This is a genomic window from Actinoallomurus soli, assembly GCF_024055715.1.
Lineage (GTDB): Bacteria > Actinomycetota > Actinomycetes > Streptosporangiales > Streptosporangiaceae > Actinoallomurus > Actinoallomurus soli.
In genome coordinates, this window is sequence record NZ_JAMXMV010000027.1 from 1 (window position 1) to 57,671 (window position 57,671).

Consider the following 57,671-nt stretch of genomic DNA (forward strand, 5'->3'; position numbering starts at 1 on the left):
GCTCGTGGTGTGGCGGGGGGCCGACGGCGGGGAGCGATCGGATGGTCAGCCGGAGCAGGTGAGCACGGGGTTCGCCCAGTCGCCGTGGTCGTTGCCGTTGCCGTCGCCGGCGTCCCCGACGACCAGGTCGACCACCTGACCGCCGGTGACCGGAACGTCGATCGAGATGGCCGGTGTGGAACCGGTGACGGTGGGCGTGGTGATCAGCGTCTTGCCGTCGAGCACCACACTGAACGTGACGGTTCCGGCGTTGCCGTTCTCGTCGTCCATGCCGACGGTCGCGGTGAACCTGCTGCACGTCCCGCCGAGGTAGACCGCGACGTCACTGACGGCGTTGGTGCCGAGCCCCTTGGCGTACGAGGTGCCGTTGATGGTGATCGGGTGGCCGTCACCTGCGGCCTGCTCACCGACGCTGGTGTCCCGCTCGACCGGTCCCCAGCCGTTGGTCGCCGACAGCCAGGGCAGGTCGCTGACCTTGTCCTGACCGGCCGGCGGCACCGGCGGTATCGGGCCGATGATCCGCTCGTCGCTGAACGTCTGCCGGCCGCTCTTCTGCGTCATGGTCGCGGTGGCCGTGATCGCGGCCGGCTTCTCGACGGTCGCCGGTGGGGTGACGGTGAACGTGAACGTCGCCGACTGCCCGGGGGTCAGCCTCGCGGCGGACGCGGGTGTCGGGACGCTCGCCGTCCAGCCGTCGGGCAGCGTGAGCGCCGGGACGACGTTCTCCGCCGCGCCGCGGTCGACGCTCACCGTCTCCGTCGCGGTGAACTTGGTCCCTGCGGTCACCGTGCCGGGAACCTGGAGGTTGACGGTTGAGATGGGCGACTTGGGCATCTTGTACGTGCCCCCGTTGTATCCCGGGCTGTTGTTCTGCACGACCGTCAGTGGGGACGCGTGGCTGCCGTACTTGGTCAGCGTCACGGTGCCCAGGCCGCCGGTGGAGCCGTCCAGGTTCCACACGGCGATCTTGATGTCGTTCGTGCCGTGCGGGTTCAGCACCCCGTTCGGGATCGGGAAGCTGTGCTGCGGCCCGAGGTAGTTCACGTAGTTGCCCATGTGCCAGCCGTTGACGAAGATCTCCGCGCGGTACTTGCGGGACGATGCGTCGCTGATGGTCAGGCCCAGCGAGGTGTCCTGGCCCGACGGCAGCTGCAGCGCCACGTCGGTGGCGTACCAGGAGACGCCCGGCGTCTTGTCGGTGGCCGGCAGTGACACCGGCTGCCAGGCGCCGGTCGGGTAGCCCGGCAGGTACCAGCCGGCGCGCTCGCCGTACAGGCCGCCGACGCTCAGAGGCCCGCGTACGGTGTCCGGTGGCGTCTCGCCGCCCCGGTCGCCCTGCAGTTTCCAGGTGATCGCGTTCGGGGATCCGATCAGCCTGGCGCCGGTCAGCCCGCGGGCCGCCTTGTTGCCGCTGGATTCGTTGTAGTCCTCCTCGTGGCCCATGTTCACGGTGAGCACCGAGACCAGGTTGTCGGGACCGGCGTGCACCGATCCGGCCGGGAAGGTGTACGTCTTGGAACCGTCGGAGGTGGAGCTGCCGAGGAAGACGCCGTTGAGCCAGACCGATGAGGCGGCCGCGCCGCCGCCGCTCTGCGCGGACAACGTGATCCCGGCCTCCTTGCCCGTGCCGGTGAAGCGGCCGCGGTACCAGGTGCTGCCGGTGTGGAAGCCGTAGTCATCGGCGAACAGCACCGGCAGCGTGCCGGGCGTGGTGATGCTGTTCGTCGTCATCTTGTCGGCCACCGTCCAGGTGGAGTCGTCGAACCGGGGCTGGGCCTCCGGCGACTCCTGGGTGTGCACCCAGTTGGTGAGTGCCGGCAGTTCGACCGGGGCCGCGGTCGGCACCTTCCCGACCAGGCTGCCGTCGTCGGACGCCGTGGTCGCGACGTCGGAGCCGTTCCAGGTGATCTTCGATGCCTCGCTCCACACCTCGATCGAGCCGTCGGTGTCCACGTCACCGGTCAGTTCGGCCGTCGAGTGCCTGATCTTGGCGGTGCGCACCAGGTGCGTACCGCGTACCAGGACCGGACCGGAGCCGGTGTCCTGCCGCCAGAACGTCTTCGCCGTGGCCGTGTCCGCCAGCAGCAGGAGCATCGGGTGGTCGCCGCCGGTGATCCGCACTCGGGCGAGGCCGTTGTGCGTGTAGTTCAACCGCAGGTCGCCGGTGGCGGCATCCCAGGTCTCGGTGACGTCGCCGCCGGTGGACGTGACGGTCGGCTTCGAGGCGAACCGCAGCACCGTCTCGCCCGTCGTGCCGGCGTCACCGTAGAGCACGGCGACGTCCTGACCGCCGATCGTCGCGTTGGTCATCAGCTCGGACGTCGAGTACTGCAGCCGGTTGCCGCCGAGGTCGTAGTTCGCCGTGATGATCTTCGACTCGCGGCCGTCCAGCGTGATACCGGTGCCGGGTTGTTGCGGCACGGTCGGGTAGGTCACGGGCTTGTTCGCGGGCACGGTCAGATCGATGGCGTCGATGGCGACGAAGTCGCCGGTCGCGCCGGAGCTGTGCCGGCCGTCCACGACGATCTTGAGCGTGTGCGGACCGTCGGTCAGGCCGCTCTTCTGGAACAGCACCGCCTGGTTCTCGTTGCCGTAGCCATCGACCGTGGTCTGCAGGACGCCGTCCAGGTAGACGTCGGCGAGCCCGTGGTTGTCGACCTTCGATCCGATCCAGCGGACGGCGGTGCCGTTGAAGGGCACGGTCAGCGAGTCACCGGCCGCGTTGGACCACGACTCGGTGTGCTTGTAGTCGCCCCCGGTGTAGCTCTGGTCGGCCACGTGCGACCAGGACCCGGAGTACTTCAGGGCCGCGTCGTTGTCGTCGTAGGTGTAGTCGGCCGGCTTGGTGTTGAAGTCGACAGAGATGTGCGTGCTGTCCTTCGACGTCGACGTGGAATCGGAGTGCCGCAGCACGTGGAACTGCGTGCCGGTGTCCGGGTTCCTCCGCGCGGTGTCGACGATCCGCGAGTTGTCCGGCGCGGTGGCCGAGATCGCGTCGGTCTTGGTCAGCGGCGCCACCGCCCGGGTGAAGTACCCGATGAGCTTGTCCTGGTCGTACTTGGGGTCGAGCTCACGGTTCTCGCGGATCGCGGCGCCGTAGTCGTAGGAGGTGTAGTTCTGCGGCTCGCCGAGCCAGCCCCAGTTGGTGCCGCCGTAGGTCATGTAGAAGCTCTGTGACGTCGCGCCGACCGCGATGTTCTGCTTGTAGAACACGTCGGCGAACCGGTCGTTGATGAGCTGGGCGCATTTGTCGTAGCCGGGGCCGCCCCACGGGTCGAAGGCGCCGCCCTGGAATTCGGCGGTCGCCAGCGGCTTGCCCGCGACATGGTCGTAGCTGATGTCCGGCACGCCGTTCCACTGCGTGGGATTGGAACAGTTGAAGCCCTGCGGGTAGGAGTCCGCGGCGTCCACGTCGAGAGCGGCGTCACCGGCGTTGAACGTGCCGTTGTTGTTACCGACCAGCGGGACCTTGATGCCGTCGGCGAGCGCCTTGTTCTCCAGGTGTTTCATGTACGAGCGTCCGGCGGCGTCGCCGTGGTAGTACTCGTTCTCGACCTGGTACTCGATCACCGGGCCGGTGCCCGTGGTGAGCTGGTGCCTGGCCAGGATCGCGTCGATCTGGGTCTGCCACTCGTCGGAGTACTTGAGGTAGTCGGGGTCGCCGGTGCGGGTGGTCCCGGCCTTGGTGGACAGCCAGCCGGGGAAGCCGCCGCCGTCGACCTCGGCGTTGATGTACGGGCCGGGCCGGGCGATGACGTAGAGGCCGGCCTGGTCGGCCATGTCCAGCAGCTTGTCGACGTCCCGTACCCCGGTGAAGTCGTAGACGCCTGGCCTCGGGGAGTGGTAGCCCCAGTCGAAATAGAGCGAGACGGCGTTGAAACCGGCGGCTTTGAGCTTCTGGAACACGTCCCGCCACAGGTCCTGATTGGGCAGACGGAAGTAGTGGAACTCGGCGGACCAGATGTACGTGCGCTCGCCGTCGATCTTGAAGGAGTAGCCGTCGTACGTCACCGAGTGCGCCGTCCCGGCGGTGACGGGCGCCGCCATCGGAGGTGGTGCGGCGCTCGCCACCGGGCCGGCGCCCAACGCCAGCACCGTGAGGATCATGATCGCGGTCAGGACCGCGCGCGAGCGGGACAGCAGTCTGGGGATGCTGGGGGGCATACGGGTGCCTCGCTTCACAAGCGGGACGCGTTTAAGCCTGTGTAAACGCGATGTTCCGAGTGTGCAGTCTGCGGCTTCTTGGAGAATGACGTCAAGAGGGCTATGTGGCTGTTTCGCGGTCATTCGTGAAGTTTGAGGTCTGTCGCACCCTTGGCCCTGATGCCATCAATGCGGTTTGTCCGCTTCGTGAGTGCCGCCGCCCGCCGTGGGCAGCCGATCCGACGTCCTTGAATGTTGGAAAATGTTCGATTTGAAGCGGGATCTCTTCGAGGTCGATGTGCTTCGGCGGTGTAATCGCATTCCGTCGCTCCCGTGAGCGCGAGGATCGCGGGAGTACCAGCGAGCATCGTTCTAGCGTTTTCGCCGGACCGGCCGTTCCTCAACGGGCTCCCTTGAGCAGGGCCTCGACGAGCCCGCGTGCCTGACGCGCGGGCCCGTCGGCGCCGTGCGACTGCACGGACGCGTAAACCCCTTCCATGACGAGGAAGATCTGGTCGGCGAGCACCGCAGGGTCCTTGACGGCCAGTTGGGCGGTCAGTTCGCCGATCTTCTGGCGTACCCACGCCTTGGTATCGACGGCCAGCGCGTGTGCCTTGGCCGACGCGTCCGGCAACTCGGCCATCGCCATCAGGAACGGACAACCGCGGCAGTGTTCCGGCTGCACCTGCTCGATGAGCGCGTCGAACAGTGACAGGATCCGGTCAGCGGGCGCGCCATCGGCCGTCGCCTCGACGAACCATTGCTTGTAGAGCCCTGCGGCGCGGTCGACGTACGCGGCGACGAGGTCGTCCTTCGACGCGAACAGGCGGTAGAGGGTCGTCGGCGCGACACCGGCCGTCGCGGCGATGGTGTCGACGCCGGTGCCCTTGATGCTGTGCCAGTAAAAAAGGTCGTGCGCCACCGCAAGGATGTGCTCTCTCGTTTCCTTGGCAGTGCGCCTCATGGCCACGTAGTCCACGCGTTAGGGAACGCTCCCTAACATTTGAGGAGTCGACTGTGATCGTTGTGGCTGGGGCTACCGGGAACGTCGGGCGCGAAGTGGTCCGCCTGCTGGTCGAGGCCGGTCAACCGGTACGGGCCCTGACCAGGGACCCGGCGAAGGCGACGGTGCCGGCCGGTGCCACCGCCGTGGCGGGCGACCTGACCGACCCGGCGACGCTGCGGCCCGCGCTCGGCGGGGCCACCGCGTTGTTTCTGCTCAGCGGCTACTCGCCGGACGTCTTCACCGAGGCTTCGCGAGCCGGCGTGCGGCGCGTCGTGCTGATGTCCGGCGGCTCGGTCGAGACCGGCGACCGGTCCAACGCGGTCGCCAGATACATGATGGAGACCGAGGACGCGCTGCGGGCGTCCGGGCTGGGCTGGACGATGGTGCGGCCGCGGATGTTCATGACCAACGCACTCCAGTGGGTTCCCCAGGTGAGCTCAGGTGTGGTGCGGGCGCCGTGGCCGGACGTGCCGTCGGCGGTCATCGATCCGGCGGACATCGCGGCGGTTGCCGCTGAGGCGCTGGTGTCGGCGGACCACGAGGGCCGCGAGTACCCGGTCACCGGCCCGGAGGCGCTGCGGCCGGGGGAGCGGGTGCGGATCCTGGCCGAGGCACTCGGCCGTGAGATCCGTTACGAGGCGCAGCCCGACGACGAGGCCCGTACGGAGATGCTCACGCAGATGCCGGAGCAGTACGTCGACGCGTTCTTCAGCTTCTACTCGGATGGGAGGCTCGACGAGGCAACGGTCTTCCCGACGGTTCTCGAAGTGACCGGCCGTCCGCCGCGGACGTTCGCGGAGTGGACCCGGGCCAACGCGGGACGGTTCCACTGAGAAAGGCGATCGTCGCGCTCCTGCTGCTGATACTGGCCGCCGCGCCGGCGCCGGCGTCGGCCTCCCCGCTCTCGGTCGGCCGGTACGCGTCGCCGATCCCCGGCTCGGTCAACGTGCTGTGGATGTCCGCGCCGCACGGTCTGATCGTGGTCGACTCGGGCCGCACGCTGTCCGAGGCGCACAAGACGGTCGCCGCGATCCGTGCGGTGCACCGTCCGGTGGTCGGGATCCTGATCACGCACGCGCATCCGGACCACGTGGGCGGCCTGGGCGTGCTGCACGAGGCGTTCCCACACGCGCCGATGTACGCGACGGCCGCGACCAGCGAGGAGATCAGGACCGACTCGAAGGGCTTCTACGCGCTGACCAGGCAGATCGACGGCGACGACTACCCGGCCGTGATGACCGTGCCGGACCACGTGCTTCAGCCGAACAAGCCGATAACGATCGGCGGCCTGCGGTTGGAGACCGCCGAGTTCGGCCCAGGGGAAACGGACGCGGAGACGGTGTTCTACGAGCCGATCCACCACACGCTGTTCCCCGGCGACATCGTGGCGAACCACATGACGCCGGCGCTGCTGGAGGAGCACACCTGCGGCTGGCTGTCCGACCTCGACCGGCTGCGCAAGCGCTTTGCCCGGGCGTGGACGCTGTACCCGGGGCACGGTGCGCCAGGCTCCCGCGACCTGATCGACGAGCAGGAGCGGTACATCCGCGACTTCCGTGCGTTCGTGGCACCAGCCGCCGCCGTGGACTCACCGGGTGGTGCGGCGGTCACGCCCGGGGAATTGGCGGAGGTCGAGGCCAAGGTGGCGGCGAAGTATCCGGACTACCCGAATGTGGCGTCCCTGCCAACCCTGATGGACGTCAACGTCACCGCGGTGGCACACGAGATCGCGACCGGTACGCGCTGCTAGTCGTAATGACCCCTGAGGTCCGGGTCGTCGGCGACATCGATAGTTAAGTATCTTTACAAAAGCTGGTCGTGTACCTATTCTGACGTCGTTGGCCTGGAGGGGCCCGCCTCTGGCCGGCAACCATGAAGTGTGCCCGTACGCCCACCTTCGCGCCCCCGCCAGGACGCGTTCGCCCCCGCGCGTGAAGGAGAATGCTCGTGACGGCAGAGAACGACCGAACACGCCGTACCAGGTGGAGAATCCTCGCGGCAGCCGCCGGCGGAGCCATGGTGATCGCCCCAGGCGCCATCGGCGCCCGTGACGCCGAGGCCATCGGCTTCGCCCCTGCCACGGGACCGAGCGCCGCCGGCCTCGATCCGACCGTCGCACCGGGCGGCAACTTCAACCTGTCGGTGTGGGCGCTCCAGCTCCCGATCGGATCGCCCGGCTCGCCGACCACGATTCCGCCGTCGCAGTTGAAGGGCGCGAACGGCTACACGAATCCGGCTTACTTCTGGACCGACAAGAATGACGGCTCGATGACCTTCTGGGATCCCGAGTCCGGGGTCACCACGCCGAACTCCAGCTACGCCCGCTCAGAACTGCGCGAGATGAACGCCGACGGCAGCGCCGCGGACTGGCCGCTGTCCGGCACTCACAAGCTGTCGGCGACCCTGCGGATCGTCTCGGTGACGAAGAACGTCTGTGTCGGACAGATCCATCTCGGCAGTGGCGGCTCGTCGACGAAGCCGCTGCTCGAGCTGTACTACCACTCCGACGGCGACGTGGTCCTCGGCATCGAGAAGTCACCCGACGGCGGTCAGAACACCTACACGCTGACCAATGTGCCGCTCGGCACCCAGTGGAGCTACGTCATCGCGATCGTCGGCGGCAAGATCCAGGTCACCGTCAACGGGAACACGAAGAGCTACTCGATCGCCTCGGGCTTCTCCGCCTACCACCAGTATTTCAAGGCCGGCGACTACAACCAGTCATCGTCGAGCAGCACCAGCAACGGGGCGAAGGTCAAGTTCTACGCCCTGACCGTGGCCCACGGCTGACCGCTCTGGTCCGCGTCGCCGGATCGAGGTGGGGGGTGGAGGAGACCGTCCAGTCCGGAAAGGGCCTGGCCGGGCTCGACGAGCACCAGGTCCGCCGCTACACCTCCCGGTCGACCTCGGCCACGTGGGGAGAGCCGCACGCGGATCGCAGCGACGGGGCGATTCCGCCGAGGAGCTCGTAGGACCTGCGGCGGTCAGCGTGGTCGTACACCGGGGTGGTGACCATCAGCTCGTCGGCGCCGGTCTCATCGAGCAGCCGCTGGAGCCGTCGCCGCACCGTCTCCGGCGACCCCACGACGACGCCCTTCGTACGTTCGGCGATCTCCACCCGGTCGGCGTCGGTGTAAGGATGGGCGGCGGCCTCCTCCGGGCGAGGCAACAGGATCCGTCGGCCTTGTGCTCTGCTCAGCAGCTTCAACCGGAGGGGACCGGCGAGCCACTCGGCGCGCTCATCGGTGTCGGCCGCGATGACCGACACGCTGATCAGGGCCGGAGGTGCGGGGCCGGCCGTCTCGGGAGGCCGGCGCAGGGCCCGGTGAGCGCGGACGGCGTTCACCGCCTCGCCGGGGTTCAGGTGATGGGCGAACGCGTAGGCCAGGCCGAGTGACGCGGCGAGGCGTGCGCTCGCGGCGCTGGAGCCGAGGATCCAGATCGCCGGCCGGTTGCCGATGGCGGGAATCGCGCGTACTCCGTCGTCGGAGGCACCGTCGAAGTAGCCGAGCAGCTCCGTGATCTGCCGGCGGAAGCTCTTGGCGGTCCGCTCGGTCTCGCTGCGTACGGCGTCCGCGGCGCGGCGGGGACCGCCGAGGGCCCGGCCGATCCCAAGGTCGATCCGTCCCGGATGGAGCGCGGCCAGCGTCCCGAACTGTTCGGCCACGACGATCGGCGCGTGATTCGGGAGCAGCACGCCTCCCGCCCCCACCCTGATGCGACGGGTCGCGTTCGCGAGGTGGCCCACGAGCACGGCGGGGGCGGAACAAGCGACGCCGCGCATGCTGTGATGCTCGGGCACCCAATACCGGTGATAGCCCAGCGCATCGGCAGCAACCGCCAGATCGACCGTGGCGAGGAGCGCCTGCCGAGCGGTGGAGCCGGACACGATCGGAGAAGTGTCCAGCACCGAGATGCGCACACCGCCGTGGGCCTTGCCCCTGTCCTCTTCGGCCGTCGGCGCGCCGTGCCCGGAATCGTTGATGGCCACGGTCCGCAGGATAGGACGGTGGCTCACCCGGCCGGCATCGGGCCGATCCGGCCGGGTCCGGAAAGAAACCGTTCAGAGTGTTTACAGAAATCCGGTCCGATGATCTGATGCGGGGGGACGGCCAGCCGAGTGTGCGAGGTGCCGATGCGTCTCCAGACGTCACCGGTCCGGCGTTCGGCGGTCGTGTCCGCCCTGGCCACGCTCGCGACGGCCGCCTCGGTCGTCGTCGCCCTTCCGCCGTCGCCCGCGACCGGGGCCCCGGCGGCGGCCGTGACGGACGGCTCCGCCCGGTTCGAGGTCCTGACGCCGACGTTGATCCGTACGGAGTACGCCGGTGACGGCGTCTTCACGGACGCGACCACCTTCAACGCCGTCAACCGGTCGTTCACGCCGCCGCCGTACACCACGACGGTGACGGCGGACGGCTACCGGGAGATCCGTACTAGCGCGCTGACCCTGCGGTACAAGCAGAACAGCGGCCCGTTCACCGCTTCGAACTTAAGCGTCGCGATCACCGCGACGGGCACGACCGCGCGGCCGGCGTTCCCGTCGTACTGTCCCGTGTCGGTCGCGTGCGAGGGCGAGAACGCGCTGTTGACGGGCAACGCGACGCCCGCCTACGACCACAAGGGCTACACGGGTACCGGATTCGCCTCGGGATACGAGCGCACCGGCAGCGGCGTGCAGTACGACGTCGACGTGCCCAGCGTCGGCACGTGGCGGCTCGCGGTCAGGTACGCCAACGCCACCGGCAGCGACGGCCAGTCCGCCACGCGCACGCTGACGGCGCACGTCAACGGCAACACCGGGCCGCGGTTCAGCCTGCCGCCGACCGGTTCGTGGGACACCTGGTCCACGGCGTCGGTGGACGTCGGGCTGCGCGCCGGTGTCAACACGATCACCGTCGCCGAGGACGCCGGTGACTCGGGCCGGGTCAACATCGACAGTCTCGCCGTCACACCGACCACGGCCACGGGGTACCCGGCGCCGGCCACCGATCTGCGCACCACGGGCTACGGAGCGGGTCCGGCCGACCAGTTGGGCGGCTGGTACCGGTCGCTGGACAATCTTCCGGACGGTCTGCCGGACGTGGGCACGTTGCATCCGGGCCTCCTGGATCGGGGCGGCTGGTACCTGCTGGACGACACCCGCACCGCGTTGCTCGGCGCGAACCACACGGTCGGCGACCGGCCGAGCCACGGCGCACAGCCCTATCAGGACGGCTACTTCTTCGGGTACGGGCAGAACTACAAGCAGGCCCTGAGCGACCTGGGCGCGCTGACCGGGGGAGCGGACCTGCTGCCGCAGACCGCGTACGGCGTGTGGTTCTCCCGGTTCTGGGGGTACAGCACCTCCGACTACCAGAACACGCTGCTGCCCGCGTTCCGGAGGAACTTCGTCCCGATCGACTGGCTCGTCGTGGACACCGACTGGAAGAAGCCGGTGGAGTGGGACGGGTGGAACTGGAATACGGACCTGTTCCCGGATCCGCAGGCATTCCTCGACTGGACGAAACAGATGGGCCTGGACGTGAGCCTCAACGTCCACCCCGAGATCGATGACACCGATCCGAGGTTCCCGGCGGCGAACACCGCCGCCGGCGGCCTGCCGGTCCAATCTGACGGGCACACCCACTACTTCGACTGGTCGAATCCGGCGCACCTGGCCGCCTACCAGGGGCTGCACGCACCGTTCGAGCAGCAGGGCGTCCGGGCCTGGTGGCTGGACTACTGCGGGGGGTGCGGGGCGTCGATCGCCTCGGACCCGCACGTCGCGCCGGACAACCTGATCAACCAGGCGTACGCCGACCACGACACCGGGCGCGGCCTGCGCGGCTTCGCCTTCAGCCGGATCGGCGGCACCGAGCACGGCGGCCTCGACGCCACGAACTTCGCGGTCGGCCCGTGGTCCGAGCGGCGCAACACCCTGGCGTTCACCGGTGACACGTACTCGACCTGGGACACCCTGGCCTACGAGGTGCGGTTCACCGCCGGTGAGGCCGCCGCCGGCCTGACCGGTGTGACGCACGACATCGGCGGCTTCCACGGCGGCCACCTCGCCGACGACATGTACGCGCGGTGGGTGCAGTTCGGCACCTTCCAGCCGGTGCTGCGGCTGCACTCCGACCACGGCGACCGGCTCCCGTGGGACTACCCGGGCGCGGCCCAGTCCGCGGCGCAGCGGTTCCTGCGTCTGCGGGAGGCGCTGGTGCCCTACACCTACACGATGGCATGGCAGGCGGCCCGGACCGGAGTGCCGATCGTACGGCCGATGTACCTGGACTACCCGGCCGCCGACGCCGCCTACAGCGCCTCCGGCGAGTACATGTACGGCGATGACCTGCTGGTGGCGCCGGTCACCACTCCGAATGACGCGAACGGCGACGGGTCGGTGTCGGTGTGGGTGCCGCCGGGCACCTGGAGCGACTACTTCACCGGCGCGACGTACACGGGGCCGGCGACCGTCACGATGACCGCTCCGCTGTCCCGGATGCCCGTGCTGGTCAAGGCCGGCGGCCTGGTGCCCCTCCGCACCGACTACGTGAACGGTCAGAAGGAGAGGCCGGCCGGCGGGCTCACCGTCGACGTCACCGCCGGGGCGGACGGCTCGTTCAGCCTCTACGGCGACGCGGGGGAGGGCAACGGGTACGCGTCCGGGCAGTTCACCACCACCCCGCTGTCCTGGGCCGACGGTTCCCGTACCTTCACGGTCGGCGCCTCCACCGGCGGCTACCCGGGGGCGCCCACCACCCGGGCGTACACCCTGCGCGTCGCGGGCAGCGCCGCGCCCACCGCGGTCCTGATCGACGGCGTGCAGGTGCCGGAGACGGCGTGGGCGTACAACCGCAACAGCCGCACCGTCACCGTCACCACCGACGGCCTGTCGACGGGCACGGCCCACACCGTGACGCTCACCGGATCCGCCGCGGACAACCCGGGCACCGGCGAGGTCGTCGGCGTCGGCGGACTGTGCCTGGACGTGCGGGGCGGTGTCGACGCGGACGGCCAACCGGTCCAGGTCTACACCTGCAACCACACCACCGCGCAGCAGGCCGACCACGCCGGCGACGACACCGTACGGCTGCTGAGCCGCTGCCTGACCGCCGGCGGCACGGCCAACGGCGCGCCGGTCACCATCGCCTCCTGCAACGGTGCCCCCGGCCAGTCCTGGACCCGCCGGGCCGACGGCACGCTGCTGAATCCCGGATCCGGCCGCTGCCTGGACGTCCCGAACTCCAACCCCACCCCCGGGGCCGCCCAGCTCCAGCTGTACGACTGTCTCGGCACCGACGGGCAGATCTGGCGGCTGCCGCCCGGACCGGTCACGGGCCCGGGCGGGCTGTGCGCCGACGTCGCCGACGCCGACCCCTCCTCGGCCGGCGCGGTGCAGCTGTACACCTGCAACGGCACCGACGCGCAGCGCTGGTCCACCCCTGGTGACGGCACCGTCCGGGTGTTCGGCAAGTGCCTGGACGTCAGTCACGGGGCCACCGCCGACGGCACCCCGGTCCAGTTGTTCGACTGCAACGGCACCGGCTCCCAGAAGTGGACCAGCCGGAGCGACGGCACCCTCTACAACCCGCAGTCCGGACGCTGCCTCGACGACCCCGGCAACAGGCAGCGCCCCGGCGACGCCCTGCAGATCTACGCCTGCAATACCAGTACCGCCCAGCAGTTCCGCCTGGGCTGACCCGAGACGACCGCCACGTCCCGTCCCGGTTCAGCGGTCCGGTCCGCCGGTTCCCTGACGGTTCGGCGCGCTCACCATGCCGGTGCGGGAGGTCACGCCGAGGGCCCCGGCACCGACCCGGGCGACCCGGCGACCTGGTAGGCCGGCGGTGCGGCCAGGTGACATGCGTGTTCGGCCTCAGCGGGGAGCGTCAGGCGTGGAGGACGACCTTGCCGGCGACGGTGCCGGACTCGGCCAGGCGCATCGCCTCGGCGACCTGGGCGAGGGGCAGCTCGGCGGCGATCTGGGCGGTGATCTCACCGCGCCGCAGCGCTTCGAACACCTCGGTGAGGTCGGCGCGCAGCCGGGCCCGGAAGCGGCTGCGGCTCAGGGCCCGGCCGGCCCAGACGTTGAAGAAGTAGGCGCGGCGGCGGTTGGGCAGGGCGTTCCACAGCCACACTCGGCCCAGCAGCTTGAGCACCGGCCACTGCTTGGAACCTTCATCGTCGCGGGTGGAGGCGCTGCCGTAGGAGACGAGCGTGCCGCCCGGCGCAAGCATGCGCCAGGAGTCGACGACGCTGCGGCCGCCGACGTGGTCGAAGACGGCGTCCACGCCGCGCGGGGCGAGTTCACGGACGCGTGCGGGGATGTCCTCGGTGCGGTAGTCGATCGGGGCGACTCCACGTTCCCGCAGGGCGGCGTGGTGACGCGCGGAAGCGGTTCCGATCACCTTCGCGCCCGCGGCCTGGGCGAGCTGGACCAGGACCGAGCCGACTCCTCCGTTGGCGCCGTGCACCAGGACGGTCTGCCCGGCCCGGACGCGGGCCTTGCGGTGCAGCATCTGCCAGGCCGTGATGCCGTTGATCACCACGGTCTCCGCCTCCGCGGCTCTGATCCCGTCCGGCACCGGCACCACATCGGCGGCGTCGACGACCACGTGGCTGGCCCAGCCGCCGACCTTCAGCAGCGCGGCAACCCGGGTGCCGGCCAGGCCCGGAGCGACACCGTCCCCGGTCGCCAGCACGGTGCCGACCAGGTCGTAGCCGGGAACGAACGGGTAGGGCGGCTGGTCGTAGTAGCGGCCGCGGCGCATCTGCTGCTCGGCGAAGGAGACACCGGTCGCCTCCATCCGGACGACGACCTGACCCGGGCCGGCGGTCGGCACGGCCCTCTGCCGCATCTGAAGTTCCTCCGGCTCGACCTTGCCCGGCAGCACGACCTCGACCATTCCCGCAGCGTTCATGACGACCTCCATCGACGTCTCACCAGCGACAGTTAGCGGCTGGTGCTTTCGTTAGAAGTTATAACTCACGGCGGGAGTGACGGTCAACAACATTCGTAATAGGGTCTAACTGCGGGCATGCGCCGAGCGGCCCGCCGGGCTCCCGGGAGCCGGTGATCGAACAGGGAAAGGGACGAGCACATGACCACCGCGGGCAAGGAGACCCCACGCGAGCGCTACCGGGCCCAGCTACGGGCCGAGGTCAAGGAGCGCGCCTGGGAGCAGATCGCCGCCGCGGGGGCGCCGGGGCTGTCCCTGAACGCCATCGCCAAGCAGATGGGTATGAGCGGCCCCGCGCTCTACCGGTACTTCGCCGGCCGGGACGAGCTGATCACCGAGCTGATCCGCGATGCCTACCGAAGCCTCGCCGACGCCATCCGCACCGCCGCCGCGGCGGGTGCGGACCTGGCCGGACTGGGACACGCACTGCGCGCCTGGGCACGGGACGACCCCCAGCGCTACTTCCTCGTCTACGGCACTCCGGTCCCCGGATATCACGCACCCGACGACATCACCGAGATCGCCTCAGAGATCATGGGCGCTCTCCTCGACGCCGCCCAGTCGGACGGCACAGCCGTGGAGACCCCGGCCGACGGCCACCCCGACGCCCGCCTGGAGGCCCACCTCGCCGAACACCGGCAGTGGGCCGACGGCCACCCCGCACCCCCGGCCGCCCTGCGCCGCGCCCTGCGCTTCTGGACCCGTCTGCACGGCATCCTCTCCCTGGAACTGGCAGGCCACTTCACCGGCATGGGCTTCGACCCGGCCGAGCTGTACGACAGCGAACTGCGCCACCTGCCCCAGTAGGCGGCCCGCTTCGGGAGCCCTGCTCTGTCGTTCGGATGATCCCCGGGTATGCCGCGGTCGGGTGGTCGCCTGCCGTCCTTCCTCCGTCTCGACACCCGTGGTCCGGTTCGCCGCACGCAGCTGCCGTCGCACCGGACGGCCTCCCGTCGCCCCGTGAGTGGACGGACCTGGGTGCGAGTGTTTTCGCGGAGGCTGGGCGGGAAGCAGCGCTGCATGCACCATGCCGACGCACCGGTTCCGGAAACGACTGATCCCTTCCGACGCGAGGCGGGAAGCACCGAGCGATTCATCTCGGGATTCGACTACCCGATGTTCGTGGTGACCACCGCCGCCGACGGCGGGCGCGTACGGGCAGGGTGCCTCGTCGGGTTCACGACACAGTGTGGGATCGACCCTTTTCGCTTCCTCGTCTGCCTGTCGAAGAAGAACCGGACCTACCGCGTGGCGACCTCCGCCTCCTACCTCGCGGTCCACGTGATGGGCCGGGACCAGCAGGATCTGGCGACGCTGTTCGGCTCCGAGACCGGGGACGAGACGGACAAGTTCGCTCGCTGCGAGTGGCGGCCGGGCCCGGACGGGGTTCCGCTGCTGACCCGCTGCCCGCGCGTCCTCGTCGGTAGGGTGCTCGACCGTCGGGAACTCGGTGACCACATCGGCGTGCTGCTCGCCCCGGCCGAGACGCATGTCGGTTCCAATGGCGGCGGCCCGCTCATGTTCTCCGGCCTCCCCGCGATCGACCCCGGGCACCCGGCGTAGGCCACCCGCAGCCCAGGCTGCGGCCGGTGGCGGAGTTCCGGCACCGACACGCCGGTCGGCGAACATTGTCGGTGCCATCGCCTTTAATCGAGGAGTGGACGTTGAAGAGCGCATCGCCGAGCTGGCCGCCGAGGTCGAGCGGCTGAACGACCTGTACTACGGCACCGGCGACAGCCCGCTGCCGGACGCCGACTACGACGCGCTGAAGGATGAGCTGGCGGCGCTCGTAGCCGAGCATCCCGAGCTCGAGCCGGCTGACAGCCCGCTCGGCAGGGTCAACGCGCCGGCGGAGTTGACCGGTCCGACCGTGCGCCACGCGCGCCCGATGCTCTCGCTGGCGAAGGCGACGAGCGAGGAGCAGATCCGCACGTTCTGCGAGCGCTTCAGCGGCCAGGTCTTCCGCGTGTCGGAAAAGCTCGATGGGCTCTCGCTCAGCGTCGTCTACACCGACGGAAGGCTCGACTATGTCGCCACGCGCGGCACCGGCGCGGTCGGCGAGCTGGTGACCGAGAAGGTGCGTCACGTGATTCCGGGCCTGCCGACCCGGATTGAGGCGCCGGGGCGCGTAGAGGTCCGCGGTGAGGCCGTGATGCTGCGGTCGGTGTGGGCGGCCTATAACGAGGCGCACCCGGACCGGACGCTGACCAACCCGCGGTCGGGTGCCGCCGGGACGCTGGTGCTGAAGGATCCCGAGGCGGCCGCGAAGGCCGAGCGGCTGCTGCGGTTCTTCGCCTTCGGTGCCGATCGCGATGGCGTCGCGGTGCAGGTCCCGGCGGGCTTCGAGCCGGTCGCCCAGTACGTGTGCGCGAGCGCCGGGGAGGTGATTGACGCGATCGGCGAGATCGGTGGCCGCCGCGATGGACTGGACTACGACATCGACGGCGCGGTCGTGCGGCTGCACGAGCCGGCGGCGTTCGAGGCGGCGGGCTTCAACAGCGCCGAGCCCCGTGGCGCGATCGCGTTCAAGTATCCGCCGGAGGAGAAGCTGACGACGTTGCTGTCGGTCGAGTGGCCGGTCGGCAAGATCGGCCGCGTCCCGCCGCGCGCGAAGGTCGCGCCGGTGTTCGTCGGCGGTGTGACGGTGGAGAACATCACCCTCCACAACCCCCGGCTGATCCGCGAACGCGACCTGCGGATCGGCGACACGGTGGCGGTCGTACGGCGCGGCGATGTGATCCCGTTCGCGGGCCGCTCGCTGCCGGAGCGGCGCGATGGCAGCGAGGTCGAGATCGTCCCGCCGACGCACTGCCCGTCGTGCGGTTCAGAGCTGGAGGTCCGCGGCACCGGCGAGGAGCGCTGGTGTGTCAATCTGCAGTGCCCGGCGCAGGCGACGCGTCGGCTGATGCACTGGGCGTCGCGCCAGGCGGCCGACATGGAGGGCGTCGGTGACGTCTGGATCGAGAAGCTCGCCGAGGACGGCGTGCTCAAACGCCGCAGCGACCTGTACGACCTGACGGCCGAGCAGCTCCTCGGTTACGAGCGGATGGGCGAGACCAGCGCCCGGAAAATGGTCGACTCGATCGAGTCGTCCAAGGGCATGGGGCTGCGGCGCGCATTGATCGGGCTGGCGATCCCGATGGCCTCCGAGGGCACCGCCAAGCGCCTGTGCCTGGCCGGCTACGAGCGCATCGAGGACATCGCGGCGGCGACGGTCGAGGATCTGGTGGCGATCCGCGACATCGGGCCGAAGGCCGCCGAGAGCATCGTGGCCTTCTTCGCCCGCGCGGACGTCCAAGAGGAGATCGTGGCGCTGCGCGAGCGGGGCGTGAATCTCGATGTGCTGCCCGAGGACCGGCCGGTCGACGCGGCGGCCGCGGGTGACTCACCGCTCAAGGGGAGGTCGGTCGTGATCACCGGCGCTTTCACCGACCCGCGCTCCGGCGCGAAGATCAGCCGGCCGGACGTCACGCGCCTGGTGGAGCAGGCGGCCGCAACGACCGCCTCGTCGGTCTCGGCCAACACCGACTACCTGCTCGCCGGCGACAACGTCGGAGCCTCGAAGACCGGCAAGGCCGAGAAGCTGGGAGTCACGGTCGTCCACCAGGATGAACTATGGCGTTGGCTGGCCGAAGCCGGCGTCATCTGAACGACACCCACCACGCCCTCGCTCTGTTCTCCGAAGAACATCCATCCGGAAGTACCCGCTGAAGATCATGCGGCACACCGCGACCTCCTGGCTCGTCCAGGCCGGTGTGCCGCTGTAGGACGTCCAGCCCGGGCGCACGAGAACTCCTGTTCACACCTCATGAAGTTCTGACGATTCCCAACGGCTGATCGTCACGAACCATACGGTCAGCGTGGAATCCATGAAGGTCCTCCTCCCGGACGATCTTCAGACTCACGATGCCACCGGCCGGTTCGATGGCGGCACTGAGATCGAGGGAGACTCCCAACACCAACAGGAGTACCGGATTGCCTCCAGGGCGACGGTCAGCCAGATCGCCCACGCTATGACGCTGATCGGCCAGACCAGCCAGCCCGTGTGGAATACATCGCGAAGCCAGCCGGTCACATGCGTTGGTATGGAGAAGAGGATCAACTGATAGGCCCGGATGGTGTAGTGGAGGTAACCCGCCATCGCGACGCCGGCGGCCCAGGCCAGGAGCGTCCGCATGATCCATGGCCACCGCAGGGCCTTCCATTCCTCCGCTGGCGACTGGCCGGTGAGCCGGATGATGTGACCCAAGAGTCGGGTGGCGAGGGCCTCCGTGGCGAGCACCACGTTGAAACGGCCAGTGGTGGTCGACCTGTCATCGAGGGCTTGGTGGTCCAGCCTTTCTCTCGAAGAACACTCAGCCCAAAGTCTCGGTCAGCACCATGAACAGCAGGAAGCCGACGAAGAACAAGGCTGATCCGGATGCGGTCTCGCCGCGTTCGTGCGCCTCGACGAGGAGTTCTTCGGTGACCAGGTACATGAACGCGACAGCGCCGAAAGCCAGAACGCCGGCCAGGACGGCGGCCGAGACTCCGGACAGCAGCACGAGCCCGGCGACGGCTCCGACGATGGTCAGGACCGCCAGTACGGTGGGCAAGGCGATGAGGGTCGTTCTGCGGGTCTTCGGGCCTAGCGCTGCGGCGATCGACAGGCCGACGAACAGGTATTCGAGGGTCAGCGCCAGAGTGAGCAGGAGCCCGGTCTGATGGCCCGAGGTGAACCCGGCGCCGAGGACGGCGCCATCGACGAGGAAGTCGAGGGCTGTGGCGCCGATCAGGCCGGTCGGCATGCTGACACCGGCGTGTTTCTGCCGGGCTTCGATGCGCTCGGTGTAGGCGCGCATCGTGAACATGACGATGATCCCGGCGGTGAAGCCGATGATCGCCACGCCCGGGTTCTGGCGCAGCACCTTGGGAATGAGCTCGATCGCGGCGGCCGCGAACACCACGCCGGCGGCGAAGTGCTGAAGAGCGCTGGTGAGACGCTCGCCTGGGCGGGCGACTGCGGCGACCACGCCGGCGACGGCGGCAGCGGCGACCGGGATCGCCACGAAGCCGATGTCGATGGGGTCCAGCATCAGATGCCGCCCTGGTCATCTGATGCGGTGACGGCGAAGCCGGAGTGCACGAATCCTCCTGTGGCATAGGCGGGTCATGGTGCGAGACCCTCAAGATCAGGCACGCTACCGTGTTCGTCTGGTTCGCCGAGAAGCTTCGACGGCATGGCCACGCCGAGGTGGCCTCCCTGGAGGGGGCGATCGAGGAGGTGGCGACCGCGTAACCATCACGCCGCGCTCTATCTGGCCGCGAGACCTGTACTGGCTCAACAGCCCTAGGCACTCCGGCGCAGGTCCCGCACTTCGGGAAGCTGCTGGAAGCCGGCCGACCGATAGGCGGCGACGGCTCCGGCGTTGGAACTCTGGGTGCAGACGATCGCGCTCGACGAGCCCATCTCCTGGAGGGCGGCCGCAGCGGCGACGGCGATCGCTGTGCCGTAACCGTGGCCGCGATGTTCGCGGTGCACACCCAGCGGTTCGAGCAACCCGGGTTTTCCCGGGCCGGCCGACCACACGGTCGTGGCCGCCACCGCGTCGCCCTGGTCGTCGTACGCGGCCGAACACCGGGCGTCGGCGTACGGCAGTCCGGCGGCCATCGTGTGCCAGCGCTCGTCGGTGAACGTCGACCGGTCGAACGCCGCGCGCTGAACCGCAGCCCGCACATGGGCCTGCTCAGGACCGATCACTTCGATCCGGACGCCACAGTTCTCCACTGGCTCGCGGAGGCAGCGTGACAGCGGGATCCACGGCTCGTCGGGCTCCCATCCGTCTTCCCGCAGCAACTCTTGGAACAGTCCGCCCCAGCGCGCTTCGACGTAGGCCCTGTCCTCCGGCAGAACGCCGCGTTCAGGCTGCGTCACGTCCTCAGCCATCTGCCGGGCCAGTTCATCGTCCTCTCGAGCCTCGGGAGCGACGGCCAGACGCACCAGCTCGGAATCCACAAGCCCGACTGCGAGAATCCGCCCGTCGCGGCCCCAGGTCCGCACCGCCGCGGCCGTCGGCTCCCCGCCGAACCGCCAGTGCCAGCCGAGGTCTCCCGGATGCAACTGCATCGGCGCCCCGTCGTACTGCCACTTCCGCAGTGCGCGCACAGCCTCGCCCAGTTCGTCGGCTCCCGGCGTCCTCAACACGATCGACATCCCCTGATCGAATACGGCCCCCACCCGAGGCGTCGAACGGGTCAGCGACACGACCTAGCCGTTGCTGAAAACGGCAGCCTGACGATCAGGGGTGTTGCCCAGACTCTTCGACGAACGTCGTCACTACACGCGGACGAAACCAGGGCCTCGAGCCACTCACCCAGCCCCGGTGTCGTAGTCCACGAGTTCAAGCACTGGAGCAGCGAGACGCCACGTCGTTGGCGCGCATTCACCTGGAGCCGAGGTGAAGCCGGCCGGCTTCAGGTCGATCAGCGGAAACTCCTACACCATGTCCGGGGGATGCAACCCGCGGCCCGGCGTTGCGCTCCTCGGAGTAGACCTTCATCCCTACACGGGCCCCCTTTCCCCTCAGACCTCCGTGGTCCAGGGCGTTCAGGGTGTCCACACCTCGGGCGGATGGCCCGCATCAACTGATCGTGCAGCCGGTGCCGCCCGTGAGCGCAAGCTGCTGGCGAATAGTGTTCAGGTAGGCGCAGCCATCGCGAACGTTGGGCTCGATGTGGCCCCCTTCATGCCATTCGTTCCAGGCGTAGATCAGCACGAGATTGTCCGTGGCGGGCGGCCTGGTCGATGCCTGGATGTCGGATCGCAGGTTGGCCAGCAGCGTGCCGAACCGGGCGATCGAGTGGTCGTCGTACCAAGAGAACGCGGCCTCCAGCTGCTGCTCCGTGGCGTTCGGGCCTGGGTCGGCGATGCCGACGCCGTCCCAGGGCCGGTTGTCGAAGCCGGAGGTGGCACCCCGGATCAGGATGCCGGGGTAGTTCGCGATGCGGCCGCGCTCGGTGTCGACGTACTGCTGGTACGAGCGGCTGGCGTCGTAACGACCCTGGACCTGCGTGCCATCGAAGCCGCTGTCCGTGGACGGCACGCCCAGCTGGTCGTTGAGTGTGATCAGTACGTCCTCGCCGTACTTGACCTTGGCCTCCGCGCGGAGCGCGTCGGTGAACCGCCGGACAGCAGCGGCGTCGACCGAGTTCGCGGTACCGCTGCCGATACCGCGGTCATCGCACACCTCGATGATCGGCCGCCCGTCATTGGCGCGCAGGTAGTTCGGCTGCCCGAGGTAGGTGTCGACGATCGTGTCGGCGGCCTTGGTGATCTGGTCGGCGGGCAGCCGCAGCGAGACGTTGCCGTTGCTCCACGGATGGATGCACGTCATGACGTTGAAATCCATGTCGGCGCGGTTGGCGGCCTGCAGGAACGACCGTAGGCCGCCGATGAGCTGCTCCCCGCCACCGTTCGCCGGGTTCCAGTACCAGTAGAAGGAGAAGTAGCGGAGGCCGGCGCTCGACGCCTGCTCGATCTGCCGCTCCAGAGTGGCCGGCTGCTCGTCGTCGTAGTAACCGATCGACGGCTTCAGGTCCGAGAAGTCGGCATTCGGCCAGTGCCAGGTGTTCTGCGGCGCATCGTATCCGGCGAAGTCTTTGACGCCGCCCCACCAGTCGTTGTCACGGCCGTAGACGCTCTTGACATTGTCCATGAACGCTCGGTTTCCGTCCGCGTCGAAGGTGCCGAAGTAGATGGCGCCGACGCGGTTGTACACGGGGTACACATACCCGAGCGGCCCGTCGTCGGTGTAGCCGTTCTGTGCGAATCTGGCGACGTCGGCGTCGGGCACCACCCGCCATTCCACTCCGTTATTCATCCGGTGGAGTTCGGCGGTGCCGGAATGCGGCTGGGTGAAGGCGTACCCGATGACGCCCTCGTACGTGAACGCGCCCGACGCGGTCAGCGAGTCGCGCTCGGCCGAGGAGGCGGTGAGCAGATAGGTGGCCCGGGCGTTGCTCCTGAGCCGGTAGATCGCCTGGGATCCGGTGAACGGCTGCCGGAGCAGATATCCGAGCTTCGTCGGCTCAAGCGTCATGCCATACTGGCTGACTGCGGCGCTCTCCTCGGCCTCGGACAAGGTCCAGAACCAGCCGGCATTGCCGTTGGTGCGTAGTTCCAGGAGGGGCACCGGGTCGGTGACCTTGTTCTCCTGACCCGCCGTGTCGGCGGTCGCGACGCGCCCGCCCACCAGCGCCAACAGGACCAGCGTCGCCACCAATAGTGCTGTCGACCTTCGCCGCATCGCCTACCCGCTTTCGACCACCGCCAACCGGCTGGAGCCGACTTTACCGGCCCGCAACCGTTTCCGGCTGCCATTTTGAATCACTCCGAAATAAGCGAGCCAGTGGGTTCGGCGGCCGAGCGCCGATTCGGGAATGCTGGAGGACCAGGTGCTGTGGCCGGGATGTCTTGGCATGGTCCAGCTGCGCCGTCAGTTCGGCTGGTAGCACTCGCTCCGACACCGCATTGACCAGCCCGCCCATTAACCTCGGGCGTCTCCCTGCAGGGATACCCGGTCCGGGGGCACGCGAGTGCAGGCGAAGGCCCGCACAGTCGGCGGTGTAGGAAGAGATCACGTGGTCCAGCACCGTGCGGGGGTTCACGGATCCGTCTCCGGGCTCAAGCTGTTCCGCAACACCGACGACGACAGCCTGCTGATTCTGCCGACGCTCCCGACCCGGGCGAAGCACGGGACCACGTACTGATGCTCGCCGACATCGCCGACGCCGAGCGGGCCCGCGCGTGGCTGGTCGAATAGGGGGCCCATCGTCCTTTACCGCAGCGCCGCCGGCTGCACCGTGCGGGTGACCCGCGCAATGACCTGCTCACCTCGGCGGCCGAGCCGGCGGCCGAGCCGGGGGCCGTGGCCGTCGCCCGCATGCGCCCGCTCAGTCGCCGACGGCCTCTACCGCGGCGGCGATCGGCTCGAGCCCGGCGACCAGCTCGTCGAGCTCGTCCGCGCTGAGCACGTCGTACGCCGGCGCCGCCAGCTCGTCGGTGAGAGCCTCGATCCTCTCCTTGGTCTCCCGGCCGGCGTCGGTGAACCCGCCGGCGGCGTCCACGAGACCGCGGCCGCGTAGCCCGTCGACGACGGCGGCAACCCGTGCCTTGGGCAGATGATGGATCCGGCCGAATTCCTCCGCCCTCATTCCGAGGGAGAGAGCGAGGAGGACGTGGGCTTCGGTGCCGCCGATGCCGTGGGCGAGGAGGGCGGCGTTGTGGCCGTCCCCGCGGTGTTCGCGCAGCAGCGTCGCCGCGTGCCAGAGCCTGGCCACCGGTTCCTCGGGCACGTCGAGCGCCCGGAGCCCGGCATACAGTGCTCGGCCCTCGATCGGCGCGCTGACCGCTGCTCGGGCAGCGAGGTCGGTGACCCGTACCATGCCGGGGGAGTCGGCGAGCCCCCCGATCATCTGCCGTAGCGCGGCGGCGCTGCTCCGCTCGCGTACGGCGATCGCCTCCTCCGGGGTGATCTTCCCCCAGACCCACGGGATGTGGCGCGCCACCTCGCCGTCGGCGAAGTTGTAGAAGACCGCATGCACCACCTCGGCCGGTGCCGGCCCCAGCGGCGCGGCCCGGCCCGCGAAGTATCCGTCCCAGTAGTTGCGCATGCCGAGGGCCAGGAACGCCTCGTTGGGCACCTCGGAGAAGGTGACGGTGGCGATCGGCTCGACGAGCTCGAACATGCGGTGGACCTTGGCCTGTGGGTGCGGCATCGGTCGCATCTCCTGTGGTCGCGGCAGCGCCCCTGCTGGGCGGCCTCTCACCCTTGCTACGAACGACGCGGCCCGGATCCGACAACTCCGGTCGATCCTGCCGGGCAGTTTTTGGGTGTCACCCGGACTCGGCACCGCGCACAGCGTGTACGCGGCATTGTTGCCCTGACCTGACCTGACCTGACCTGACCTGACCTGCGGGCGGGTCGAGGGTAGCGAGCGCCGGCGCCCCACGACCGGGCGTCGTCGCTGGGTCGAACAGGACCTGACCGAGATTCAGGAAGTCGACCTGGTGAAGGTCGTAGAGCAGAAAGTGCAGGACGCCTGTTCCACGCTGCGAGCCCCGGTGCTGGTGGACGACACCGGCCTAACGTGTGACGCCTGATCATCCAGGTCCAACGGTCGGTTCGGGTGCTCCGTGGGTGTTTTCTGGCGCGATCTTCATGATGTCCTCCCTCTGATGTGCGCGTTGGTGGCGCTCGCTCCCACCGCGCTACCCGGGTGGGCCGCCTTCGCGGGAGTGACCTACCGCAGGATGCGGGGCGGCCGGGCGGCGACTACGGTGAAGTAATGCCGTATCGGTCGGTCTGGCCGATGCGGGCCGCTCGGCCATCGAGGTCTCCGCGCCGCCCCTGACCGATTGGCCGAAAACGCTCGCGGGCGTGTGGTCGCGTCCGCCGCACCCCGCCGAGACCGGCTCCTGATCGGGGGAGGAGCGATCGTGGACTACCGTGAGTTCATCCAGGCCATGCAGCGCAAAGGCGGCCTCGACGGCGACCTGGCCGAACGCGCCGCACGGGCGACCCTGACGACGCCGGCCGAATTCCTGGACAAGATCGCCGAACGTATCGCCGGTGGCGAGGTCGACCACCTGATCCCGCGGCCTTCCCTCACGCTGCACGGTCCGCTCAGACGCAGCGCGAGCGGCGGGACGGCGCGACGGATGCCGCTGAACCGGCTCGTGGACCGTATCGCCGAGCCGGCGGGCGTGTACCCGTTCGAGGCGTGCGAGTACGCCTGCGCGGTCTTCGCCACGTTGTGCGAGGCAGTAGGGGACGACGAGTACTCCGACGTCACCGTCCAGCTGCCGATGGGCTACCACGCGCTGCTGCCGGAGCCATGATGTCCACCGTTCCGACGCACTGCACCGAGGATGGTCGTGGGCCGGCGGCGATGCGCGGCCGTGCGGCCGAATGGAGCGCCGTCCTCGATCTGCTGGCCGCGGCGCAGGAGGGGCGCTCTGGGGTCCTGCTCGTCGAGGGCGAGCCCGGCATCGGCAAGAGCCTTCTCCTCCGCGAGGCGACGCGAACGGCCCGCGCGCGCGGCGTCTTGTCGGTGACGGTCGGCGCCCCCGAACTCGGCCGGATGCCGCTTGTGGAGTCGCTGCTCTCGGCGCTCGGCGAGGACGTGATCGCCGACGGCGAGGGACCGTCCGCCGAGCAGGACCGGCACATGTGGCGGATCGAGAGGGTCCGCGCCGGTCTCGACGAACGAGCGGGAGCCGGCCCCGTGCTGGTCAGCCTCGACGACCTTCAGCTGGTGACGCCGACCGCCCTCGCGACGCTGCGGGCCTGGACGTCACAGCTCGCCGGCCGGCCCGTCGCGTGGCTGCTGGCCCGCAGCACGGTGAAGGAGGGGAAGGCCGCCGGTCGCCTCTTCGGCCTCCTCGAATACGACGGCGTGCAGCGGGTCATCCTGCCGCCGCTCGACGACGAGGCGCTGACCTGGATCGTCATCGACATGCTCGGTGCCGTGCCCGACGCGCGGCTGGCGGCGCTCGCCCGCCAGTCAGGCGGCAACCCGTACCTCCTCACCGCGCTCATAGCCGGACTGCGCGGCGAGAATGGGATCCAGATTCGCGACGGCAGCGCACGTCTCGTCGCGGCCGGCCTGCCGCGGCGGTCCCAGGCGGCGGCACGGCACCTGCTCGACCAGTTGAGCCCGCGGACGCGCCACCTGCTGACCGTGGCCGCGGTCCTGGCACGCTCGTTCTCGCCGGACGCCGCGGCCGCGGTGCTCGGCGCGACCCCGACCGCGATCGTCCCGCAGCTCGACGAGGCGCTGTCGGCCGGCGTGCTCGCCGTCGCGGGGGAGGAGCTGGCCTTCCGGCACGGCCTGCTGTGGCAGGCGGTCACCGACGCCGTTCCGGTTCCCATCCGGAAGGCGCTGCACCAGCAGATCGGCGAGGTCCTGTACGACCGGGGCGGGCCTGCGACGGCGGCCGCGGCGCACCTGATGCAGGGTGTCCGCACGGGCGATCCCCGTGGCCTCGCCGAGCTGGATCGGCTGGTCGACGACATCCTGCCGGTCTCACCGCACACCGCGGCGGACATCGCACTGCGGGTAGTGCACCTCACCGGTCCCGCCGAACCGGCCCGCACCGATCGCACGCTGACCGCCGTCCGCACGCTCATGGAGGCGGGCCGGCTGGACGAGGCCGCCGGTTTCACCGAAGCGGCCCTCACCCGGCCGCTGACCGCCGCCGCCCACGCGCGCCTGTGCTGCCTCCGGTCGGAGATCCTGCACATGCAGGGCCGGTCGGCCGAGGCCGCGGCGGACGCCGCGACCGTACTGGCCCAACCGGGCCTACCGAACCGGCTCCGCGACGCCGCTGAACTCGCGCTGCTCAACGCGCAGGTCGCTGCCCGTGACGGTAGGCTCGCGCGTCGGCATGCGCAGGCGATCGTCGAGGCTGCCGGCGAGCACGGCGACGCCCTCGTCACCGGGGCGTTCATCACGCTCGCGCTGGCCGCGTGGGACATGGACGACCTGGCCGAGGGCCTGCGGCTCGCCCGCGAGGCCGTCAGCCGGGCGGCGTCCATCGACGCCTGGTGCCTGCACCCCCGGATGATTCTGGCGATGCTCCTGACCGACGTCCGGCGGCTGGACGAGGCATGTTCGGTGATGGCGAGCGCGGGCGACGACGTCAAGGTGCGCGGACGTCTCGTGTGGGCGGCGGCGCCCGCCGTGCTCCGCGCCCGTCTGCATCTGGCCGCGGGCCGTTTCGACGACGCGATCGCCGAGGCCGAGGCGGGCCTGGCGGCCACCAGTGGGTCGGGCCCGCATGTGCTGATGTCGTCCGCGCTGGCGGTGCTCGCCGTCGCCGCGCTGCGGTCCGGGGGCCCGAACGCCGCGCAGCGGTACGTCGACCGGGTACGGCCGGGACTGTCGCAGTACGGATCGCCACACGCAGAGGCCCGCTTCGCGCTCGTGACGAGCCAGATCGCGATGGCGCGCGATGGTGCCGGTGCCGTGGCGAGGGCGTTCGCGGAGCTGTGCGAGCAGGTGCCGGAGCACTCCTGGGCGCTGGTCAGCGACCCCACCGCGGCGGCCTGGCTGGTACGCACCGCGCTCGCCCTGGACGATCGCCTGCGAGCCGAGAGCGTGGTCGGCGCCGCGGAACGGCTCGCCCGCGAGAACCCGGGCTTTCCCACCGTCGCGGCGGCGGCCGAACACGCCCGCGGCCTGCTGGACGGTGACGAGTGCGCGCTGGACCGCGCGTCCGCGGACCACGCCGACCCGTGGGCGCGCGCGTCCGCGGCGGAGGACCTCGGCGCACTGGCCGCGAGCCGGGGCACCGGGTCACGGCAGTCGGCCATCGCCAGCCTGGACCAGGCGCTGGCCGGCTACGACGGCATCGGCGCGGCCTGGGACGCCGCTCGGGTGCGCCGCCGGCTTCGCCGGCTGGGCGTGCGGCGCCGCCACTGGACACAGGGCGAGCGTCCCGTCTCGGGCTGGGGCAGCCTCACCGACACCGAGCGCCGGATCACCGAGTTGGTCGCCCAGGGACTGACCAACCGGCAGGTGGCCGACCAGCTGTTCATCAGCGTGCACACGACCGCCTTCCACCTCCGTCACATCTTCCGCAAGCTCGAAATCGGCTCACGCTTCGAGCTGGCCCGGCGGGTCATGGAGGAGAACCGGCAACAGACGCCGTCCGACGCACGTCTCGGCGCGGCGACACCGGTCAGCACACCTCCCTGGCCAGGTTAGGAGGAGCCATGGCAGTGAAGCTGAGTGAGCGGTCGTTCGCGTACGCGAAGAAACTGATCGACGAGGGGAAAGCCGTCGTCGACGAGATGGGCGAATGGAGCGAACACCAGCCGTCCACGCAGCAGGAGAACGAGTTCATCGAGACGTTCGGATTCGACGAGTACGGCAGGTGGCACCTCGGCATCGACGACGACTACTCCAAGGACGACAAATCCAGGTACAAGTTTCCCTACGGGGACTTCGAGAGGGCCCACCGGTGCGGTGTGATCGCCGCGGAGGTGCGGGCGGCGCAGCGGAAGTACGACGACATCCAGGTCGCCGCGGCCCACCTGCACGGCATGCTCGACAAGCCGAAGTAACGCCCCGAGCTCTATCGCTGTGCGTTCCGGGCGACCGCAGCGAACTCGTCCAGCGCCCGCGCGGTCTCGTCCGCGGGGAGCGTGGGCAGATCGAACAGCACCCGCTCCACGCCCGCATCCGCCAGCCGGGCGACGATGTCACGATCGCCGGGCACGGCGTAGACGGTCACGGGGATCGGCTCGCGCCCGGCGTCGGAGGCCCGCCGCCGCAGGTCGGCGATCCTGCGGGCGATCTCCTCGACGCCCAACCCGTAGGTCGGCATCCAGCCGTCGCCGTACTCCAGCACGCGATCGAGCGTTCTCGGCCCGGAACCGCCGACGAGGATCGGGGGATTCGGGCGTTGTACGGGTTTGGGCCAGGAGAAGATCGGGTCGAAGTCCACGAAGTCGCCGTGGAACTCGGCCTGTTCCTTCGTCCATATCTCCTTCATCGCGAGGACCCGTTCGCGTAGCAGGCTCATGCGGGTCTTCGGATCGGTGCCGTGATCGCGCATCTCCTCGCGGTTCCAGCCGGCGCCTATGCCCACGACGACCCGTCCGCCGGAGACGTGATCGAGGCTCGCGATCTCCTTGGCCGCGATGATGGGGTCGCGCTCGATGAGAAGGAGGATCCCGGTGCCGAGCAGGAGCCGTTCGGTCGTCCCGGCCATCGCGGTGAGGGCCACGAACGGATCGAGCGTCCGGTAGTACTTCCGCGGAAGCTCGCCCCCCTCCTCACCCTCGGGCCACCGCGACTCCCGCTTCACCGGGATGTGCGTGTGCTCGGCGATGAACACCGACTCGAAGCCGCGCCGCTCGAGCTCGCCGCCCAGCCGTGCAGGATGAATGCCCTCGTCCGTGACGAACGTAGCGATGCCGAATCTCATAGGTGCCCCCCGAATCTCCCTCCTGATTCCTTCCCCAAAGCGGGCGCTCCGGCAAACGCGACATCCAGCCGCAAGGGACCGCCCATATCCACCAGGGCTGAGGACGCGACCGGCCGCACGATGTTCATGAGCGGGCACACGGTCGCCTTCCACCTGCGACACGTCTTCCGCGAGCTCGAGGTGACCTCGCGGGGACCTCGCGGGCGGAGCCGACGCGGCTCGTGATGAAGGCGAGCAAGTGATCAGGACGAGGCCGCCGCGAGTGACCGGTGATCCGGGGCCCTCCGGAACGGCCTAGCCGATTAGGGGATGCCGCTCGAAGTCCCGGTGCATAGCGTCAGAGGCATGGAAACCGTTGAGGACCACGCGAGCGCCGCTCGTCTCTTCATCACGGAGGCGCTCACCATGGATCCCAGGATGAGCCACGAGAAGCTCATGGCCGCTCAGGCCGAGGCCGCACTCGCGATCGCGTCGGCGCTGGACGGCGTGGCGGCGGCGGTCCGGGACGGCAGGGGCGCGTGACGGCGTTGACGCGGGGCCGGTGGGAGCGGTCTCACCGGCGGGCCGCGGTGCCGCATTCGACAGGGCATCACGGCATCAACCGAGAGAGGAAGCCGAGGGCACATGTCAACCGGCAGGGCCGAGGAAGGCCCGCACAAGGTCGTGCTCGGTACGTACGGCAGTCACGAGGCGGCCCAGCACATTGTGGACGTTCTTGCGCAGCACAAGTTCCCGGTGGAGCACGTGGGCATCGTGGGCACGGGCCTCAGGCTGCAGGAGGCCGTACTCGGCCGCCTCACCCTGGGCCGGGCCCTGGCCTCCGGAGCACTCACCGGTGGCTGGATCGGGCTTCTCGTCGGGCTCGTGTTCCTGATCGTCAGCCCGTGGGTGGCGGCATCGGTGATCTCCGCGGTCGTGATCGGCATCGTGTTCGGCCTGATCTGGGCGGCGGTCGCACACGTGTGGCGGCGGTCGTCGTTCGTCGCGGTGCCCGCCGTCGTCGCCGACCGTTACCAAGTGCTGGTCGACGCACCGTTCGCCGAGGAGGCGCGGCGCGTACTGGCCACGGCCAGGGTGGCTCCGGCCGGCAACGCGAGCCGACTGGTGTGACGCTTCGGGAGGAGATCGAGATGAGCCAGGCCACGACGGTCGACCGCGGCAAGTGGACGGAGTTCTTCGACACGCTGAGCGCGGATCACGCCGGTCACAGCGCCGCCATCGAACTGCTCGACGCCGACCTCGGTGACCAGTTCGAGACCGAGCGGCTGCCGTTCGCGTACGCCTCCTACGATCCCCGCGACGACGTGGTCGTCATCGGAGTCGGGGGGAACTCGGCGCGATTCCCGGTTCTGCTCCGCCACATGATCGACCATCCCACGGAGATCGACTTCACGGTCCTCGCCCCGGCCGAGACCGACGTCCGGATCGTCGGCGGGGACGGGACCGCGACCCTGCTGCGCCTGCGTCCGGAACCCGCCCTGCCTCCTCCCTGAGCCCGCCGGTGGACGTCGTATGGCGGCGGTCCGGTGCCGCGGGCCCGGCCGGCGCACCGGGCCTGAGCGCCTTCGGTCTACGGAGGTGTCCGCGTTCCCGACGTCGCTCACCTCCGCCACACCGTCCGTCCGAATCATCCGCTGAGACGCTCGTGGACCAGCCGGACGGCCATCGCGCCTTCGCCCACGGCCGATGCGACCCGCTTGATTGACCCGCTCCTGACGTCGCCGACCGCGAACACGCCCGGCAGGCTGGTCTCCAGGGGCAGCGCATCGTCACCGGTGCGGATGAAGCCTTTCCCGTCGAGCTCAACCTGGCCTGCCAGCCAGCCGACACAGGGGTCGGCGCCGATGAAGATGAACAGGTTCCGGGCCTCGTGGACGCGCCGTTCGCCGGTGCGGCCGTCCTCGACGACGACCGCCTCCAGCGTCTCGTCGCCGACCAGCTCGCGCACCTCGGTGCGCAGGTGGACCTCGATGCCCGGAGAGCGCTCGATCTGGTCGATCAGGTAGCGGGACATGCTCTTGCCCAGGTCACCGCCCCGGACGAACAGCCTGACCCGCTTCGCGCGCTCAGCGAGATAAAGGGCGGCCTGGCCGGCCGAGTTGCCGCCGCCGACGACCGCGACGGGCAGGTGGACGCACTGCAGCGCCTCGACCTCGGTGGCGGCGTAGTAGACGCCGCACCCCTGGAACCGTTCGAGGCCAGGGACGTCGAGCGACCGGTAGCGGGCGCCGGTGGCGAGCACCACCGTGCGGGCGCTGATCCGGCCGCCGTCGCCGAGGGCGACGCCGTAGCCGGCGTTCCCGACCTCCAGCGCGGTGGCCTCCGCGGGGACACCGAGCCGCGCGCCGAACTTCTCGGCCTGGATGACCGCGCGCTCGGCGAGCTCGGCGCCGGAGATCCCAGAGGGGAACCCCAGGTAGTTCTCGATGCGGGAGGACGTGCCGGCCTGGCCGCCGGTGGCGACCGCGTCGACGACGACCGTGTTCAGGCCCTCGGACGCGCCGTAGACGGCCGCGGCCAGCCCGGCCGGCCCCGCACCGACGATCACGAGGTCGGCGACGTCGCCGTGGGCGGCCGGTGTCGGCAGGCCGATCGCGTGGGCCAGCTCGGCGTTGCTCGGGTTGCGCAGGATCCGGTCGCCGTTGAGGATCACCAGTGGGGTGTCCTCGGGCCGGACGCGCAGCCGCCGCAGTGCCTGTTCGGCCTGCGTGTCCTGTTCCAGGTCGATCCACCGGTGCGGGAGCCGGTTGCGCGCCGCGAAGTCCCGCAGCCGACGGGTGTCGGGGGAGAAGCGGGAGCCGATGATCCGCAGCCCGGCACCGAGCTCGATCAGCAGGGAGCGCCGGATGAAATAGGCACGCAGGACGAGGTCCCCGAGCACGGGGTCCCGGGCGATCAGCAGGCGCAGGTGCTCCGCCGGGATCCGCAGGACCGCTCCCGGCTCGTCGACCACGGCTCCGACCAGCGCCGCCTGCCCGGTGAGCAGGCCGAGCTCACCGAGGAACCGGCCCGGGCCGTGCACACGGATGACCTCGTCGGCGTCGACCATCGCGACCGAGCCCTCCAGGACCACGAAGAAGTCGTAGTCCGGCTCGCCCTGCCGGAACAGGACGTCGCCCTGCCGGGTCGGGATCCGCTCGCCGTGCGCGGACAGGCGCTGAATCTGCTCGGGGTCCAGCCGCGGCCATGCGCCGTGCAGGTCAGGTGTCTCTTGCAATGTTCTTCTCCACCCATGCGCGCAGGACGGGAGCGGGCGCGGCGCCGGCCTGCCGATCGATCACCTTGCCGTCCCGCATGAGGAGCAGGGTCGGCACCGCCTGGACGGCGAACCGCTCCTGGATCTTCGGCGCCCGGTCGACGTCGACCTTCACGAGCTTGATCCGGCCGGCCATCTCGCGGGCGAGCTGTTCGAGCGCCGGGCTGACCATGCGGCACGGGCCGCACCAGGTCGCCCACAGGTCGACCACGACCGGCACGGAGGCGCGCTCGGCGACGTCGGCGAAGTCGTCGTCGCCGGCGTCGGCGATCCACGGAAGCGGCCGGTGGCAGTTCCCGCAGCGCGGCGTACCATCGGCCACCGCCGGCACGCGGTTGCGCTTGCCGCAGTGCGGGCATTGGACGGTCATCGATGCCCCCTCATGGGTTCTGGTGGGAGACCTTGAGTTCGCCGTCCTCCAGGACCACGCGGATGACCGCGCCGTCCAGGATCTCCCCGGACAGCAGCGCGCGGCCGATCCGGGTCTCGACCTCGCGGGCGATGAACCGGCGTAGTGGCCGGGCGCCGTACACCGGGTCGAAGCCCTGGCGGGCGATGTAGGCGCACGCCTCCGGCGTGACCTCCAGGGTCATCCGGCGATCCGCGAGGCGGCCCCGCAGGTCGTTGAACATCAGGTCGACGATCTGCTCGATCTCGCGCTGCGTCAGCGGCTTGAACAGCACGACGTCGTCCACCCGGTTGAGGAACTCGGGCCGGAAGTGGGTGCGCAGCGCGTCCATGACGGCATCGCGCGCGTCGGGCTTGATCTCGCCGTCGGAGGTGACGCCGACCAGCAGGTAGTCCGAGCCGATGTTCGACGTCATGATCAGCACGGTGTTGCGGAAGTCGACGGTACGGCCCTGGGCGTCGGTGAGCCGGCCGTCGTCGAGGACCTGCAGCAGCGTGTTGAACACGTCGGTGTGGGCCTTTTCGATCTCGTCGAGCAGCACGACGGAGTACGGCTTGCGCCGGACGGCCTCGGTGAGCTGGCCGCCCTCTTCGTAGCCGACGTAGCCGGGCGGGGCGCCGACCAGGCGGCTGACGGTGTGCCGCTCCTGGTATTCGCTCATGTCCAGCCGGACCATGTTCTCCTCGGTGTCGAACAGCGCCGCGGCCAGCGCCTTGGCCAGCTCCGTCTTGCCGACACCGGTCGGGCCGAGGAAGATGAACGAGCCGATCGGGCGGCGCGGGTCCTTGATCCCGGCCCGGGCCCGGATGATGGCGTCGGTGACCAGCCGCACGGCCTCGTCCTGGCCGACGACGCGTTCATGCAGCACCTCGTCGAGCCGGAGGAGCTTTTCGCGTTCGCCCTCCTTGAGGCGGCTCACCGGGACGCCGGTCCAGCGGGACACGATGTCGGCGATCTCGTCCTCGGTCACGACCTCGCGCAGCAGCCGCCGGCCGCCCTGCTTGTCGGACAGCCGCTCCTCCTCGGCCTGCAGCCTGCGTTGCAGTTCCGGCAGCAGGCCGTGGCGCAGTTCGGCGGCGCGGTTCAGGTCGTAGTCGCGTTCGGCCTGGTCGGCCTCCCGGCGGACGCGTTCGATCTCCTGGCGCAGGTCCTGCACCTTACGGAGCGCCTGCCGTTCGGCCTCCCACTGGGCCCGCATGGCGTCGGCCTCGGCCTTGAGGTCGGCCAGTTCCTTGCGCAGGTCCTCCAGGCGCGCCCGGCTGGCCGGGTCCTCCTCCTTGGACAGTGCCGCCTCCTCGATCTCCAGGCGCGTCACCCGCCGCGTGAGCTCGTCGAGTTCGGCGGGCATCGAGTCGATCTCGGTGCGCAGTTTCGCCGCCGCCTCGTCGACCAGATCGATGGCCTTGTCCGGCAGGTACCGGTCGGAGATGTAACGATGGCTGAGCGTTACCGCGGCGACGATCGCAGAGTCTTGGATCTTCACGCCGTGGAAGACCTCCAGGCGCTCACGCAGGCCACGGAGGATCGAGATGGCGTCCTCGACGGAGGGCTCGTCGACCATGACGGGCTGGAAGCGGCGTTCGAGGGCGGCGTCCTTCTCGATGTGCTTGCGGTACTCCTGCAGCGTGGTGGCGCCGATCATGTGGAGTTCACCGCGGGCGAGCATGGGCTTGAGCATGTTGCCGGCGTCCATCGCGCCCTCGGCGGCGCCCGCACCGACGACCGTGTGCAGCTCGTCGACGAACAGCAGGATCCGCCCTTCGGCGGCCTTGACCTCGCCCAGCACCGCCTTGAGGCGTTCCTCGAACTCGCCGCGGTACTTCGCGCCCGCGACCAGCGAGCCCATGTCGAGAGCCCAGACGGTCTTGTCCCGCAGCCCCTCCGGCACGTCGCCCTGGTCGATGCGCTGGGCGAGCCCTTCGACGATCGCGGTCTTGCCGACGCCCGGGTCGCCGACGAGCACCGGGTTGTTCTTCGTCTTGCGGGACAGGATCTGGATGACGCGGCGAATCTCGGTGTCCCGGCCGATGACCGGATCGAGTTTCCCGGTCCGTGCCTCGGTGACCAGGTCCCGGCCGTACTTCTCCAGTGCCTCGTAGGCGGCCTCCGGCATCGATGAGGTCACCCGCTGGTTGCCGCGGACCTTCGTCAGCTCCTCGAGGAACCGGTCGCGCGTGACCCCCTGGATCAGCCCGTCCTCGATGAGGGCCAGCACGAGGTGCTCGACCGAGACGTACTCGTCCTTCAGCCGTTTCGCCTCGCGCTCGGCCGTGTCGAACAGCCGGGACAGCCGCTGGGTCACGTACACCTGACCGGGCGCCGCGCCCGGGCCGGTGACCCGCGGACGCCGCTGGAGCCGGGACTCGGTCTCCGTGCGCAGCAGGTCGGTGTTCACGCCGGCCCCCGCCAGCAGCCGGGGGGCCAAGCCCTCCGGCTGGTCGAGCAGGGCGAGCAGGAGGTGCTCGGCGTCGACCTCGGTGTGCCCGAAGCGCAGGGCCTTGGTCTGCGCGTCGTGCAGGGCCTCCTGGGACTTCTCGGTCAGTCGGTTCAGGTCCATGATCGATCTCCGGAGCGTTGGTGAGCGCGATGTCTCTGGGCCGCCTCCAGGGCGGCGATGCGGTCGAGCAGGTCGCACACCAGGCCGACCGCCGCGTAGTTGAGCGAGAACCCGGCGCGGAGCCGCTGCACGCGCGCGAGGACCGCGAGCTGCTCGCGGGAGAACCACAGCCCGCCGGAGACGTCACGGTCGGCGTCGATGATGCCCAGCGCGACGAACCGGCGGATCAGCTCCGGGTGGACGTGGGCGTCGCGTGCGAAGGTCTCCAGGTCGACCCGTACCGGCCGCATGAGCGCGTACCTCACGGTCGCCTCCTCGGATCGAACGACGACGTGGCGGCCAGTTCCTCGAAGAGCCGTCTCTCCTCGGGACCGGGCTCGGGTGGCACTTTGATCTGGACCTCGGCGTACAGGTCCCCCGGAGTACCGCGGGGGTTGGGCAGGCCGCGGCCGCGCAGCCGCAGCCGCCTGCCGCAGGACGAACCGGGCGGCACCTTCACCTTCGCCTCGCCGCCCGGCGTCTCGACCGGGGCACTGGTGCCGAGCGCCGCCTCCCAGGGGGCGAGCGGCAGCCGTACCGTGACGTCACGGCCGTCGACGCGGTACCTCGGGTCCGGCCTGATGCGCACGATCAGGTACAGGTCGCCCGACTGCCCGCCGTCGCCACCGTGGCCGCCCTGCCCGGCGAGCCGGATCCGCTGGCCATCGGTGACCCCGGCGGGGATGTCGACGTCGACGGTCCTGCCATCAAGACCGATCGTGCGATGCCCGCCGCGGTACGCCTCGTCCAGACCGATCTCCAGCTCGGCCTCCTGGTCGGCACCGGGCATCGGTCCCCAGCCGAAACCGCCTGGACGGCGTCCCCGCCCGGCACGGCCGGCGCGTCCTCCGAAGATGCCACCGAGCAGATCCTCGAGGTCGACCTCCTCGCCCCCCGTACCGAACCCGCCGAAGCCGCCGAACCCGCCGGCCCCGGCGCCCGCACGCGTCCGCCCCCCGGCGCCGGCGCCGGCGCGGGCACGGGCCCACGTCTGCGGATCGACGTCCGGCGGCACGCGCCGGAAGTCCTCGCCGAAGGCGTCGTAGCGCTTGCGTTGTTCGGGGTCGGACAGCACGGCGTACGCCTCGGACGCCTCCTTGAAGCGGTCCTCCGCGTCGGGGGCCTTGTTGACGTCGGGGTGGTATTTACGGGCGAGCTTGCGGTACGCGCGCTGGATCTCGTCCTGGCCGGCCGTTCTGGGCACGCCGAGGATCTCGTAGAAGTCACGGGCCGGAGCCATCGGCCTGCCGTCCCTTCGAGACCACCACCTGCGCCGGACGCAGCTGGTTCTCGCCGTGGCCGTATCCGGGCCTGGTGACCTGCACGATCGTCCCCTCCGGGACGTCGGCGTCGGGAACGGCGGCGACCGCCTCGTGCCGGGTCGGGTCGAACAGGCGTCCCGTGTCGTCCTGGCGTGGATAGCCGAGCCGGGCGAGCACCGTGAGCGCCTGGTCGCGGACGGCGCGCACACCGTCGAGGAGGACGTCGGGCTCGGCACCGGCGTGCTCGATGGCCCGTTCGAGGTTGTCCACGACGGGCAGCCACTCGGCGGCGGTCCTGGCCCGCTCATCGGACCGCGAACGCTCGGCGTCGCGGCCGGCACGCTTGCGGTAGTTCTCCAGGTCGGCGAGCGCGCGCTTCCACCGGTCCTCCAGCTCGGCGAGCTTCGTCGCCAGACCGCCGTCCTCTTCTGCCGGTTCTTCCGGCCGCATGTCACTCATCGGTCGTGAACTCCGCGTCGATCACGTCCTCGTCGCCTCCGGTGGCTCCGCCACCGGTGCCCGGACCGCCGGGACCGCCGGGGCCTCCCGGTCCTGTCGCACCCGGTCCTGTCGCACCCAGTCCGGCGCCGGCCGTCACGGTGCCGAGCCCGTAGTAGACCTGCTGGAGCTCGGCGGTCAGGTTCCGGAGCCGCTCGACCGGCGCCTCTTCCTTCATCGCCTGCCGGGCGTCGCCGACGAGCATCTCGGCGCGCGCCTTCTCGTGCGTCGGCACGCCCTCCCCGAGCTCCTGGACCCGCTTTTCGACCTGGTAGGCGATGGAGTCGAGCTGGTTGCGGGCGTCGATCATCTCGCGCAGCCGCTCGTCCTCGGAGCGGTGCTGCTCGGCGTCCTGGATCATCCGCTCGATCTCGGACTGGTCGAGGTTGGTCGTCTCGCTGATGGTGACCGTCTGCTCGACGCCGGTGTCCTTGTCCCGCGCGGAGACGTTGAGGATTCCGTTGGCGTCGATGTCGAAGGTCACCTCGATCTGCGGTACGCCGCGTGGGGCGGGCCGGATGTTCTCCAGCCGGAACCGCGCGAGGACCCGGTTGTCGGCGGCGCGTTCGCGTTCGCCCTGCAGGACGACGACGTCCACCGCGGTCTGGTTGTCCTCGGCGGTGCTGAAGGTCTCCGTGCGGCGGGCCGGGATGGTGGTGTTCCGCTCGATGATCTTGGTCATGACGCCGCCGAGCGTCTCCAGGCCGAGCGACAGGGGCGTGACGTCCAGCAGGACGACGTTCTCGACCTCGCCCTTGATGACGCCGGCCTGGGCCGCCGCGCCGAGGGCGACGACCTCGTCCGGGTTGACCGTCATGTTGGGGTCCTTACCGCCGGTCATCCTGCGGACGAGCTCCTGCACGGCCGGGATGCGGGTGGACCCGCCGACGAGGATGACCTCGTCGATGTCGTTCGCGGTGGTCTTCGCGTCGGCCATCGCCGTCTGCACCGGGCCCTTGGTGCGTTCGATGAGGTCGCCGGTGATCTGCTCGAAGGTCGAGCGCATCAGCGTGGTGTTCAGGTGCTTGGGGCCGTTCGCGTCCGCGGTGACGAACGGCAGGTTGATCGTCGTCTGGGTCACCGAGGACAACTCGACCTTGGCCTTCTCCGCGGCCTCGAACAGGCGCTGCAGCGCCTGGGGGTCGCGGCGCAGGTCGATGCCGGTGTCCCGCTGGAACTCATCGGCGAGGTGATCGACGATGCGGCGGTCGAAGTCGTCGCCGCCGAGGTGCCCGTCACCGGCGGTCGAGAGGACCTCCACGACGCCTTCGCCGATGCTGAGCAGGCTCACGTCGAACGTGCCGCCACCGAGGTCGAAGATGAGCACCGTCTCGTTCGCGCCCTTGTCCAGGCCGTAGGCCAGCGCGGCGGCGGTCGGCTCGTTGATGATCCGCAGGACCTCCAGGCCGGCGATCTTCCCGGCGTCCCGCGTGGCCTGGCGCTGGGCGTCGTTGAAGTAGGCGGGGACCGTGATGACGGCCTCGGTCACCCGCTCACCGAGGAACTTGCCGGCGTCGTCGGCGAGTTTGCGCAGCACGAGTGCGGAGATCTCCTCCGGAGCGTACTGCTTGCCGCGGACGTCGAAACGTACCGCGCCGTCCGGACCGGACACCACGTCGAACGAGACCGCGTTGATCTCGCTGGCCACCTCGTCGTACCGGCGGCCGATGAAGCGTTTCGCCGAGTAGATCGTGCCCTTGGGGTTGAGGATCGCCTGCCGGCGCGCGAGCTGCCCGACCAGGCGCTCACCCTGCTCGGTGAAGGCCACCACGGACGGCGTCGTGCGCGATCCCTCGCTGTTGGGGATCACCGTCGGGTGACCGTCCTCGGTGGTAGCGATCACGGAGTTCGTGGTTCCGAGATCGATTCCGACTGCCTTGGCCATGCTCTCCTCCTAGCCGGACCTACGGAGCCCCGGCCTTCGGCGGAGAACAGCATGATCGGCTGGACGCTCGGAGCTCCTGCATCACGATGGCGTTACACCATCCAACGCTCGCCCTTCGCATGGCCGCTCGCATCCTCAGCCTTGGTAGACATGGCGTCCGCGTCTCGGCGGTGGCGCGCGGTCTTCCGGGCCGTGCCGAGGGTGGGGATCGACGCCGGACGAACTCCGCCCGGCGGGCGCTCGAGTGACGTCCTCGATCGTGTAGTGCAGCCGCCGTCGGGCGGTCGTCGTGGTGGCCTACAGCAGGAGGTCGAACACGCGGCCGACGCGTTCCCAGTGCTCGGTGTGCGGGTTCTTCAGCTTCGGATCGATCAGTTTGAACGCGCGGGCGAGCGCGACGGTCAGTCCTCCGGCGATCTGTGGCAGGTCGGCCTCGGTCTCATCCGCGACCATCAGCTCGAGCGGCGGGTGCTTGGCGAGCCGCTCGAGGAGCGACTCGAGCTCGACCTCCTCGTCGAGCTTGCGGAACTCGTGGATGCACTCCTGCAAGCCCTTGGTCACGGGTAGATCGTGCGGCTGGATGATGTCGCGGGCGTTGGCCTTGGCGTGTGCCTGGCCGATGAGGATCAGGTCGTAGATCTTGCCGTCGACGAAGTCGTCGTAGCGCTTGAGGTCGTCCTTGTCGACGTCCAGGCTCGCGGCGGCACGGAACAGGCGCTGAAACTGCGGGATGCCGGTCGGGGGCATGGGTACCACCTCCTGCCCCCAGCATCGTCCGGTGGTCCGCCTCCGGCATCCCACGACCGGACGGGTCTGAGCCGCCCGGCGGCACGGCCCGGGCGCGGCGGTCCTCGGCGCGCTTCCGCCGCCCGGCCGGCGGGGTCGGCGCGCGGTACCTTGGCGCCGGACCGTCATTGTGCGGTCCACCGTGAGCGTCACCTGAGCGCTCCGCCGGTGGGGGCCTTCCGGCCGGCCCGCGCCGGCCGGAAGGGGGACGTGTGAGCCGTCCCGCGTTGCGACGAGCCGGGCCGATGCGGCGTACGGCCGCCGGTCACGCCTCCTCGAGGACCGCCGCCACGGCCGCGGCCACGGCCCGGGGGTCGGCGGGCACGGGCACCCCGTCGACCATGACGGTCGGCGTCGCGCCGACGCCGCGCCGGCCGGCGGCGAAGGTCACGTAGGCCGCCCAGCCCAGGTAGGCACCGCCGAGCACGCAGCGGGCGAAGCCGGGATCGGTCAGCCCCACGGACCGGCCTCTCTCGATCAGCTCCTCGTCGGTCAGGCCGGGCCCGCCCTCGGGCGGCTGCACCGCGAACAGCGCCCGGGCGTACTCCCGGAACCGTCCGCCGTCGGCCGCACAGCCCGACGACGACGCGGCGCGCGATGAGTAATGATTGGTCGACAGGCGGTCCAGGAACGACATCGGGTGGTAGTCGATGTTGATCAGCTGGTCGGCTACGAGCCGGTCCAGGGTCGGCCCGGCGACCTCTTCGAACCGCTTGCAGTACGGGCACTGGAAGTCGATGTAAGTGTCTACGGTGACGGGACCGGCGCCGACCACGACGCCGTCTCCGCCGGCCGACGCACCGGCCGGAACGCGGTCCGGTGCGGGGGCCATGGGCATCCATGTGGTCACGAGGCCTCCTGAGTCCGATTGGGGCGGGCCGACCGGTGTTCTGGCATCGCACCTGGTCAAAGGCCCATGCTGGTCGCTCTGACCCTGCCCTGACGGCGTGACCTAAACACCGGCCGTGCCTTTGCCGCGCCCTTGCCGGGCTGTGTCGGCGCCCATGAGGCGTGAAGCCTGGCTCAAGTCTTGCCAGGCAGTTTGGCCCCCGCCGGAAGACGAAGTCCCGTGGAAGGAGACGGGCATCGCGCTCCGAGGGGGAACGTATGAGCGAACGAGATCATCATCCGTTCCGCGGGCCGGCCGGGGCCTGGGCTCAGCGAGCCTGGGACTGGGCGCGGCGCAGCTCACGGCGCCGAACTCCGTCCGTCCACATGAGCGGCGTCGACGACTCGGCCGTGGCGCGCGTCCCGGTGTCCGACGACGACTTCGCCGCCTACGCCGTGGCGCCGGTGTGCTTCGACACCGAACCCTCCGGCGGCTGCCGGCACCACGACCACGAGATCGACGAGTGCCCCGGCGGCGGCCCGGCCCGTCATGGGAACGATGGCCAGAGCCGGTCCGTGAATGGGGGATTGCGATGACGATGTTGGTCGACGTCGCCGTCGAGCGCTACAGATTCGTCTGCGGGCGCTGCGGCCAGACCTGGACCGCCGACTACGACGTGCAGTACGTGACCGACGACGTCGGCGCCACGTTCGCGTTCTATCGGCTCGACGGCGTGCCGGTGCCGCCGCCGACCGGAGGAGAGGTGACCTGCCCGAACTGCGGCGCCATGGGCGTCGCCGTGATCCCCGAGGGCCGGCGCGACAGCCCGCCCGCGCGCCTGGACAGCGACGAGCCGCGCGAGCGCGTCACCACCACCGCCGAGCAACGCCGGGCGTCCGTGCCGCACCTGCCGGGGCTCGTCGGCGAGAGTGGAGGACGGGCCGGTGATCGGCCGTAGCGGGCCGTCGGGCCGTGCCCATCCCGGCGGACAGCGCGCGGGACGGCGGCACCACGACCGGCGGGCCCGTGTGCCGCAGGATTCCTGCGGCACGATGAACGCCGACGGGGAAGGCGCAAGGACGACAGACGAACCGCCTCAGGGCCACGTGGCCCGTGAGCAGGCCGGCGACCGGCGGGACGCGCATGCCGGCCGCGGTCACCGGCTCGTACCGCGGCGCGGGTGCCCGCCGGGCGTGGCCGGCGCCCGGCGCGCCCCGGCCGACCGCGGGGCCTGCTCCCCTCGGCGCGATGACGTCGCGGCGCTCCGCATCTACCCGGTGCGCGGCCCGGATCGGTCTGGCGGCCGGCCGTCCGGGGTCGTTCACGGGGGCGCGTCGATCGGGACGACGCCGATGAGCTTCTTGTTGACGAACTCCTGTATGCCGAGCGCGGACAACTCCCGGCCGTAGCCGCTGTCCTTGGTCCCGCCGAACGGCAGCTCGGGCGAGGTCCAGGTCGGATGGTTGACGAACACCATCCCGCTGTCGATGTGCCGGGCGATCTCCCGGCCGTGTTCCTCGTCGCCGGTGAACACCGAAGCCCCGAGCCCGTAACGGGTGTCGTTGGCGACGGCGATCGCCTCGGCCTCGTCCCCGACGCGGAAGAACATCGCGACCGGGCCGAACAGCTCCTCACCGTAGATCGGGTTGTCCTTCGCCACCCCGGTGAGGATCGTCGGCTGCATGAATGCTCCGGTCGTGGGCACGGGATCGCCGACCTCGGTCGCCCGCGCGCCGTGCTCGACCGCCTTGGCGACCTGCGCACGGAGGTTCTCGGCGGCGGTTCGCGACGACAGCGGCGGCAGCGTGGTCCGCTCGTCCATCGGGTCGCCCGCGGTCAGCGTGCCGAGCGCCGCCGTGAACTCCTCGAGGAACTTGTCGGCGATCTGCTCGTGGACGAGCAGTCGCTTGCTTGCCACACAGCTCTGGCCGCAGTTGTGCATCCGTCCCCACACGGCCCAGTGCACCGTCGCGCCCAGGTCGGCGTCGGGCAGGACGATCAGCGGGTCGCTGCCGCCCAGTTCTAGGGTGGTCTTCTTCACCACCTTGCCGGCGCGCGTCGCGACGGCGGCGCCCGCCTCCGTGCTGCCGGTGAGCGCCACGCCCCTGACACGTGGGTCGTCGATCACCGTCACGGCCTGTTCCTTGGTGATGAACAGGTTGGTGTAAACCCCCTCGGGCGCGCCCGCCTCGCGGTACAGCCGCTCGAAGGCCAGCGCGGACTGGGGCACGCTCGACGAGTGCTTGACCATGACGACGTTTCCCGCCATCACGTTCGGGGCCGCGAAGCGGACCAGCTGGTAGTACGGGAAGTTCCACGGCTGCACCCCGAACAGCACACCCAGCGGGCTGTTGACGACGACGGCGTCCCCCGTACGCGCGTCGAGGTGGACCGGTCTCAGGAGGTCCTCCGCGTTGTCGGCGTAGTAGTCGAAGATGTCGGCCGTCAGGAGGACCTCCTCGATGCTCTCGCCGATCACTTTGCCCATCTCCAGGGTCAGGAGGCGGGCGAACTCCTCCCGCCGTTCACGCAGGATGCGTGCGGCGCGCCGAGTGATGGCCGCGCGCTCGTCGAAGCCGCGTTCGCGCCAGGTCTCGTACCGCGACCGGGCACGCACCAGAGCGCTCTCCAGCTCCGCTGCGTCGAGTTCGTCGAAGGTGGCGAGCACCTCGTCGCTGTAAGGATTCACCGATTGGTAGGGCATTTCTCTCAACCCTTTCGCCGACGGCTCACCGTGCTGCGGACGGAATGGGCCACGACGTGTGCAAGCCCGATGAGGGCGTAGGGATGTGGCGCGCCTTCTCGGCGGCACCGGGAGCCTGGTCGTCGTCGACGCGGGCGTGGGGGCCGCCTGATCTGGCGGCGACCCTGAATCAGCTGTTCCACCGTGGCATCCCCGGCGCGGTCGCAGGTCAAACCGCCGGCCGTCGCGTCGGGAGGCGCGAGGGGCGCGGCTCCGAGAGCGAGAGTTCCGGGACCCGGGTCAAGAGACGGCCACGATTCTCCAGGCCGCGCTCAACTCTGATACCCGTCCCTTTCGTACGAGACCGCCGGAAAGGTCCGGTAGAAGAAGACGCACGTACGAAAGATCGGGGAAGCCATGGCATTGCCGGTGAAGCGCGCCAGGGGCGGCCGGCTGCACGGACTGGAACCGACCGCCGTGGTATTGCGACGGGATCCGTTCGCCGATGTGCAGGAGCGCTGGCGGCGGGCCGGTCTCGACGTCGCGGCTGATCGAGTGGCGGGGCAACCTCATGGAATTTCGCGAGTTCATCCGCACGGTACAGCGCGGCGCCGGTCTCGATGCCGACGCGGCTGAACGTGCGGCACGGGCGACGCTCACGACGCTGGCCGAGCGGCTTTCCCCAGGGGAGGCGCGGGACCTTCTGGAAGAACTTCCGGCCGAGATGAAACCCTGGGTCTACACCGAGTCCGCCGCCGAACGCTTCGACATCGATGAGTTCCTGCGCCGCGTGGCCGAACGCGCCGGTGTGGATGTCGAGACCGCCGAGCGGCATGCGCGCGCCGTCTTCTTCGCACTCGGGCGGGCCGTACGCGCCGACGAGATCGACGACATCGCGGCGGAACTGCCCCAGGACTTCGAACCCCTCATCGCCGAGGCCCGGCATCGGTTCTTCACGGTGATGCCGAGCGAGGAGTTCCTGTCCCGGGTGGCGGAGCGAACCGGCCTCGACATCGATGGAGCGCGACGCGCCACCGAGGCCGTCTTGACGGCGCTCGCCCAGCGCATCGCGGGCGGCGAGGTCGACGACCTCATCCCGCGGCTCCCACTGTCGCTGCACGATCCACTCAGGCGCGGCAGGGCGGCGACCGGCGGCAGGGCGCGGCGGATGAGCCTGGACAGGTTCCTCCAGATCATCGCCGACCGGGAGGGAATCGACCGGTTCGCGGCGAGCGAGCACGCCCGGGCGGTCTTCGCCACCTTGCGCGAGGCGGTCGGCGACGAGGAGTACTTCGACGTGACCGTCCAGTTGCCGCCGGACTACTCGGTGCTGCTGCCCGTGCCGTGACGTCCGGGTACGTCCGGCGCGCCTTGCTGGTCAGCGGCCGGCGAGCAGGTCGGTCTCCGCGGCGTCGAGCAGCCGCTGGAGGTGGAGGCCGTGCCGCACGTCCAATGAGTGGGGCCTGCCGTGCTCCACCGCGTCCGCGAACTCCTCGACCATCGTCCCGAGTGCCTCGGGCCCGGTCGCGTCGCTGCAGTCGATCATGGCGGAGCCGCCCGGCCCGAAGACCTCGATCTCCGCGCGGGCGGGTAGGTCGGCCGGTGCGGTGGCCAGCAGGGATGCCTCGCTGTACCGGCCGCCCTCATGTTCCAGCAGGAGGCCGATCCAGCCGCGCGGATCGCCGTGCGCGCGGACCAGCGCCGTGTGGCCGAGGGCGGCGTCGAGGAGGTCTACGACGTCAACCCCTACGTCCATGAGCACACCCCGCCGGGCCCGCCACGCCGGCGCGTCCGAGGCCAGCGCCGCGGAGATCAGGCGGGCGGTGCCGCCGACCGGCTGCGCCCGCCTGACCTGCGTGCCGAGGTAGGTTCGAACGGCGGGCGCGTAGCGCCACGTCAACGCCACCTGGGAGACCACGTCGTCGGCGACGGTCTCGGCCAGTTCCTCCGCCCCGGCCAGTTCCTCCGCCCCGGCCAGGTCGTCGGCGATCGGCCTGCTCAGCAGTACGGCCACGTGCCGTCCCGCCGCTCTGGCGGCGAGGGACGGCTGCGCGGCGGGCGGCACGGCGAACGCGACGGCGTCGCAGTGGTCGAGCATCTCGGCGAAGCCGCCGAAGGCCGGCACCGAAAATCGCGCGGCGAGGCCCTTTGCGGCTTCCGGCGACCTCGACCACACGCCCGCGAACCGGATCGCCGGGGCGGACGCCAGCGAGGGCGCGTACAACTCGGCCGCCGAGCGGCCCGCGCCGGCCAGTCCCACCGATGTGCTCATACACCCACCGTAATCACCCCACCTGTCGTCAGGAGGCGGGCGGGCTTGTGTCCTTCACCCAGGCGGGACCTCGAGGCTTCAGGCCCACGGCCACGCGGGCCATGTGCCTTAGCCGACCGCAGCTCCCGCACCGTGGTGGGTAGGCGTGAACGACGTGGGGTAAGGGGCGGAGACCGTGCCACGTCGCCGGGGGAGCAGACCGTGTCATCGCTGTTGTGGCTGCGCCGGGCGTTCGCCACGTTCGAGGGCGGTGCGGCGCCGGTCTATGGGCTGGTGACCGCGGCCGGCGTGTGTGTCCCGCTGGTGGCGGGCCTGATCACCGGGCGTGTCGACGAAAGCCGGCTCGTCGCCCTGGGGGCCTTCTATGTCGGGGTCATCGCACCGCAGGGGCCCCAGGGCGCCCGTGCCCGCTCGATGATCATCAGGGTCGCCGTCGTGACGCTGTTCTCCTGGCTCGGCGGCCTGGTCAGCGGCCATGACTGGCTGGTGGTGGTGGTCACATCCGCGGTCGCAGCGTTCGGCGCGGCGATCCCCGAGCTGGGACCGATGGCGGCGCTGTGCACGCTGGTCGCCGCGCTGCGACCGGCGACCAGCCCGGTGCTGTACAACGGACTGCTGGAGACGCTGGGCGGTGTGTGGATCTGTGTGCTGCTGCTGGCGCCGTGGGTCGTACGGAGGCTCCGGCCGCTGCGCGCCGGTATCGCCGCTGCCGCATGTTCGGTCGCCGACACGCTCGACGATCTGGCGGGCCCTGCCCTGGACCCGGGCGGGTGGTCTCGTCGGTGCGCCACGGCTTATTCGGACCTTCATTCCGCCCGGATCGCCTACGGCCTTTACCGCTCGGGCGGCTTTGAGGAACAACGGCGACCGGCTCGGCTCATTGCGGCGATCGATCAGGTGATGGGCGAGGCAGCCGTCCTGGGTGCGCTGCGCCTGGAAAGTCGGCCGTATCCAACGGATTGGCAGGCCGAATTCGGGGGTGCCCTCACCGCCGTCGCCGACCGTTTGCGCACGTTCGGCATGGCGATCGAGACGGACACGGACGTGCCGCCCGACACCGTGGCGGCGGGCTCGGTTCCGACGGGCCGGTTGGGCGAACGCCACAGCCAGGATATCGCCGGGCGGCCCGGCCCGCCTATCGTCGCGCTGCGCCTCCACGCCGACCGGATCATCGGCCGGATGAATGCGTCGGCCGACACGGTGTGCCGGGTCCTAGCGCAAGAGCGGCGCACCGCCGGGCGACGACTGCCCGGAATCCGTGCCTGGTGGGCCCGGTGCGTCGAAGCGGTCAGGACCCGCTCCCCCCGGTTCCGGCATGCCGCACGCGTGGGTACGGCGCTGGCGCTGACCATGATCCTGGCCGTCGGACTGCACCTGTCTCACCCGCACTGGCTGATCGTCACCGTACTGTTCAGCCTGCGCGACTCGTACACCGACACGGTGCGGATGGTCCTGCAGCAGGCCGTCGGCACCACGGTCGGCGCCACAGCCGCCGCCGTTGCGCTGGCACTCGCGCCCGGGCGGATCACCCTCCTCGCCCTGATCTTCATCAGCGGCGCGCTCGGGTTCACGCTCAAACCGGTGAACACGGGCTATTGGATCGCGCTCGGCACGCCGATGACCATGCTCCTCATCGACTTCACCGCGCCGCTGAACTGGCGGGCCGGGATCCTGCGCGTCGTACTCAGTCTCGCGGGCGCCCTGCTCGCGCTGCTCTTCGCACACCTGCTGTTTCCGGCGGGGATCCAGCGGCGGATGGCCGAGCGGCTGGCCCGGCTGCTGCACACCCATGCCGTTCTCGCGCGTGCGGTCGCCGAACCGTCCAGGGGACGCGAGGCCCGGATCCGCGGCGCGGACCGGAAGGCGGCGTCGGCCGCCGCCACGCTCGAAGCGGCCGGCACCATGCTCAGGCGGAAGGCCGCGTCACCCGACGAACAGATCTCGCGCATCGGGGAGACGGGCAGAGCCGCGCGGCGGCTACGAGATCGCCTGACATCGCCGGCGTCCTTCGCCGCCGTCCCGGTCGGTGTCATCGCTACCGCCGCGCGTGAAGTCGCCGACCATCTTGACCAGGGCGCCGACGAGGTTCTCGCCCTTTCCTACCTGGGTTCGGCAATGCTGCAGGCCGACGTCGGCATCCGCGATCAACGTTCGCCGGAGCCGCCCGGCCGGCGCCGGGCCGGACTCGTCGACCGCATCGCCCCCGATCCAACTTCGGCGGAGCCTGCGGGTGCTGCAGGCACGCGCGACATGGTGTACGGGCTGATCGCTGATGCCGAGCGACTCGGGGAACTCAGCCGCGCGACGGTGACCGGCCGGCCCGGCGGAGGGTGACCGCGCGACGCATGGCGGCTTCGGCCGCGTCGATGGCAGCTCGCGAGGAACAGGGAGGTGGAGAACCGGGGAACCGGGTGCCGCCCGGTGGCGGCCGGCGCTGGGCATCTGCTCGCCGGACGGCACGCGGACCAGGTGCTGCCGGTCGATCCGGTGCTCGGCTACTTCCGCGATGAGCCGGCTCCAACGAGATTTAGGCGCTTTGCTCCAATTCAGATGTTCCGCACGGCAGTGTCGGACGAACTCCTGACGACTGAGACGGAAATCATGCCTGATTCCCGTCTCGGATTGGCGTTGGTAAGAGCAATAAAGGCTGGTATCGGGTCGCCGCTGCAGACCACAGCGGTCGCGCATGAACGAATGCGCAAGCTGGTCGCGCTGCCGGTGCTGTCCTCCGATCTGCTGTCCTCCGTCGCCTGTGGGGCGGAGGCGGTGCTGAGCGTCCTGACGCCGGCGGGCAGCGCGGTCGGCGCTGCGCCTGTCCCCTTCCGCTCACTCTGGTGCCGACCCTCCTGGCGATCACGGTCGCGTTGTCCTCTCGGCAGACAATCACCGCCTACCCCCAGGGGGCCGGGTCGTACGTCGTGGCCGGCGACAACCTCGGACCTCGCCGGGGACTGGCGGCGGGCGCCGGACTGATGGCCGCCATGTGCTCGCCGTTGCGGTGTCGATCGCGTCCGGCGTCGATGCGATCGCGTCCGCGGTCCCCTGCGGTCCGGCCGTACTCGCCGGTCCTCGGGCCGGGCGGCGATCGCCGTTTCGCTCGCGGGGAACCTCCGCGGCGTTCGCCAGGCGGGAAATCTGTTCGCGATCCGACGTACGCCGTCCCTCTGGCCAGGGTCCTGCTCATCGCGGTGAACAGGGCGCACGCCGCCGCCCGTGGGCTCGCCGCCGAGGCACGAACCGATCACCGGGGCCATGCCGAAGAGTAAAGCTTTCTCGTCTACATTGACACCGGTACGAGAGGTGGGAAACTCGAAATAGGGGACTTGCCTGCGGATATTACTATTTCCGGCAGGCGTAGGGATGATTGTCGGGGGTCGCCGACAGTCGGCGACATTACTTGGCGGCCGATATTCCATTGATCGACTAGATCGAGGTATTCGCCATGAGAGCCGTTGTCTACGAGGGACCGCGTACGGTCGGGGTCGAGGAGGTGCCGGACGCGAGGATCGAACGGGCCACAGACGCGCTGGTGAGGATCACCACGACCAACATCTGCGGTTCGGACCTGCACATGTACGAGGGCCGTACGGACCTGGAGACTGGTCGCGTGCTCGGCCATGAGAACCTCGGCGAGGTGGTGGAGGTCGGCGAGGCCGTGGACCGGGTCAAGGTCGGCGATCTGGTGTGCATGCCCTTCAACGTCAGCTGTGGTTTCTGCGAGAACTGTGAGAAGGGGCTCACCGCCTTCTGCCTCATCGCGAACCCGGATCCGAATGTAGCGGGGGCCGCGTACGGCTTCGCGGACATGGGGCCCTACAACGGCGGCCAGGCCGAACTGCTCCGCGTTCCCTACGCCGACTTCAACTGCCTCATCCTGCCGCCGGAGGCGGAGGAGCGGCAGACGGACTACGTCATGCTGGCCGACATCTTCCCGACGGGCTGGCACGCCACCGAGCTCGCCCGCGTACGGGCCGGCGAGACGGTCGCCATCTACGGTGCCGGGCCGGTCGGCCTGATGGCGGCCCTGTCATCGACGCTCAAGAGCGCGAGCAAGGTCTTCGTCGTCGACCGGCATCCGGACCGGCTCAAGCTCGCCGAGGAGATCGGCGCCATCGCGATCGACGACTCGAAGGTGGCGCCCGTCGATGCGATCATCGACCAGACCGACGGCATGGGCGCCGACCGTGGCTGCGAGTGCGTCGGCTACCAGGCACATGACCCGGCGGGACATGAGCACCCGAACCTGACGCTGAACAATCTGGTCAGGTCCGTACGCTTCGCCGGCTCCATCGGCGTCGTCGGCGTGTACCTGCCGCAGGACCCGAAGAGCCCCGACCCGCTCTACAAGGAGGGGGAGGTCGCCTTCGACTATGGCCTGTTCTGGTTCAAGGGCCAGAGCATCGGAAACGGCCAGTGCAACGTCAAGGCCTACAACCGCGAACTCATGCGCCTCATCCGTACGGGCCGGGCCCGGCCGTCGTGGGTCGTCTCGCACGAGCTCCCGCTGGCGGAGGCACCGGAGGGCTATGAGCACTTCGACCACCGGGACCCCGGCTGGACGAAGGTCGTTCTGCATCCGAACGGGCAGCCGCGCTGAGCCGCCCGCCATGTCCTCGACCGCCGGGCCAAGGCCGGCGGTCGAGCGGCCGGAGCAGCGCAGTTGAGGAAGTCGAGCCGACGGATGGCCGGAGTCGTGCCGCCGGGCGGCCGCGGTGGCCCGGTACGCCTGCGCTTCCAGCAGGCCGGCCGATATTCGCCATACCGTGTTGCGGGCGAATACGCCGACAGGCGCGGCCACTGGGGAGGGCTGGGCGGTCGCCATGAAGGCAGGTCAGGCGTCGCCGACGCGACCGGTGGCGAGACGTTCCGAGCGGATTTCCCATCACTCGCCGAGGTCGGCTCTCTCGCCGCCGAGATCGCCGGCTCGTACGACCGGTTGGACGTGCTCGTCAACAACGCGGGTGTCGGATTTCACGCCAACGGCACTACACGAGAGTTGCCGGCGGACGGCTACGAACTGCGCCTGGCAGTCAACTACCTCGCACCCGTGCTGCTCACTTGCAAGCTCCTGCCGCTACTACGCCGGGGCGCCCCCTCGCGGATCGTCGACATCGCCTCGGTCGGTCAACAGCCGATCGATTTCGACGACCCGCACCAGGAACGCGGATACACCGACGTCGCCGCCTACCGCCGGTCCAAGCTCGCCCTCATCAGCCACACGTACGACCTCGCCGAAGAGCTCGTGGGAACCGGTGTCACAGTGAACAGCCTGCATCCGGCGTTGTTCATGCCGACGGCCATGTCCGAGCGATCCGGCATGGAGGTCGTCGACTCCCTGGAAACGGGAGTGGCGGCCACTCGGCGCCTGGTGGACGCGCCCGAACTCGCCGACGTCACCGGACGCTACTTCGAAATAGACAAGGAGGCGCGAGCATCCGAGGAGGCCTACGACCCGGAGTACCGCCGACGCCTCGGCGAGCCGACGCGGGACCTGCTGAAGGATCTGTAAAGAGGATGCCGAGAACGGGGACCGGGGTGGGAACGGGCGAGTCGCAGGAAGTACAGGCCGGCGACGATCGCCAGCCCGCCGCAGACCCTGCTGACCAGCAGGCCGTCGGCGGCGACGCCCGCGACGCCGCCGCCGATAAGGGAGGCTCCCACTCCGAGAGCGATGATCCGCGCGCGGCGGGAAGGTGTGCGCATGAGTCGACTCCTTGGCGACGAGATCGTGGGGCTCGTACCCCGTACGTGACCGGCGGTGACCACGCCCGGTAGGGGCACCAGTCTGGCCGTGAGCGAGCGCGCCGCGACAGCAACGGACGTCCGGTCCTGCGATCTCGGCTGAGACCTTCGACCGGGACCCAAGCCGAAAGTCGCGATCCGCCGAGCCGAAGGTCAAGGCCCTGAGCCGCCCGGGACCGGGCGACGTCGCCGGTCGGCTAACGTTGCGGGGTGCTCACGACGGGTGTCCGGTTCGCTGTGACGGCGGGCCGCCGCTCCGTCTGGCCACACCGCCGCCGCGACCGGTTCGTGACCGTGCTGACCGCCATCGTCGCCGTTGCCGGTGCCCTGTTCGGTCTGGCGGTGCTGCCGCATCCGTTCGCGGCGCTGGCGCCGGCGATGCTTGCCGGGCTGGCAACGCAGCTCGTGGCGACGGCCGTGCTGGCAGGGTCCGGCTCGCGTCCGCACGTCGGCATGGCCGCGGTCGTGCTCGTGGCAGCGTCGCTGGTCGTGGTCGCGTCGCCCTGGCGCTTGCTGGTCGCCGCGCAGGGCGTGCCGTGGGTTCCGCTGGCGCTGGCGTGGGCGACCGTCCGCGTGGTCGAAAGGGCCCGCGCCCCGTGGCAGTACCAGCTGTCCGCCGTCCTCGTCTGTGGCTACGTCGTCGCGGTCGCGGCGCAGGCGGCGTCCGGCGGCGGGTCGCCGTTCACGGCGGCCTTGAGCGCCGCGGTCCCGGTGCTCGGCGGGGTGTGCGTCAGTCTGCGTGGCCGCCTGCGTCGCGCGCGTCGCGACCGGGTCGCCGCCCTCGTGCAGGAGCGGGCGGCCATTGCACGCGAGGCCCGGGCCGATGAGCGGCGCCGCCTGGCGGTCGAGGTCCACGACGCCCTCGGGCACGTCCTCACGCTGCTGGTGCTCCACGCCAACGCGCTGGCCGGCGGCACGGCCGATGCACGCACGCGGTCGGCGGCGGAACGGATGAGCCGGCTCGGCGCCGATGGCCTCACCGAACTGCGCCGCCTGCTCGATCTGCTCACCGACCCGGGTGCGGCCGCCGTGGCCGGGCACGCCGTCCGCGCTGCGCACACCCCGCCGCAGGAGCCGCAGCTGAGGACGATGCTGGACGCGCTCGTCGAAGACGCCCGCGCCGCAGGACAGGTCGTCGACCTGGCGTGGACGGGCGAAGACGGCGAGGTTCCTCCGGTCGCGGCCCGCGCCGTCCACCGCGTCGTGCAGGAGGGATTGACCAACGTGCGCCGGCACGCGCCGGGAGCCGCGGCCGACGTAGCGGTCGCCGTCACCGCGAACGCCGTCGACGTGACGGTGCGCAACGGCCCTGCCCCGGTGACTCCGGTAACCGCGTCGCCGAATACCGGGCGCGGGCTCGACGGCGTACGGCGGCGGGTCACGCTGCTCGGCGGTCGCTGTGAGCATGGCCCCGCCACCGGCGGCGGCTACACTCTGCGCGCGTGCCTGCCGCTGGACGGCGGCCCCGCAGCCGAGGGACAGGACATCACGTGAACGATTCCGGCGCGGCGGCCCGCCCAACGGCTGCCCCCGTTCACGTCGTCGTGGTCGACGACGAGCCGATGGTGTGCGCCTTCCTGCGCTCCATCCTCGCCGCGACAGGCCAGGTCGTCGTCGACGATGTCGCCTACGACGGCGCGGCCGGTGTCGAGGCGGCCGTACGAATGCGGCCCGACGTCGTGCTGATGGATCTCCGGATGCCGGGTGTCGACGGCGTCACCGCGACCGCCGAGATTCGGTCGCTGCCCGAGCCGCCCGCCGTCGTCGTGATGACGACGTTCGACACCGACGAGCACCTGCTGGCCGCGCTCGACGCGGGCGCGAGCGGCTTCCTTCTCAAGACCACGCCGCCTGACCGGCTCGTCCCACTGGTGGTGGCCGCAGCCGCCGGCGCTTCGGTGCTGTCCCCTGCGGCGTTGCGGCGGCTGCGCGAGCGCGGCGCCGCCGCGGCCGCCGCCGACCCGGCGGGCGATCCCGAACTCGACGCCCTGGCCGAGCGGGAGGCCCAGGTCCTGACGCTCGTCGCCGAGGGTCTGTCGAACGCCGACATCGCCGACCGGCTGTACCTGAGCGAGGGAACGGTCAAGGGCCATGTATCGCGACTCATGACGAAGCTGAACTGCCAGAACCGGACCCAGCTCGCCCTTCGGGCCGCCCGCCCGGGCCGGGGTTGAGCCCCGGCCCGAACGGCCGCTCCGGCCCGCCGGCGCCGACGGGCGTCCCTACGCCGTCCGCCGGTCCAGGCGGTCCCAGAACGCGCACTGGTGCTCGCGGCCCAGCGCGACCGGAACGATGCCGTCGCGGCCTGGTGCCAGCGCCTGCGAGATCGACGCCGTGCCGTACGGGCGGAAGGACGGCCAGGACGGCGCGGAACCCCCGTTCGGGTCACCCGTGCGTGCAAAGCGCGTCCAGTAGCCGATCATGGTGGCGGCGAGCCGCCACTGGGCCGGCGTCAGCGGCACCGGGTCGCCGTTCCAGTCGATCGGCTCGCCGGCGACGTCGAAGAGGTAGGCCAGCTCGGATCCGTGAGAGGCGCCCGGCGGCATCGATCCGGGCGGGAACGGCGCGATCGGCGGAGCCTGACGGTCGGCGAACTCGTAGGAGTACAGCGGTATCCGCCCCGCCATCGCCCGGCCGTCCCGCAGTTGCGGGCAGACCATGTCACGGTCGGTGTCCACAGCCGCCCACGCCACCGCCGGGCTTTCGTACGCGGAGAGCGGATAGTGGCGGCGGACGGCGGCGGCCCGGTCGCCGAACGCCTGGTCGATGAGCGTGTCGAAGCGGTCGCGCGTGATCTTCCGGTCTGGCAGTTCGGCGTACGCGGTGACGAACCGGGACTCGTCCTGGGTGTTGCCCGAAAGTACCGGCACGTGCTGGAACGCGCCGTCCGCGATGGCCCGTGCGGGGTCGTGCGGCAGCGTCGCGGTGCCGAACGCGGGGAGGCTGAAGCCGGTCGTCCGGTCCCGAAGCCGGTCAGCGGGGACCCGCCGCAGGCAGTCGAGCGCCCCGGGACCTGCCAGGCAACCGAGCGTCGCGGCGGCGTCCGCGCCGTCGGCTTGGACCCGGCGTACCGGTCGCCACGCCGAGCCCGCCGACGGTGCGGGCGTCGTGTGGCCATAGGAGATCATCCAGTTCTGGAAGGAGCACGAGCCGCTCTGCAGGATCGCGCGGTCGAACAATCCGGCAGCGCCCGGCGAGGTCAGCTGCGCGCACGTGTCGATGCCGCCGGCCGACTCGCCGAAGAGCGTGACGTTTCGCGGGTCGCCGCCGAACGCCGCGGCATTGCGCCGCACCCATCGCAGCGCGGCCTGCTGGTCCTGGAGGCCGTAGGTGCCTGAGCCGGGAAGGCCGGGGTAGCCGAAGAAGCCGAAGACGCCCAGCCGGTAGCCGACCGTCACGACGACCACGTCGCCGTCCACCGCCATCCGGAGTGGATCGAACGCGGCGGCGGCGCCCTGGAAGTTCCCGCCGCCGTGCAGCCACACCATGACAGGCCTCGGCCGGCCGGCCGCCGGGCGGTCCGGCGCGGTGATGTTGAGGTAGAGGCAGTCTTCGCTTGCCGTACCCGGCACACCGGGCGGCTGGACACAGGCGGGAGGCGCCGTGGTGGCGGCTCGCGGCGCTGTCCACGGGTGGACGGGCCGTGGCGCCCGCCAGCGCAGTGGGCCCACCGGCGGCGCCGCGTACGGGATGCCGAGGAAGCGTCGCACCCCGTCCGCCGCGAGCCCGCGTACCGGCCCGGACGCGGTGTGCACGATCGGCTGGGAGGCGGCGGTCGCGTCGCGGCGCGCCCCGGCAATGAATGACGTCACCGAGAGCAGCGCGGTGACGCAGACGACGCCGACCCAGCGGACGACGTCAGGGTGCCGGTGCGGGCCGATCACGATGGACGCCGCACCGGATCGCCTCCGCTTGCGGCCGGGAGACGAACCGAGAACCCCCGCGATCGGACCGGTGGGCCGGCCGCCGTCGGTTGCGGCGATAGAGGGAACGTCGGGGGCGCTGCCGACGCCCGGATCAGTGCGCATGGCCCCGAGGATGCCGATCCGGTCGCCGCGCCGGCCAGCCGCGAACGATCGGTCCTGCGCCCGCTCACCGGCCGTTCGTCCGGCCGGCCGGTGACGAAAGTCGTGACCGCCTCCGGACGGCCCGGGCTGGTGGCCGTCATCGGGGGGCGTGCCGGGAGACGTCGCAGCGAACGTCACGATCGACATGACGCCTCGATGTCACGGTAGCGGGCCCGCTGCGTTCAAGGGCGAGGACACACGGTCGGCGCATGCGGCAAAAGCGGGCGATACTGGGTGAACCGCCCCGCGCTCGGTGGAGGCTCTGATCCTTGGAAAGGATGGGAACCATGCCCGCCCTGTCGCCTGGAGGTCAGTTCCCACGTGTCGTCGGCAGCATTCTCCGGTCCGGCCGGGTGCGCATTCTTCCTGCCGTGATGAGCAGGAATACCCCTGCGGTGTAGACGGCGAGTACGGGAAGGAGGGGCCGGCCGCTCGGGGCGAACCCCTGTGCCGAGATCCTGGCCAAGGCGAAGCCGACCGCCGCGACCCCGGTCGCGAGCAAGGGCCACGACTTCCGGCGGAGTGAGCCGATGTCCGGGCCTCGCCGCGTGGGGGTCAGGCGCTCCGCGGGGCGCAGTGCCATGGCCATCGGAATGAACAGGACCGTGAGCGCGAACATCCAGATCAGGCGCTGACGAAGCCAGGCCGACGACCCGATCGGTGCTGGTGGAAGCAGGCCGGTGGGGTACAGGGTGACCGCCGCGAGGATCACCGGGGCCATGTGCCAGAGGTACAGCGTCATGACCATTCGGTTCGTCCGCGCCACCGCCCGCCACAGATGCGGCCGGCGCAACAGGCGCGTCATGGCCGGTTCGGCGGCGAGCAGCAGTCCCACCTGGCCGATGGCGAACGCGAGGAGAGCGACCGAAGGCGGTGCGGAGTTCTTGATCCGTGCGCCGGGAACCCCGACCATGCTCACCGGGAAGGGGCCAAGCCACACGAGGCCCACCAGGACGGTGATTCCCATGGCGGCCAGTGTCAGCGGCCGCCGCCTGGTGCGGGTGAGCGCGCCGTGATGCCACGCGAGGCCCAATTGGTACACAACCCCCCACACCAGCAGGTAATCCGCCCATCCCAGCAGTGGGGGATGGGACAACAGGACCGCCGTGTTCACCCCGGCGGCGCCGAGGGCGAGCACGGCCGGCACCCCAAGGCCCCACCGCCGATGGGCGGCGTGCAACCCCGGCGTCACGGCCAGCAGGCCAAGGTATATCGGCAGGAACCACAGATGGAGGGCCACCGCCCACCCCGCCCGTCTGAGCACGGCCGGGTCGACCTTGGCGGCACGGCAGACGGCGACGACGGCGACGGCCACCAGGACGTACGCCGTGGTAGGCGCCACGAGCCGGATGGCCCGCCCGTACAGCCAACAGCCCCAACTCTCGCCGCGAGTACGGTGAGAGGTCCAAGACGCCGCGTTGGCGAAGCCTCCCACCAGGAAGAAGACCGGCATCACCTGGAAGGGCAGGGAAAGCCACTCAGTCCACGACAGTCGCGCCATCACGTCCTGTCCCTCCAGATGACCGCCGTGGTATGTGATCGATATCGCCAGCCAGTGCCCGAGTACCACCAGGACCACCGCGATGACACGCAGGAGGTCGACGTACCGGTTACGGGACCGCCCGAGGCTGCGGTTCCCATGCGGGCCTTCCACGCTCGGCTTCACGGCGGGTCCGGGCCTTAGCCAGCATCGTCCGGCGTCTCGATGACGAAGATGCCCCCGACATCGACCGGTAGGCAGTCGCAACCCCGCGTCATGGTCACGGAGCCGTCCGCGTGTTCCACCCAGTGCCGGCCGACTCCGCCGGGTCCGCCGCCGGCCGTACCGTACGGTGCGACGCGTTCGTGACCGGGGGGCGTGATGACGGTCATCGGCTGCGGGAAGCGGATTCCTCGCCTGCCGCCGTCTCCTCCTCGCCGGTGCCCGGAGTCACCGCTGCCATGGCGAATCTCGAGGGTCTCCAGACGTACGGGGTAGCGCCAATCCGGGACCTTGGGATCGGTGAGCCCGGAGTTGGTTATCCGAGTCGGCGCGACGGAAGCGCCGTCGAAACCGCCCCCGGCGCCGGAACCACCGGCCACCATCTCGTAGTACTGGTGGTCGTCGCCGAGCATCACATCGTTCATGGTTCCGCAGCGTTCGGCCATGACGCCGAGCGCGGCGTAGACCGCCCCGGTGACCGCCTGTGAGGTATCCACGTTGCCCGCCGCAACGGCGTCCGGGTACTCGGACGAGAGGCTCGTGCCGACGGGACGCCGAGCAGTTCCCTGGTCCCGGCGACGATCGCGTCCCGGTACCGTTCGGCGTCGTCCGAGAGCGG

46 protein-coding genes (1 of these 46 running past the window's edge) are annotated in these 57,671 nt (G+C 70.4%); 22 read left to right on the forward strand and 24 right to left on the reverse strand.

What is annotated here, in order from left to right; all coding sequences use genetic code 11:
* Positions 1–45 precede the first annotated feature (45 nt).
* Positions 46–4,164: a beta-galactosidase gene (locus NDW01_RS37310; RefSeq protein ID WP_252829117.1), complete on the reverse strand. Its 4,119-nt coding sequence runs from the start codon at positions 4,162–4,164 to the stop codon at positions 46–48.
* Positions 4,165–4,543: 379 nt separating this feature from the next.
* On the reverse strand, positions 4,544–5,122 hold the full coding sequence (locus tag NDW01_RS37315) for a TetR/AcrR family transcriptional regulator (protein WP_252829118.1): 579 nt from the start codon (positions 5,120–5,122) through the stop codon (positions 4,544–4,546).
* 38 nt (positions 5,123–5,160) lie between these two features.
* Between NDW01_RS37315 and NDW01_RS37320 the strand changes: the two genes are divergently transcribed.
* The 3 genes from NDW01_RS37320 to NDW01_RS37330 all read left to right on the forward strand — a co-directional run bounded on the left by NDW01_RS37320 (position 5,161) and on the right by NDW01_RS37330 (position 7,939).
* Entirely contained in the window at positions 5,161–5,982 is an 822-nt protein-coding gene (locus tag NDW01_RS37320) for an NAD(P)H-binding protein (protein ID WP_252829119.1), read from the forward strand.
* Complete coding sequence (locus NDW01_RS37325) at positions 5,949–6,899, forward strand: MBL fold metallo-hydrolase (protein ID WP_252829120.1); 951 nt, start codon at positions 5,949–5,951, stop codon at positions 6,897–6,899. Before NDW01_RS37320 ends, NDW01_RS37325 begins: the two co-directional genes overlap by 34 nt.
* Before the next feature lie 266 nt (positions 6,900–7,165).
* Positions 7,166–7,939, forward strand: a complete 774-nt coding sequence (locus NDW01_RS37330; protein ID WP_252829121.1) for a polysaccharide lyase family 7 protein — start codon at positions 7,166–7,168, stop codon at positions 7,937–7,939.
* A 97-nt stretch (positions 7,940–8,036) separates the two neighbouring features.
* Here the strand turns inward: NDW01_RS37330 and NDW01_RS37335 are convergent, their stop codons facing one another.
* On the reverse strand, positions 8,037–9,140 hold the full coding sequence (locus NDW01_RS37335; protein ID WP_252829122.1) for an LLM class flavin-dependent oxidoreductase: 1,104 nt from the start codon (positions 9,138–9,140) through the stop codon (positions 8,037–8,039).
* Positions 9,141–9,284: 144 nt separating this feature from the next.
* Here NDW01_RS37335 and NDW01_RS37340 point away from each other — a divergent pair, with 144 nt between their 5' ends.
* Positions 9,285–12,830: a ricin-type beta-trefoil lectin domain protein gene (locus NDW01_RS37340; protein WP_252829123.1), complete on the forward strand. Its 3,546-nt coding sequence runs from the start codon at positions 9,285–9,287 to the stop codon at positions 12,828–12,830.
* Between the two features lie 190 nt (positions 12,831–13,020).
* On the opposite strand, the gene NDW01_RS37345 is transcribed toward NDW01_RS37340, so the two are convergent.
* Positions 13,021–14,052 (reverse strand): medium chain dehydrogenase/reductase family protein, encoded by a 1,032-nt coding sequence (locus tag NDW01_RS37345; RefSeq protein ID WP_252829124.1) that lies wholly within the window; start codon positions 14,050–14,052, stop codon positions 13,021–13,023.
* 180 nt (positions 14,053–14,232) lie between these two features.
* Here NDW01_RS37345 and NDW01_RS37350 point away from each other — a divergent pair, with 180 nt between their 5' ends.
* From NDW01_RS37350 to ligA, 3 genes are all read left to right on the forward strand, one after another.
* Entirely contained in the window at positions 14,233–14,898 is a 666-nt protein-coding gene (locus tag NDW01_RS37350; protein ID WP_252829125.1) for a TetR/AcrR family transcriptional regulator, read from the forward strand.
* 213 nt (positions 14,899–15,111) lie between these two features.
* Positions 15,112–15,654, forward strand: coding sequence for a flavin reductase family protein (locus NDW01_RS37355; RefSeq protein ID WP_252829126.1), 543 nt, complete (start codon positions 15,112–15,114; stop codon positions 15,652–15,654).
* A 94-nt stretch (positions 15,655–15,748) separates the two neighbouring features.
* A complete protein-coding gene (gene ligA, locus NDW01_RS37360) occupies positions 15,749–17,740 on the forward strand; it encodes an NAD-dependent DNA ligase LigA (protein ID WP_252829127.1) in 1,992 nt (663 codons plus the stop codon).
* 252 nt (positions 17,741–17,992) lie between these two features.
* Here the strand turns inward: ligA and NDW01_RS37365 are convergent, their stop codons facing one another.
* From NDW01_RS37365 to NDW01_RS37380, 4 genes are all read right to left on the reverse strand, one after another.
* Positions 17,993–18,376: a hypothetical protein gene (locus NDW01_RS37365; RefSeq protein ID WP_252829128.1), complete on the reverse strand. Its 384-nt coding sequence runs from the start codon at positions 18,374–18,376 to the stop codon at positions 17,993–17,995.
* Between the two features lie 70 nt (positions 18,377–18,446).
* A complete protein-coding gene (locus tag NDW01_RS37370) occupies positions 18,447–19,166 on the reverse strand; it encodes a ZIP family metal transporter (protein ID WP_252829129.1) in 720 nt (239 codons plus the stop codon).
* Between the two features lie 254 nt (positions 19,167–19,420).
* Positions 19,421–20,284 carry a GNAT family N-acetyltransferase gene (locus NDW01_RS37375; protein ID WP_252829130.1) on the reverse strand — a complete coding sequence of 288 codons (864 nt, stop codon included), beginning with the start codon at positions 20,282–20,284 and terminating at the stop codon, positions 19,421–19,423.
* Between the two features lie 427 nt (positions 20,285–20,711).
* Entirely contained in the window at positions 20,712–22,349 is a 1,638-nt protein-coding gene (locus NDW01_RS37380) for a glycoside hydrolase family 99-like domain-containing protein (RefSeq protein WP_252829131.1), read from the reverse strand.
* Positions 22,350–22,710: 361 nt separating this feature from the next.
* On the opposite strand from NDW01_RS37380, the gene NDW01_RS43320 reads away from it, so the two are divergent.
* Entirely contained in the window at positions 22,711–22,839 is a 129-nt protein-coding gene (locus tag NDW01_RS43320) for a hypothetical protein (RefSeq protein ID WP_256514070.1), read from the forward strand.
* Positions 22,840–23,022: 183 nt separating this feature from the next.
* Here the strand turns inward: NDW01_RS43320 and NDW01_RS37385 are convergent, their stop codons facing one another.
* Complete coding sequence (locus tag NDW01_RS37385; protein ID WP_252829132.1) at positions 23,023–23,847, reverse strand: MarR family winged helix-turn-helix transcriptional regulator; 825 nt, start codon at positions 23,845–23,847, stop codon at positions 23,023–23,025.
* 721 nt (positions 23,848–24,568) lie between these two features.
* Between NDW01_RS37385 and NDW01_RS37390 the strand changes: the two genes are divergently transcribed.
* From NDW01_RS37390 to NDW01_RS37400, 3 genes are read left to right on the forward strand one after another with little or no spacing between them, the layout of a single operon-like run.
* Entirely contained in the window at positions 24,569–24,970 is a 402-nt protein-coding gene (locus NDW01_RS37390) for a DUF2267 domain-containing protein (protein WP_252829133.1), read from the forward strand.
* Complete coding sequence (locus NDW01_RS37395) at positions 24,970–27,840, forward strand: helix-turn-helix transcriptional regulator (RefSeq protein WP_252829134.1); 2,871 nt, start codon at positions 24,970–24,972, stop codon at positions 27,838–27,840. The genes NDW01_RS37390 and NDW01_RS37395 overlap by 1 nt, the downstream gene beginning before the upstream one ends.
* Before the next feature lie 8 nt (positions 27,841–27,848).
* Positions 27,849–28,199, forward strand: coding sequence for a hypothetical protein (locus NDW01_RS37400; protein ID WP_252829135.1), 351 nt, complete (start codon positions 27,849–27,851; stop codon positions 28,197–28,199).
* Positions 28,200–28,210: 11 nt separating this feature from the next.
* On the opposite strand, the gene NDW01_RS37405 is transcribed toward NDW01_RS37400, so the two are convergent.
* Positions 28,211–29,065, reverse strand: coding sequence for an LLM class F420-dependent oxidoreductase (locus tag NDW01_RS37405; RefSeq protein ID WP_252829136.1), 855 nt, complete (start codon positions 29,063–29,065; stop codon positions 28,211–28,213).
* A 345-nt stretch (positions 29,066–29,410) separates the two neighbouring features.
* Here NDW01_RS37405 and NDW01_RS37410 point away from each other — a divergent pair, with 345 nt between their 5' ends.
* From NDW01_RS37410 to NDW01_RS37420, 3 genes are all read left to right on the forward strand, one after another.
* A complete protein-coding gene (locus NDW01_RS37410) occupies positions 29,411–29,587 on the forward strand; it encodes a hypothetical protein (RefSeq protein ID WP_252829137.1) in 177 nt (58 codons plus the stop codon).
* Between the two features lie 102 nt (positions 29,588–29,689).
* On the forward strand, positions 29,690–30,175 hold the full coding sequence (locus tag NDW01_RS37415; protein ID WP_252829138.1) for a general stress protein: 486 nt from the start codon (positions 29,690–29,692) through the stop codon (positions 30,173–30,175).
* Positions 30,176–30,195: 20 nt separating this feature from the next.
* The gene (locus NDW01_RS37420; RefSeq protein WP_252829139.1) at positions 30,196–30,558 is read left to right on the forward strand and encodes a DUF5335 family protein; all 363 of its coding nucleotides are present in this window, start codon (positions 30,196–30,198) and stop codon (positions 30,556–30,558) included.
* Positions 30,559–30,692: 134 nt separating this feature from the next.
* On the opposite strand, the gene NDW01_RS37425 is transcribed toward NDW01_RS37420, so the two are convergent.
* The 9 genes from NDW01_RS37425 to NDW01_RS37465 all read right to left on the reverse strand — a co-directional run bounded on the left by NDW01_RS37425 (position 30,693) and on the right by NDW01_RS37465 (position 40,607).
* Positions 30,693–32,282, reverse strand: a complete 1,590-nt coding sequence (locus NDW01_RS37425) for an FAD-dependent oxidoreductase (RefSeq protein WP_252829140.1) — start codon at positions 32,280–32,282, stop codon at positions 30,693–30,695.
* Positions 32,266–32,691 carry a thioredoxin gene (trxA, locus tag NDW01_RS37430; RefSeq protein WP_252782033.1) on the reverse strand — a complete coding sequence of 142 codons (426 nt, stop codon included), beginning with the start codon at positions 32,689–32,691 and terminating at the stop codon, positions 32,266–32,268. Before trxA ends, NDW01_RS37425 begins: the two co-directional genes overlap by 17 nt.
* A 10-nt stretch (positions 32,692–32,701) precedes the next feature.
* Positions 32,702–35,287: an ATP-dependent chaperone ClpB gene (gene clpB / locus NDW01_RS37435; protein ID WP_252829141.1), complete on the reverse strand. Its 2,586-nt coding sequence runs from the start codon at positions 35,285–35,287 to the stop codon at positions 32,702–32,704.
* Positions 35,278–35,592 (reverse strand): chaperone modulator CbpM, encoded by a 315-nt coding sequence (locus NDW01_RS37440; RefSeq protein WP_252829142.1) that lies wholly within the window; start codon positions 35,590–35,592, stop codon positions 35,278–35,280. The genes clpB and NDW01_RS37440 overlap by 10 nt, the downstream gene beginning before the upstream one ends.
* A complete protein-coding gene (locus NDW01_RS37445; RefSeq protein ID WP_252829143.1) occupies positions 35,589–36,566 on the reverse strand; it encodes a DnaJ C-terminal domain-containing protein in 978 nt (325 codons plus the stop codon). Before NDW01_RS37445 ends, NDW01_RS37440 begins: the two co-directional genes overlap by 4 nt.
* On the reverse strand, positions 36,550–37,047 hold the full coding sequence (locus NDW01_RS37450) for a nucleotide exchange factor GrpE (RefSeq protein WP_252829144.1): 498 nt from the start codon (positions 37,045–37,047) through the stop codon (positions 36,550–36,552). The genes NDW01_RS37445 and NDW01_RS37450 overlap by 17 nt, the downstream gene beginning before the upstream one ends.
* Positions 37,040–38,971 carry a molecular chaperone DnaK gene (gene dnaK, locus NDW01_RS37455; protein WP_252829145.1) on the reverse strand — a complete coding sequence of 644 codons (1,932 nt, stop codon included), beginning with the start codon at positions 38,969–38,971 and terminating at the stop codon, positions 37,040–37,042. Before dnaK ends, NDW01_RS37450 begins: the two co-directional genes overlap by 8 nt.
* Positions 38,972–39,268: 297 nt before the next feature.
* Positions 39,269–39,718, reverse strand: a complete 450-nt coding sequence (locus NDW01_RS37460; RefSeq protein ID WP_252829146.1) for a DUF1931 family protein — start codon at positions 39,716–39,718, stop codon at positions 39,269–39,271.
* 304 nt (positions 39,719–40,022) lie between these two features.
* Positions 40,023–40,607 (reverse strand): DsbA family protein, encoded by a 585-nt coding sequence (locus NDW01_RS37465; RefSeq protein ID WP_252829147.1) that lies wholly within the window; start codon positions 40,605–40,607, stop codon positions 40,023–40,025.
* A gap of 257 nt (positions 40,608–40,864) precedes the next feature.
* On the opposite strand from NDW01_RS37465, the gene NDW01_RS37470 reads away from it, so the two are divergent.
* Positions 40,865–41,182 (forward strand): hypothetical protein, encoded by a 318-nt coding sequence (locus NDW01_RS37470; RefSeq protein ID WP_252829148.1) that lies wholly within the window; start codon positions 40,865–40,867, stop codon positions 41,180–41,182.
* Positions 41,179–41,544, forward strand: coding sequence for a hypothetical protein (locus tag NDW01_RS37475; RefSeq protein ID WP_252829149.1), 366 nt, complete (start codon positions 41,179–41,181; stop codon positions 41,542–41,544). The genes NDW01_RS37470 and NDW01_RS37475 overlap by 4 nt, the downstream gene beginning before the upstream one ends.
* A 363-nt stretch (positions 41,545–41,907) precedes the next feature.
* Here the strand turns inward: NDW01_RS37475 and NDW01_RS37480 are convergent, their stop codons facing one another.
* Positions 41,908–43,275: an NAD-dependent succinate-semialdehyde dehydrogenase gene (locus tag NDW01_RS37480; protein ID WP_252829150.1), complete on the reverse strand. Its 1,368-nt coding sequence runs from the start codon at positions 43,273–43,275 to the stop codon at positions 41,908–41,910.
* A gap of 499 nt (positions 43,276–43,774) precedes the next feature.
* Here NDW01_RS37480 and NDW01_RS37485 point away from each other — a divergent pair, with 499 nt between their 5' ends.
* The gene (locus NDW01_RS37485; RefSeq protein ID WP_252829151.1) at positions 43,775–44,617 is read left to right on the forward strand and encodes a DUF2267 domain-containing protein; all 843 of its coding nucleotides are present in this window, start codon (positions 43,775–43,777) and stop codon (positions 44,615–44,617) included.
* A gap of 30 nt (positions 44,618–44,647) precedes the next feature.
* Here NDW01_RS37485 and NDW01_RS37490 read toward each other — a convergent pair whose 3' ends face one another.
* Positions 44,648–45,541 (reverse strand): Gfo/Idh/MocA family protein, encoded by an 894-nt coding sequence (locus NDW01_RS37490; RefSeq protein WP_252829152.1) that lies wholly within the window; start codon positions 45,539–45,541, stop codon positions 44,648–44,650.
* A 201-nt stretch (positions 45,542–45,742) separates the two neighbouring features.
* On the opposite strand from NDW01_RS37490, the gene NDW01_RS37495 reads away from it, so the two are divergent.
* The 5 genes from NDW01_RS37495 (at position 45,743) to NDW01_RS43605 (ending at position 53,457) form a co-directional block, all read left to right on the forward strand.
* A complete protein-coding gene (locus tag NDW01_RS37495; protein WP_252829153.1) occupies positions 45,743–47,875 on the forward strand; it encodes an FUSC family protein in 2,133 nt (710 codons plus the stop codon).
* Between the two features lie 1,108 nt (positions 47,876–48,983).
* Positions 48,984–50,138 (forward strand): glutathione-independent formaldehyde dehydrogenase, encoded by a 1,155-nt coding sequence (locus NDW01_RS37500; protein WP_252829154.1) that lies wholly within the window; start codon positions 48,984–48,986, stop codon positions 50,136–50,138.
* Positions 50,139–50,222: 84 nt separating this feature from the next.
* Positions 50,223–51,050 carry an SDR family NAD(P)-dependent oxidoreductase gene (locus NDW01_RS37505; RefSeq protein WP_252829155.1) on the forward strand — a complete coding sequence of 276 codons (828 nt, stop codon included), beginning with the start codon at positions 50,223–50,225 and terminating at the stop codon, positions 51,048–51,050.
* A 443-nt stretch (positions 51,051–51,493) separates the two neighbouring features.
* Entirely contained in the window at positions 51,494–52,777 is a 1,284-nt protein-coding gene (locus NDW01_RS37510; protein WP_252829156.1) for a sensor histidine kinase, read from the forward strand.
* Positions 52,774–53,457, forward strand: a complete 684-nt coding sequence (locus NDW01_RS43605; protein WP_252829157.1) for a response regulator transcription factor — start codon at positions 52,774–52,776, stop codon at positions 53,455–53,457. The genes NDW01_RS37510 and NDW01_RS43605 overlap by 4 nt, the downstream gene beginning before the upstream one ends.
* Positions 53,458–53,505: 48 nt before the next feature.
* On the opposite strand, the gene NDW01_RS37520 is transcribed toward NDW01_RS43605, so the two are convergent.
* From NDW01_RS37520 to NDW01_RS37530, 3 genes are all read right to left on the reverse strand, one after another.
* Positions 53,506–55,311 carry a carboxylesterase/lipase family protein gene (locus tag NDW01_RS37520; protein ID WP_252829158.1) on the reverse strand — a complete coding sequence of 602 codons (1,806 nt, stop codon included), beginning with the start codon at positions 55,309–55,311 and terminating at the stop codon, positions 53,506–53,508.
* A 349-nt stretch (positions 55,312–55,660) separates the two neighbouring features.
* Positions 55,661–57,004, reverse strand: coding sequence for an acyltransferase family protein (locus NDW01_RS37525; RefSeq protein WP_252829159.1), 1,344 nt, complete (start codon positions 57,002–57,004; stop codon positions 55,661–55,663).
* A 26-nt stretch (positions 57,005–57,030) separates the two neighbouring features.
* Positions 57,031–57,671, reverse strand: the 3' portion of a protein-coding gene (locus tag NDW01_RS37530) for a hydantoinase B/oxoprolinase family protein (protein ID WP_308211862.1). It continues 82 nt past the right edge of the window; the window shows 641 of its 723 coding nt (coding positions 83–723); its start codon lies beyond the right edge, outside the window; its stop codon occupies positions 57,031–57,033.

Coding starts and splice junctions, on each gene's coding strand:
- NDW01_RS37400 (WP_252829135.1), top strand. CDS start 27,849: ATGGCAGTGAAGCTGAGTGAGCGGTCGTTCGCGTACGCGAAGAAACTG.
- NDW01_RS37355 (WP_252829126.1), top strand. CDS start 15,112: ATGCACCATGCCGACGCACCGGTTCCGGAAACGACTGATCCCTTCCGA.
- NDW01_RS37475 (WP_252829149.1), top strand. CDS start 41,179: ATGACGATGTTGGTCGACGTCGCCGTCGAGCGCTACAGATTCGTCTGC.
- NDW01_RS37330 (WP_252829121.1), top strand. CDS start 7,166: ATGGTGATCGCCCCAGGCGCCATCGGCGCCCGTGACGCCGAGGCCATC.
- NDW01_RS37375 (WP_252829130.1), bottom strand. CDS start 20,284: ATGTCGATCGTGTTGAGGACGCCGGGAGCCGACGAACTGGGCGAGGCT.
- NDW01_RS37385 (WP_252829132.1), bottom strand. CDS start 23,847: ATGCCGCACCCACAGGCCAAGGTCCACCGCATGTTCGAGCTCGTCGAG.
- NDW01_RS37520 (WP_252829158.1), bottom strand. CDS start 55,311: ATGCGCACTGATCCGGGCGTCGGCAGCGCCCCCGACGTTCCCTCTATC.
- NDW01_RS37450 (WP_252829144.1), bottom strand. CDS start 37,047: ATGAGTGACATGCGGCCGGAAGAACCGGCAGAAGAGGACGGCGGTCTG.
- NDW01_RS37490 (WP_252829152.1), bottom strand. CDS start 45,541: ATGAGCACATCGGTGGGACTGGCCGGCGCGGGCCGCTCGGCGGCCGAG.
- NDW01_RS37485 (WP_252829151.1), top strand. CDS start 43,775: ATGTGCAGGAGCGCTGGCGGCGGGCCGGTCTCGACGTCGCGGCTGATC.
- clpB (WP_252829141.1), bottom strand. CDS start 35,287: ATGGACCTGAACCGACTGACCGAGAAGTCCCAGGAGGCCCTGCACGAC.
- NDW01_RS37310 (WP_252829117.1), bottom strand. CDS start 4,164: ATGCCCCCCAGCATCCCCAGACTGCTGTCCCGCTCGCGCGCGGTCCTG.
- NDW01_RS37410 (WP_252829137.1), top strand. CDS start 29,411: ATGGAAACCGTTGAGGACCACGCGAGCGCCGCTCGTCTCTTCATCACG.
- NDW01_RS37505 (WP_252829155.1), top strand. CDS start 50,223: ATGGCCGGAGTCGTGCCGCCGGGCGGCCGCGGTGGCCCGGTACGCCTG.
- NDW01_RS37395 (WP_252829134.1), top strand. CDS start 24,970: ATGTCCACCGTTCCGACGCACTGCACCGAGGATGGTCGTGGGCCGGCG.
- NDW01_RS37370 (WP_252829129.1), bottom strand. CDS start 19,166: ATGCTGGACCCCATCGACATCGGCTTCGTGGCGATCCCGGTCGCCGCT.
- NDW01_RS37445 (WP_252829143.1), bottom strand. CDS start 36,566: ATGGCTCCGGCCCGTGACTTCTACGAGATCCTCGGCGTGCCCAGAACG.
- NDW01_RS37420 (WP_252829139.1), top strand. CDS start 30,196: ATGAGCCAGGCCACGACGGTCGACCGCGGCAAGTGGACGGAGTTCTTC.
- trxA (WP_252782033.1), bottom strand. CDS start 32,691: ATGACCGTCCAATGCCCGCACTGCGGCAAGCGCAACCGCGTGCCGGCG.
- NDW01_RS37350 (WP_252829125.1), top strand. CDS start 14,233: ATGACCACCGCGGGCAAGGAGACCCCACGCGAGCGCTACCGGGCCCAG.
- NDW01_RS37460 (WP_252829146.1), bottom strand. CDS start 39,718: ATGCCCCCGACCGGCATCCCGCAGTTTCAGCGCCTGTTCCGTGCCGCC.
- NDW01_RS37340 (WP_252829123.1), top strand. CDS start 9,285: ATGCGTCTCCAGACGTCACCGGTCCGGCGTTCGGCGGTCGTGTCCGCC.
- NDW01_RS37500 (WP_252829154.1), top strand. CDS start 48,984: ATGAGAGCCGTTGTCTACGAGGGACCGCGTACGGTCGGGGTCGAGGAG.
- dnaK (WP_252829145.1), bottom strand. CDS start 38,971: ATGGCCAAGGCAGTCGGAATCGATCTCGGAACCACGAACTCCGTGATC.
- NDW01_RS37415 (WP_252829138.1), top strand. CDS start 29,690: ATGTCAACCGGCAGGGCCGAGGAAGGCCCGCACAAGGTCGTGCTCGGT.
- NDW01_RS37345 (WP_252829124.1), bottom strand. CDS start 14,052: ATGAACGCTGCGGGAATGGTCGAGGTCGTGCTGCCGGGCAAGGTCGAG.
- NDW01_RS37470 (WP_252829148.1), top strand. CDS start 40,865: ATGAGCGAACGAGATCATCATCCGTTCCGCGGGCCGGCCGGGGCCTGG.
- NDW01_RS37405 (WP_252829136.1), bottom strand. CDS start 29,065: ATGAGATTCGGCATCGCTACGTTCGTCACGGACGAGGGCATTCATCCT.